General features: G+C 57.1%; 51 protein-coding genes, 1 tRNA gene and 5 pseudogenes. 38 read left to right on the forward strand and 19 right to left on the reverse strand.

Features of this window, described 5'->3' with window-relative positions; translation table 11 throughout:
- Window positions 1-116: 116 nt before the first annotated feature.
- The 4 genes from K5D32_RS22545 to K5D32_RS22560 form a co-directional block, all read right to left on the reverse strand.
- Complete coding sequence (locus K5D32_RS22545; RefSeq protein ID WP_221578154.1) at window positions 117-329, reverse strand: DUF6124 family protein; 213 nt, start codon at window positions 327-329, stop codon at window positions 117-119.
- A gap of 466 nt (window positions 330-795) precedes the next feature.
- Window positions 796-2,340, reverse strand: coding sequence for a phosphoenolpyruvate carboxykinase (locus K5D32_RS22550; RefSeq protein WP_221601877.1), 1,545 nt, complete (start codon window positions 2,338-2,340; stop codon window positions 796-798).
- Between the two features lie 179 nt (window positions 2,341-2,519).
- Entirely contained in the window at window positions 2,520-3,422 is a 903-nt protein-coding gene (gene hslO / locus K5D32_RS22555; RefSeq protein WP_221578152.1) for an Hsp33 family molecular chaperone HslO, read from the reverse strand.
- A gap of 148 nt (window positions 3,423-3,570) precedes the next feature.
- Window positions 3,571-3,981: an RNA-binding S4 domain-containing protein gene (locus tag K5D32_RS22560; RefSeq protein ID WP_025262425.1), complete on the reverse strand. Its 411-nt coding sequence runs from the start codon at window positions 3,979-3,981 to the stop codon at window positions 3,571-3,573.
- Between the two features lie 176 nt (window positions 3,982-4,157).
- Here K5D32_RS22560 and K5D32_RS22565 point away from each other — a divergent pair, with 176 nt between their 5' ends.
- The 3 genes from K5D32_RS22565 to rimK are packed head-to-tail and all read left to right on the forward strand — an operon-like array spanning window position 4,158 to window position 6,335.
- The gene (locus tag K5D32_RS22565; protein WP_221601879.1) at window positions 4,158-4,940 is read left to right on the forward strand and encodes an EAL domain-containing protein; all 783 of its coding nucleotides are present in this window, start codon (window positions 4,158-4,160) and stop codon (window positions 4,938-4,940) included.
- 49 nt (window positions 4,941-4,989) lie between these two features.
- Window positions 4,990-5,433 (forward strand): ATP-dependent zinc protease, encoded by a 444-nt coding sequence (locus tag K5D32_RS22570; RefSeq protein WP_176767553.1) that lies wholly within the window; start codon window positions 4,990-4,992, stop codon window positions 5,431-5,433.
- A complete protein-coding gene (gene rimK / locus K5D32_RS22575) occupies window positions 5,430-6,335 on the forward strand; it encodes a 30S ribosomal protein S6--L-glutamate ligase (RefSeq protein WP_025262428.1) in 906 nt (301 codons plus the stop codon). The genes K5D32_RS22570 and rimK overlap by 4 nt, the downstream gene beginning before the upstream one ends.
- 79 nt (window positions 6,336-6,414) lie before the next feature.
- Here the strand turns inward: rimK and secB are convergent, their stop codons facing one another.
- From secB to K5D32_RS22590, 3 genes are read right to left on the reverse strand one after another with little or no spacing between them, the layout of a single operon-like run.
- The gene (gene secB / locus K5D32_RS22580; RefSeq protein ID WP_025262429.1) at window positions 6,415-6,900 is read right to left on the reverse strand and encodes a protein-export chaperone SecB; all 486 of its coding nucleotides are present in this window, start codon (window positions 6,898-6,900) and stop codon (window positions 6,415-6,417) included.
- Between the two features lie 37 nt (window positions 6,901-6,937).
- On the reverse strand, window positions 6,938-7,192 hold the full coding sequence (grxC, locus tag K5D32_RS22585) for a glutaredoxin 3 (RefSeq protein WP_221578150.1): 255 nt from the start codon (window positions 7,190-7,192) through the stop codon (window positions 6,938-6,940).
- A gap of 1 nt (window position 7,193) precedes the next feature.
- Window positions 7,194-7,607: a rhodanese-like domain-containing protein gene (locus K5D32_RS22590; RefSeq protein ID WP_117167477.1), complete on the reverse strand. Its 414-nt coding sequence runs from the start codon at window positions 7,605-7,607 to the stop codon at window positions 7,194-7,196.
- 146 nt (window positions 7,608-7,753) lie between these two features.
- Between K5D32_RS22590 and gpmI the strand changes: the two genes are divergently transcribed.
- From gpmI to K5D32_RS22615, 5 genes are all read left to right on the forward strand, one after another.
- Window positions 7,754-9,286 carry a 2,3-bisphosphoglycerate-independent phosphoglycerate mutase gene (gene gpmI, locus K5D32_RS22595; RefSeq protein WP_221601881.1) on the forward strand — a complete coding sequence of 511 codons (1,533 nt, stop codon included), beginning with the start codon at window positions 7,754-7,756 and terminating at the stop codon, window positions 9,284-9,286.
- Window positions 9,287-9,438: 152 nt separating this feature from the next.
- The gene (locus tag K5D32_RS22600) at window positions 9,439-10,734 is read left to right on the forward strand and encodes a murein hydrolase activator EnvC (protein ID WP_221601883.1); all 1,296 of its coding nucleotides are present in this window, start codon (window positions 9,439-9,441) and stop codon (window positions 10,732-10,734) included.
- A gap of 33 nt (window positions 10,735-10,767) precedes the next feature.
- On the forward strand, window positions 10,768-12,096 hold the full coding sequence (locus K5D32_RS22605; protein WP_025262434.1) for a S41 family peptidase: 1,329 nt from the start codon (window positions 10,768-10,770) through the stop codon (window positions 12,094-12,096).
- A gap of 3 nt (window positions 12,097-12,099) precedes the next feature.
- Window positions 12,100-12,885 (forward strand): divergent polysaccharide deacetylase family protein, encoded by a 786-nt coding sequence (locus K5D32_RS22610; protein WP_221601886.1) that lies wholly within the window; start codon window positions 12,100-12,102, stop codon window positions 12,883-12,885.
- A 142-nt stretch (window positions 12,886-13,027) separates the two neighbouring features.
- On the forward strand, window positions 13,028-14,518 hold the full coding sequence (locus K5D32_RS22615; RefSeq protein WP_221601887.1) for a serine protease: 1,491 nt from the start codon (window positions 13,028-13,030) through the stop codon (window positions 14,516-14,518).
- 4 nt (window positions 14,519-14,522) lie between these two features.
- Here the strand turns inward: K5D32_RS22615 and K5D32_RS22620 are convergent, their stop codons facing one another.
- The 9 genes from K5D32_RS22620 to K5D32_RS22660 all read right to left on the reverse strand — a co-directional run bounded on the left by K5D32_RS22620 (window position 14,523) and on the right by K5D32_RS22660 (window position 21,298).
- Window positions 14,523-15,278, reverse strand: coding sequence for an ABC transporter substrate-binding protein (locus K5D32_RS22620; protein WP_221578145.1), 756 nt, complete (start codon window positions 15,276-15,278; stop codon window positions 14,523-14,525).
- 120 nt (window positions 15,279-15,398) lie between these two features.
- Window positions 15,399-16,169, reverse strand: coding sequence for an imidazole glycerol phosphate synthase subunit HisF (gene hisF, locus K5D32_RS22625; protein ID WP_025262438.1), 771 nt, complete (start codon window positions 16,167-16,169; stop codon window positions 15,399-15,401).
- 86 nt (window positions 16,170-16,255) lie between these two features.
- Complete coding sequence (gene hisA, locus K5D32_RS22630; protein WP_025262439.1) at window positions 16,256-16,999, reverse strand: 1-(5-phosphoribosyl)-5-[(5-phosphoribosylamino)methylideneamino]imidazole-4-carboxamide isomerase; 744 nt, start codon at window positions 16,997-16,999, stop codon at window positions 16,256-16,258.
- A gap of 84 nt (window positions 17,000-17,083) precedes the next feature.
- On the reverse strand, window positions 17,084-17,347 hold the full coding sequence (locus K5D32_RS22635) for a DUF2164 domain-containing protein (protein ID WP_025262440.1): 264 nt from the start codon (window positions 17,345-17,347) through the stop codon (window positions 17,084-17,086).
- 5 nt (window positions 17,348-17,352) lie between these two features.
- On the reverse strand, window positions 17,353-17,991 hold the full coding sequence (gene hisH, locus K5D32_RS22640) for an imidazole glycerol phosphate synthase subunit HisH (protein WP_117167468.1): 639 nt from the start codon (window positions 17,989-17,991) through the stop codon (window positions 17,353-17,355).
- Window positions 17,991-18,584, reverse strand: a complete 594-nt coding sequence (gene hisB, locus K5D32_RS22645; protein WP_025262442.1) for an imidazoleglycerol-phosphate dehydratase HisB — start codon at window positions 18,582-18,584, stop codon at window positions 17,991-17,993. Before hisB ends, hisH begins: the two co-directional genes overlap by 1 nt.
- A gap of 175 nt (window positions 18,585-18,759) precedes the next feature.
- Window positions 18,760-19,971, reverse strand: coding sequence for an amino acid aminotransferase (locus tag K5D32_RS22650; RefSeq protein ID WP_221578144.1), 1,212 nt, complete (start codon window positions 19,969-19,971; stop codon window positions 18,760-18,762).
- Window positions 19,972-19,998: 27 nt separating this feature from the next.
- The gene (locus K5D32_RS22655; RefSeq protein WP_221578143.1) at window positions 19,999-20,622 is read right to left on the reverse strand and encodes a YitT family protein; all 624 of its coding nucleotides are present in this window, start codon (window positions 20,620-20,622) and stop codon (window positions 19,999-20,001) included.
- 211 nt (window positions 20,623-20,833) lie between these two features.
- Window positions 20,834-21,298: an Lrp/AsnC family transcriptional regulator gene (locus tag K5D32_RS22660; RefSeq protein ID WP_260407506.1), complete on the reverse strand. Its 465-nt coding sequence runs from the start codon at window positions 21,296-21,298 to the stop codon at window positions 20,834-20,836.
- Between the two features lie 189 nt (window positions 21,299-21,487).
- Here K5D32_RS22660 and K5D32_RS22665 point away from each other — a divergent pair, with 189 nt between their 5' ends.
- Window positions 21,488-22,873, forward strand: coding sequence for an amino acid permease (locus K5D32_RS22665; RefSeq protein ID WP_221601890.1), 1,386 nt, complete (start codon window positions 21,488-21,490; stop codon window positions 22,871-22,873).
- A gap of 154 nt (window positions 22,874-23,027) precedes the next feature.
- Here K5D32_RS22665 and K5D32_RS22670 read toward each other — a convergent pair whose 3' ends face one another.
- Window positions 23,028-24,689: an OFA family MFS transporter gene (locus tag K5D32_RS22670; protein ID WP_221601891.1), complete on the reverse strand. Its 1,662-nt coding sequence runs from the start codon at window positions 24,687-24,689 to the stop codon at window positions 23,028-23,030.
- 257 nt (window positions 24,690-24,946) lie between these two features.
- Between K5D32_RS22670 and K5D32_RS22675 the strand changes: the two genes are divergently transcribed.
- From K5D32_RS22675 to K5D32_RS26395, 24 genes and pseudogenes are all read left to right on the forward strand, one after another.
- Window positions 24,947-25,351, forward strand: a complete 405-nt coding sequence (locus tag K5D32_RS22675) for an acetyl-CoA sensor PanZ family protein (RefSeq protein ID WP_221578140.1) — start codon at window positions 24,947-24,949, stop codon at window positions 25,349-25,351.
- A gap of 98 nt (window positions 25,352-25,449) precedes the next feature.
- A complete protein-coding gene (locus K5D32_RS22680) occupies window positions 25,450-27,669 on the forward strand; it encodes an AsmA family protein (protein WP_221601892.1) in 2,220 nt (739 codons plus the stop codon).
- 14 nt (window positions 27,670-27,683) lie between these two features.
- Window positions 27,684-28,751, forward strand: coding sequence for an A/G-specific adenine glycosylase (gene mutY, locus K5D32_RS22685; protein ID WP_221578138.1), 1,068 nt, complete (start codon window positions 27,684-27,686; stop codon window positions 28,749-28,751).
- Entirely contained in the window at window positions 28,748-29,020 is a 273-nt protein-coding gene (locus tag K5D32_RS22690) for an oxidative damage protection protein (RefSeq protein ID WP_221578137.1), read from the forward strand. Before mutY ends, K5D32_RS22690 begins: the two co-directional genes overlap by 4 nt.
- A gap of 102 nt (window positions 29,021-29,122) precedes the next feature.
- Window positions 29,123-29,198: transfer RNA gene (locus K5D32_RS22695), tRNA-Phe, on the forward strand.
- 183 nt (window positions 29,199-29,381) lie between these two features.
- The gene (locus tag K5D32_RS26370) at window positions 29,382-29,528 is read left to right on the forward strand and encodes a DUF6538 domain-containing protein (protein ID WP_369596691.1); all 147 of its coding nucleotides are present in this window, start codon (window positions 29,382-29,384) and stop codon (window positions 29,526-29,528) included.
- Between the two features lie 807 nt (window positions 29,529-30,335).
- A complete protein-coding gene (locus tag K5D32_RS22700) occupies window positions 30,336-30,953 on the forward strand; it encodes a hypothetical protein (protein WP_025262452.1) in 618 nt (205 codons plus the stop codon).
- On the forward strand, window positions 30,950-31,720 hold the full coding sequence (locus K5D32_RS22705) for a hypothetical protein (RefSeq protein WP_221601893.1): 771 nt from the start codon (window positions 30,950-30,952) through the stop codon (window positions 31,718-31,720). Before K5D32_RS22700 ends, K5D32_RS22705 begins: the two co-directional genes overlap by 4 nt.
- 445 nt (window positions 31,721-32,165) lie before the next feature.
- Entirely contained in the window at window positions 32,166-32,816 is a 651-nt protein-coding gene (locus tag K5D32_RS22710) for a hypothetical protein (RefSeq protein WP_025262454.1), read from the forward strand.
- Window positions 32,817-33,112: 296 nt separating this feature from the next.
- Entirely contained in the window at window positions 33,113-33,472 is a 360-nt protein-coding gene (locus tag K5D32_RS22715) for a hypothetical protein (protein ID WP_221601894.1), read from the forward strand.
- Between the two features lie 485 nt (window positions 33,473-33,957).
- Window positions 33,958-34,167, forward strand: a complete 210-nt coding sequence (locus K5D32_RS22720) for a DUF4258 domain-containing protein (RefSeq protein WP_236249463.1) — start codon at window positions 33,958-33,960, stop codon at window positions 34,165-34,167.
- Window positions 34,164-34,601, forward strand: a complete 438-nt coding sequence (locus tag K5D32_RS22725; RefSeq protein ID WP_025262457.1) for a DNA-binding transcriptional regulator — start codon at window positions 34,164-34,166, stop codon at window positions 34,599-34,601. The genes K5D32_RS22720 and K5D32_RS22725 overlap by 4 nt, the downstream gene beginning before the upstream one ends.
- Window positions 34,602-34,627: 26 nt before the next feature.
- Window positions 34,628-34,849, forward strand: a pseudogene (locus tag K5D32_RS22730) (helix-turn-helix domain-containing protein); the annotation flags it as partial.
- A 238-nt stretch (window positions 34,850-35,087) separates the two neighbouring features.
- The gene (locus tag K5D32_RS22735) at window positions 35,088-35,219 is read left to right on the forward strand and encodes a YHYH domain-containing protein (RefSeq protein ID WP_117148191.1); all 132 of its coding nucleotides are present in this window, start codon (window positions 35,088-35,090) and stop codon (window positions 35,217-35,219) included.
- A 31-nt stretch (window positions 35,220-35,250) separates the two neighbouring features.
- The gene (locus K5D32_RS22740) at window positions 35,251-35,487 is read left to right on the forward strand and encodes a hypothetical protein (RefSeq protein ID WP_025262459.1); all 237 of its coding nucleotides are present in this window, start codon (window positions 35,251-35,253) and stop codon (window positions 35,485-35,487) included.
- A gap of 38 nt (window positions 35,488-35,525) precedes the next feature.
- Window positions 35,526-35,720 carry a hypothetical protein gene (locus tag K5D32_RS22745; protein WP_025262460.1) on the forward strand — a complete coding sequence of 65 codons (195 nt, stop codon included), beginning with the start codon at window positions 35,526-35,528 and terminating at the stop codon, window positions 35,718-35,720.
- Window positions 35,721-35,812: 92 nt separating this feature from the next.
- Complete coding sequence (locus K5D32_RS22750; RefSeq protein WP_221601895.1) at window positions 35,813-36,196, forward strand: CesT family type III secretion system chaperone; 384 nt, start codon at window positions 35,813-35,815, stop codon at window positions 36,194-36,196.
- Between the two features lie 180 nt (window positions 36,197-36,376).
- Complete coding sequence (locus tag K5D32_RS22755; RefSeq protein ID WP_221601896.1) at window positions 36,377-36,940, forward strand: T3SS effector HopA1 family protein; 564 nt, start codon at window positions 36,377-36,379, stop codon at window positions 36,938-36,940.
- A 197-nt stretch (window positions 36,941-37,137) separates the two neighbouring features.
- Window positions 37,138-37,359, forward strand: coding sequence for a PAS domain-containing protein (locus tag K5D32_RS26375; protein ID WP_260407507.1), 222 nt, complete (start codon window positions 37,138-37,140; stop codon window positions 37,357-37,359).
- A 15-nt stretch (window positions 37,360-37,374) separates the two neighbouring features.
- Window positions 37,375-37,914: pseudogene (locus K5D32_RS26380) on the forward strand (PAS domain-containing protein); the annotation flags it as partial.
- 102 nt (window positions 37,915-38,016) lie between these two features.
- Window positions 38,017-38,466 (forward strand): annotated as a pseudogene (locus K5D32_RS26385) (methyl-accepting chemotaxis protein); the annotation flags it as partial.
- A gap of 145 nt (window positions 38,467-38,611) precedes the next feature.
- A complete protein-coding gene (locus K5D32_RS22765; protein ID WP_221578133.1) occupies window positions 38,612-39,097 on the forward strand; it encodes a hypothetical protein in 486 nt (161 codons plus the stop codon).
- 179 nt (window positions 39,098-39,276) lie between these two features.
- Window positions 39,277-40,032, forward strand: a pseudogene (locus tag K5D32_RS26390) (MCP four helix bundle domain-containing protein); the annotation flags it as partial.
- 126 nt (window positions 40,033-40,158) lie between these two features.
- A complete protein-coding gene (locus tag K5D32_RS26395; RefSeq protein ID WP_409372890.1) occupies window positions 40,159-40,887 on the forward strand; it encodes a methyl-accepting chemotaxis protein in 729 nt (242 codons plus the stop codon).
- Window positions 40,888-40,951: 64 nt separating this feature from the next.
- Here the strand turns inward: K5D32_RS26395 and gabP are convergent, their stop codons facing one another.
- The gene (gene gabP, locus K5D32_RS22775) at window positions 40,952-42,343 is read right to left on the reverse strand and encodes a GABA permease (protein ID WP_025262465.1); all 1,392 of its coding nucleotides are present in this window, start codon (window positions 42,341-42,343) and stop codon (window positions 40,952-40,954) included.
- A gap of 527 nt (window positions 42,344-42,870) precedes the next feature.
- Here gabP and K5D32_RS22780 point away from each other — a divergent pair.
- The 5 genes and pseudogenes from K5D32_RS22780 to K5D32_RS22800 all read left to right on the forward strand — a co-directional run bounded on the left by K5D32_RS22780 (window position 42,871) and on the right by K5D32_RS22800 (window position 47,139).
- Window positions 42,871-43,644 (forward strand): ABC transporter ATP-binding protein, encoded by a 774-nt coding sequence (locus K5D32_RS22780; RefSeq protein WP_221578441.1) that lies wholly within the window; start codon window positions 42,871-42,873, stop codon window positions 43,642-43,644.
- A gap of 13 nt (window positions 43,645-43,657) precedes the next feature.
- Window positions 43,658-44,422, forward strand: coding sequence for an ABC transporter substrate-binding protein (locus K5D32_RS22785; protein ID WP_025262467.1), 765 nt, complete (start codon window positions 43,658-43,660; stop codon window positions 44,420-44,422).
- A 66-nt stretch (window positions 44,423-44,488) separates the two neighbouring features.
- On the forward strand, window positions 44,489-45,184 hold the full coding sequence (locus K5D32_RS22790; RefSeq protein ID WP_200993819.1) for an ABC transporter permease: 696 nt from the start codon (window positions 44,489-44,491) through the stop codon (window positions 45,182-45,184).
- Complete coding sequence (locus K5D32_RS22795) at window positions 45,181-45,870, forward strand: ABC transporter permease (protein WP_198727863.1); 690 nt, start codon at window positions 45,181-45,183, stop codon at window positions 45,868-45,870. Before K5D32_RS22790 ends, K5D32_RS22795 begins: the two co-directional genes overlap by 4 nt.
- A 1-nt stretch (window position 45,871) precedes the next feature.
- Window positions 45,872-47,139 (forward strand): annotated as a pseudogene (locus K5D32_RS22800) (methyltransferase).
- Between the two features lie 343 nt (window positions 47,140-47,482).
- Here the strand turns inward: K5D32_RS22800 and K5D32_RS22805 are convergent.
- Entirely contained in the window at window positions 47,483-47,812 is a 330-nt protein-coding gene (locus tag K5D32_RS22805) for a hypothetical protein (RefSeq protein WP_221537289.1), read from the reverse strand.
- Between the last annotated feature and the right edge of the window lie 207 nt (window positions 47,813-48,019).

A 48,019-nucleotide genomic window follows, 5' to 3' on the forward strand; every position in this document is an offset into this window, starting at 1 on the left:
AGACTTCGACACGGCCAAGCTTTTTAGCGAAAAATACCGGCTAAAAGCTTGACCGTGAACAGAGTATCTACCGGGTTTGCGGTGCTTGCGTAGGAGCGAATTCATTCGCGAACGCATCAGGCACCAACCTCAATCTTGTCCAGAGAGCGCTCGACCAACGCATTGGCCATCTCCACCAGATAAATCACCGAAAACGCCAGATCACGTTTCTGGCCGCTGAGCTGGTCACCGGTTTCATAGGCTGCGGCTGAGGCGCTACGCAAGAGGTCGGAAATCCGCAGAAGGGTTTCTTCGAGTTTGATGGGTGGATCGGGGGTTATTTTTAGCATGATGAAACTCCTACACATTCCGGAGCCATCTCCTGCCGTTTCCACACGACAAAAGGTGGCAGCTATGAACGGGGTGGAAAACCAGGCTGTAGGCACCCGGCCAGACCGAAGTCTGCCCGCACATAGCCGCCATAGAGCACTCGCCGATTAAATATCCGGCAAGCAACTTGGTGACGCTTGTGCGCCTACAGAAAAGAACAGGTTTCCACACCCGATCGCTGATTTTGCAGCGACGGAGCGCAGACTAGTTCCCGGATCTGGCAGGCACAAGCGGGTTGGATTGTCAGGGAAGTTTCACGCAGAAGATACGGATTGGTCTTTCGGAATCGTCACATTTTTTGAGCTTTTCGCGACTGAAGTCGCTCCTACGGCGTTCGGTGTAGGAGCGAATTCAGTCGCGAAAAGCTTCACCACCACAAAATAAAAAACCGCCCCGAAGGGCGGTTCTCTGTGCAGCTAACCCGAATTACAGCTTCGGACCAGCAGCCTTGATCGCGTCGCTCACGTCGAACTTCTTGAAGTTCTCGATGAACAGGCCAGCCAGGCCTTTGGCGGCTTCGTCGTAAGCCGCTTTGTCAGCCCAGGTGTTGCGTGGGTTGAGCAGGCCGGTTTCAACGCCCGGTACCGACTTCGGCACGTCGAGGTTGATGGTGTCCAGGTGTTCGGTTTCTGCGCCGATCAGCGCGCCGCTCTGGATGGCTGCAATCACGCCACGAGTGGTCGGGATGTTGAAGCGCTTGCCAACGCCGTAGCCGCCGCCGGTCCAGCCGGTGTTGACCAGGTAGACCTTGGAGCCGAAGCCGCGGATGCGCTTGATCAGCAGCTCTGCGTATTCGCCAGCCGGACGCGGGAAGAACGGTGCGCCGAAGCAGGTGGAGAAGGTGGACTTGATGCCAGCGCCCGAACCCATTTCGGTGGAGCCAACCAGTGCGGTGTAACCCGACAGGAAGTGGTAGGCAGCCTGTTCTTCGCTGAGGATCGACACGGGAGGCAGTACGCCGGTCAGGTCGCAGGTCAGGAAGATCACGGCGTTTGGCTCGCCGCCCAGGTTCAGCGGTGCGCGTTTTTCGATCAGTTCACGCGGGTAGGCCGCGCGGCTGTTCTGGGTCAGGCTGTCGTCGGCGTAGTCGGCTTTCTTGGTGACCGGGTCCAGAACGACGTTTTCCAGTACGGCGCCGTGCTGGATGGCTTTCCAGATGACAGGCTCGTTCTTCTCGGACAGGTCGATGCACTTGGCATAGCAACCGCCTTCGATGTTGAACACAACGCCCACGCCCCAGCCGTGTTCGTCGTCGCCGATCAGGTAGCGGCTTTCGTCAGCGGACAGGGTGGTCTTGCCAGTGCCGGACAGACCGAAGAACAGGGTCACGTCGCCCTCTTCGCCCATGTTGGCCGCGCAGTGCATCGGCAGAACGTCGACTGCTGGCAGCAGGAAGTTCTGTACCGAGAACAGGGCTTTCTTCATTTCGCCGGCGTAGCGCATGCCAGCGATCAGCACTTTCTTGGCGGCGAAGTTGATGATGACGGTGCCGTCGGAGTTGGTGCCGTCACGCTCTGGCTCGCAGACGAACCATGGAGCGTTCTGGATCTGCCACTCGTCCTTGGCAGACGGGTTGTACTGCTCAGGGTTGATGAACAGGCAACGGCCAAACAGGTTGTGCCATGCAGTCTCGGTGGTCATCTTGACTGGCAGGTAGTGCGCAGGATCGGAACCTACATGAACGTGGGAAACGAAACGCTCGCGCTCGCTCAGGTAGACCGCAACGCGGTCCCACAGCGCATCGAATTTGTCAGCCGGGAACTTGCGGTTGATCGTGCCCCAGGCAATTGCGTCCTGAGTGCTCGGCTCTTCAACGATGAAACGATCGGCTGGCGAGCGGCCAGTGCGATGGCCTGTTTGCACAACCAGTGCGCCGGTGTCGGAAAGCTCGCCTTCACCACGGGCAAGGGCTTCCTTGACCAGTTCGTCGATGCTCAGATCGGTGTACACAGCGTTGTTTGCTTGCGTCATCAGGGTCCCCGTCGGCCAGTGGCCGAGTGCTTCAAACGGTTTTGTAGTAAAAAAACAACCACTACTACAGCGGAAAAGTGGGCGGGATTATGCCAGAAAAGCCCAAAAATGGTAGGACCCTCCTGTCAGAACCGCATTACAACCGCCCACACGATGTTCTGAGACAGTTTCTCTCGCGATTAGTGGCGCGTGTCAGATGGAGAATCGACACCACCGCCAGCAAACAGCTGGGCGACGTCAGCGGCATCGAACAAATAGCGCTCATTACAGAACTGGCAGTCGATCTCGATGGCGCCCGCATGCTCCTGAACCAGTTGCTGCGCGTCCTCCAGACCCAGGCTGACCAGCGCATTGGCGGAACGCTCGCGCGAGCAGCTGCAACGGAAGCAGATAGGCTGGATATCGAACAGGCGAACCGGGTCTTCGTGGTACAGGCGATGCAGGATGGTCGGGTTGTCCAGGCCCAGCAATTCCTCGGCCGACAGGGTGCTGGCCAGGGTGATGACATGTTCCCAGCTGGCGTCGCGCTCTTCGGGGTCGGTGATCTGTGCCACGGGAAGCTGTTGCAACAATAGACCACGGGCGCGATGTCCGTCGGCCTTGAGCCAGAAGCGGGTGCCAAGCTGCTCGGACATCACGAAATAGCTGGAGAGGCTTTCCGAGAGGTCGACGCCGTCCAGAGCCACGATGCCCTGATAACGCTTGCCCTTCTTGGGGTCCACGGTCAGGGTCAGCGAGCCTTCAGGCATCAGGTCTTGCAGACCGGCACCCGGCGCGATCAGGGATTCGTCATAACGGGCAATGCCGCGCAATTCCCGCTCGCTGGAGCACTCGACCATCAGCAGCGGCACAGCGCCGCTGGAGCGCGCCTGCAGAATCAGCAGACCGTCGAATTTCAGTGTACCCACCAGCAAGGCAGCAGCAGCCATCAGCTCGCCGAGCAGTTGCGCGACCGGCTCCGGGTAGGGGTGCTTGGCAAGCACTTCGGCGTAACTGCGCTCCAGCGCGACCAGCTCTCCACGAACGTCGCTTTCGTCAAAGATGAAGCGCTGGGTGAAGTCGATGTCCGGTAAATCATGCATAAGAAGAAGGTATCTGAAGGAATGACAATTGATGGCAGTGTCAGGCATCCATGGATGCGCTCTGCCATACCGTTGCAGGACATTTTATGGGCTACGGTGCGCTCTTCCAAGCCGGATGGCGATTCGTGCTGATTACTGGCGCACAGTTTCAGTCACCGTGATTGCTGCCGTGAAACTCGAAAAGCTGGCGACGCTGCTTCTTGGTCGGTCGCCCGTCGGTGGTCACGCTCAGGTTGCCCGCCTTGCGTTGTGCGGCTGCGTGTTCACGTTTTGCGATGCTGTCGGGTGTTTCGCGATACAGGGTTTGTGCCTCGGGCGCGCCACGTCGCACGATGGACAACGCTTCAACCACGACCGTGCGCTCATCGAAACCGGTGCGCACCAGAATCTCGTCACCGATATGAGGCTCCTTGCCTGGCTTGCAACGCTCGCCACGACAATGCACCTTGCCGCTTTCTATAGCCGCCTTGGCCAGCGCACGGGTCTTGAAGAAACGCGCCGCCCAAAGCCATTTGTCCAGACGAACCTTGTCATCGTCTTCTTCAGTCTTTTTCGCCATGTGAATTCCTCACTCGTGAAACAGTCAGAACTATCGGGTTGAGTATAGAAAGTGACTGCATGCAGTCGCCGGTCTACGTACACTCCCTGCGCCCTGTCGAACATGAAGCAATCAATCCTTGCGTGTCAAAGCCGGTCAGTGCGAATTTGTTCCCAACCTCAGCATGGAAGAGCGACATGACAGAGTTCCCGACCTCTTTGACCGCACCCAGAAAGGGCTGCGAAGGCTGCACCGGCAGCCCGGAACTGGACTTCTCGTTCGAGTTTGCCTACCAGCCGATCGTGGACCTGCGCGACCAGTCGATATTTGCGCATGAAGCACTGGTCAGAGGCCCCAATGGCGAGGGTGCCTATTCGGTCCTCGACAAGGTCACGGACACCAACCGCTACCGCTTCGACCAGAGCTGTCGCACCAAGGCCATCGCAGGCGCGGCCCAACTGGGAATGACCGAGCGTTTATCGATCAACTTCCTGCCCAATGCCGTGTACCGTCCCGAGCTGTGCATCCGCACCACCCTGGAAGCCGCTCGCCAGCACAACTTCCCGCTTTCGAACCTCATATTCGAAACGCTGGAAACCGAGCATGTAAATAACGATGGCCATTTGAGTAATATTTTGCGCGAATATCGCGAATTCGGTTTCATGACCGCTATCGATGATTTCGGCGCCGGCCATGCCGGGCTGACGCTTCTGGCGAACTTCCAGCCCGATCTGATAAAACTCGACATGGATTTGATTCGCAACGTCCACCGTGATCGGGCACGTCAGGCTATCGTTCGTGGTGTTGTCACAATGTGTGCAGAGTTGGGGGTTACAGTGATCGCCGAAGGCATCGAACACGCCGAAGAACGGGACTTCCTCGCTGACTGCGGAATTTTCCTGATGCAAGGCTACTGGTTCGCCAGGCCTGCGTTCAAAGCACTGGCCCAGGTTGATCCTGGTGTCTGGAAGACGTCTTGAATCATATGGAATCGCGTTGAAGACATTCGATCATCTGACAGTTGTCGGCCTGCGTGAGTGGGTGGCGCTACCCGATCTGGGGGTCGCTGGCCTGCGGGCAAAAATCGATACCGGCGCAAGCACGTCAAGCCTGCATGCCACCGAGATCGAACCTTTTGAACGCGACGGCCAGAAATGGGTTCGTTTCAATGCTCATCTGGGCACCGTGGTGCAGTTGCGTCATCGCCGCTGCGAGGCCCAACTGGTCGCCATGAAAACGATCAAAAGCTCCAATGGCCAGGCGCAGGTTCGCTATGTGATCCGCACCACGCTGGCCCTGGGTGATCGCGTCTGGCCGGTGGAATTCACCCTGGCCTGCCGCAAGTCGATGCGCTATCGGCTGCTATTGGGTTCAAACGCCTTGATCGACGGCCAGCTGGTGGTCAATCCGGGCATTACTTACGTTCAAGAAAAGCCGGTGTTCCCGGCCTCTACTTCCTCAGGTGCTGCATGAAGATCGCTGTGCTTTCGCGTAATCCGCGTCTGTATTCCACCCGTCGTCTGGTCGAAGCTGGTATCGAGCGTGGCCACGAGATGGTGGTGATCGACACCCTGCGCGCCTATATGAACATCGCCAGCCACAAGCCGCAGATCCACTATCGCGGCAAGCCGCTGGAAGGCTTCGATGCGGTCATCCCGCGCATCGGCGCTTCGGTAACGTTCTATGGCTGTGCGGTGTTGCGCCAGTTCGAAATGATGGGCGTGTTCCCGCTCAATGAGTCGGTGGCCATTGCCCGTTCCCGGGACAAGCTGCGCTCGCTGCAATTGCTGTCGCGCCGTGGCATCGGCCTGCCTGTCACCGGTTTTGCCCACTCGCCGGACGATATCCCCGACCTGATCCAGATGGTCAACGGCGCGCCGCTGGTCATCAAGGTGCTCGAAGGCACTCAGGGCATCGGCGTAGTGCTCTGTGAAACAGCCACGGCTGCCGAGTCGGTGATCGAGGCGTTCATGGGCCTCAAGCAGGACATCATGGTTCAGGAATACATAAAGGAAGCGGGCGGCGCGGATATCCGCTGCTTCGTGGTCGGCGACAAGGTCATCGCGTCGATGAAGCGTCAGGCCAAGCCGGGCGAGTTCCGCTCCAACCTGCACCGTGGCGGCAGCGCCAGCCTGATCAAGATCACCCCGCAGGAACGCATGACTGCCCTTCGCGCCGCCAAGGTCATGGGTTTGAGTGTCGCGGGGGTGGATATCTTGCGCTCCAACCATGGTCCGCTGGTGATGGAAGTGAACTCGTCGCCGGGGCTGGAAGGTATCGAAGTGACGACCAGCAAGGACGTGGCCGGCATGATCATCGAGTATCTGGAGAAGAACAGCGGGCCGCATATGACGCGGACCAAAGGGAAAGGCTGAACCCAGGCAGGAGCGAATTCATTCGCGAATAAATTCGCTCCCACACAAAAAAGCGCCTGTCGAAAGGCGCTTTTTTCATTTACTGCACGGTTGGCGTTTCGCCAGCTTCCTGCATGCGTTGTAGCTCTTGGGCGTACAGCGCGTCGAAGTTGACCGGGGACAGCATCAGCGCAGGGAAAGAACCACGAACAACCAGGTTGTCGATCGCTTCGCGAGCGTAAGGGAACAGCAGGTTCGGGCAGAACGCGCCCAAGGTGTGGCTCAGGGAAGCGTCGTCCAGGCCCTTGATCAGGAAGATACCGGCTTGCTGGACTTCAACGATGAAGGCAACTTCATCACCGTTGTTGACGGTCACGGACAGGGTCAGCACTACTTCGTAGAAGTCGCCTTCCAGCGGCTTCTGACGGGTGTTGAGGTCTAGGCTGACGCTTGGAGTCCATTCCTGACGGAAGATTGCCGGGCTTTTCGGTGCTTCGAACGACAGGTCGCGAACATAAATACGCTGCAAGGAAAACTGGGGGGAGTTTTCTTCGTTGGTAACGCCGTTGGTCGATTGCTCGGTCATGTCGAATCCTTATGAAAAATAGGGTGTGAAGTTGAACTCAGTTTTCAAGCCATTGGTCAAGCTTGCCTGCGCGCTCAAGGGCAAAGAGGTCGTCGCAGCCGCCGACATGCCTGGAACCGATCCAGATCTGCGGCACTGAAGTACGACCGGCCTTCGCTACCATTTCAGCGCGAACCTGCGGTTTGCCATCGACTCTTATCTCGTTAAAGGCAACTCTCTTGCTTTGCAGCAACTGCTTGGCGCGTGTGCAATAGGGGCAATAGTCGCTGGAGTAGACGATGACTTCAGACATTTCATTTCACCAAAGGCAAGTTATCGGCGCGCCAGCTGGAAATACCGCCAGACAATTTGGCCGCCTTGAAACCCGACTTCAGAAGCTCGCGGGCTGTGCTACCTGCATGCTGCCCGAATGCATCGACTATGATCAACGTCTTGTCCTTGTGTTTTTGCAGTTCAGACGTGCGGGTCAGCACTTTGTCCTGCGGAAAATTCAGGGAGCCGACGATATGGCCTGTCGCAAAATCCTTGGTGGAACGCACGTCGATGACCACGGCCTGGTCGCTGTTGACCAGAGCTGTCAGCTCGCGTGTGCTCAGGCTGCGACCGCCCTTGCTCAATTCATAGGCAATCAGCAATGCCAGCAGAATGAAGAAAGCACCGGTGATCAGGTAGTGGTTAGTGGCGAATTCAAGCAGATGAGCAACCATCAGTAGGTTCCAGGGCGTTAAAATGTCGGCCAGTATACACAGCACCCAAGGTGCGCCAAAGTCCGTGCGGCAGTGACGTCGTTTGAACTTGCCCCTAAAATGCGGATCTTTTTTGTACTTTCTTTAACCAGCCTCGAGTGGGTTCTATGACTGCCACCCCAAAACCTCTGGTCCTTATCATCCTGGATGGCTTCGGACACAGCGAAAACCCTGAAGGCAACGCCATTCTGGCCGCCAAGATGCCAGTCATGGATCGCCTCTACCAAACCATGCCGCACGGCCTGATTTCAGGTTCGGGCATGGATGTGGGCCTGCCGGACGGGCAGATGGGCAACTCCGAAGTCGGCCATATGAATCTGGGTGCCGGGCGTGTGGTTTATCAGGACTTCACTCGCGTCACCAAGGCCATTCGCGACGGCGAGTTCTTCGAGAACCCGACCATCTGCAAGGCCGTGGACAAGGCTGTCGAAGCAGGCAAGGCCGTTCATATCCTGGGCCTGCTGTCCGATGGCGGTGTTCACAGCCACCAGGACCATCTGGTCGCCATGGCCGAGCTGGCGGTAAAACGTGGCGCCGACAAGATCTACCTGCACGCTTTCCTCGATGGACGCGATACACCGCCGCGCAGCGCGAAAAGCTCCCTTGAGCTGCTGGACGAAGCCTTCGCCCGTCTGGGCAAGGGCCGCACCGCGACCATCATTGGCCGTTACTTCGCCATGGACCGCGACAATCGCTGGGATCGCGTGTCCACCGCCTACAACCTGATTGTCGACAGCACGGCAGAATTCCAGGCTGAAACCGGCGTTGCCGGGCTGGAAGCGGCCTACGCCCGTGACGAGAACGACGAGTTCGTCAAAGCCACCCGCATTGGCGAGCCGGTCAAGGTCGAAGACGGCGATGCCGTGGTCTTCATGAACTTCCGCGCCGACCGTGCCCGTGAGCTGACCCGTGTTTTCGTCGAAGACGATTTCAAGGATTTCGAGCGCGCCCGTCAGCCGAAGGTCAGCTACGTGATGCTGACCCAATACGCGGCCAGCATTCCCGCGCCATCGGCATTTGCTGCCGGTAGCCTGAAGAATGTGCTGGGCCAGTACCTGGCCGATAACGGCAAGACCCAGCTGCGCATCGCCGAGACCGAAAAGTACGCCCACGTGACGTTCTTCTTCTCCGGTGGCCGCGAAGAGCCGTTCCCGGGCGAAGAGCGCATCCTGATTCCATCGCCGAAAGTCGCCACTTACGACCTGCAGCCGGAAATGAGCGCGCCTGAAGTCACCGACAAGATTGTCGACGCCATTGAAAACCAGCGTTATGACGTAATCGTCGTCAACTATGCCAACGGCGACATGGTTGGGCATAGCGGCGTGATGGAAGCGGCGATCAAGGCCGTGGAATGCCTGGACCTGTGCGTCGGCCGCATCACCGAGGCTCTGGAAAAGGTCGGCGGCGAAGCGCTGATTACCGCCGACCACGGCAACGTCGAGCAGATGACCGATGACTCCACTGGCCAGGCGCACACCGCGCACACCTCGGAGCCGGTGCCTTTCATCTATTTCGGCAAGCGTCCGTTGAAAGTCCGCGAGGGCGGGGTTCTGGCCGATGTCGCGCCCACACTGCTGCAACTGATGGATCTGGAAAAGCCGCAAGAGATGACCGGCCATTCGATTCTGGTCGCGGAGTAAGCGCTCTGAACCGGCATTTCGACATCAGAAAATGCCGGTTTTTTGTGTATCAGGCCCCAAAGCAGTGGCTGCGGGGCGTTTTTTTTGTGCCGTATGGCGGGCATACTAGGCCTGTCATTTTTTCTCACAATTCCTCGGTATCGCCCACCCTCATGCTCCGCGCCTTGATTGCCCTTGTCCTGCTTTGCCTGCTCAATCCGGCGCTCGCCGACGACGAGCGTGCGCAAACCCAAAAACAGATAGACGCTGCGCGCCAGGATGTTGCCGAGCTGCAGAAAGTCCTGAACAAACTCCAGGAAGAGAAAGCGGGTGTCCAGAAGGACCTTCGTACCACTGAAACCGAAATGGGTAAGCTGGAAAAGCAGGTCGAGGTCCTGCAAAAGGAACTAAAAAAGACCGAAACCGAGCTCCAGCGGCTCGACAGTGAGAAAAAAAAACTCAACACCGCTCGCGCTGAGCAACAACGCCTGATTGCCATCCAGGCCCGTGCCGCCTATCAGAGTGGCCGTCAGGAATACCTGAAACTGCTGCTCAATCAGCAGAACCCTGAAAAATTCGCCCGCACCCTCACCTATTACGACTACATCAGCCAGGCCCGGCTGACCCAGTTGAACAACTTCAATGAAACCCTGCGCCAGCTGGCCAGTGTCGAGAAAGATATCGACCTGCAGCAAGCGCAGTTGCTGGTCCAGAAAAGCAACCTGGACAGCCAGAGCGAAGAACTGGCCAAAGTCCGCCAGGAACGCCAGCAGGCGCTGGCCAAGATCAATCAGGATTACAAGGCCCGGGACCAGAAGCTCCAGGCGCGCCAGCAGGATCAGGCCGATCTGGGCAAGGTGCTGAAAACCATCGAGGAAACCCTCGCCCGTCAGGCTCGCGAAGCCGAGGAAGCGCGTCAGAAAGCACTGGTTGCCGCCCGCGAAGCCGAAGAGCAGCGCCAACGTGCCGCCAGCAGCAGCCGAAATAATGATGAACCCGCGCCCAAGCGGCCAGTCAAAGCCCCCGGCGCCATGGTTTCCAGTGCCGGCGCGTCATATGGCGGCGCTTTTGCCGAAGCCAGGGGTAAACTTCCCTGGCCTGTCGATGGTCGATTGCTTGCCCGCTTTGGTGAAGCCCGTGGAGATGACGAGCGGACCAAGTGGGATGGTGTGATGATCAGCGCTGCTGCCGGAAGCCAGGTCCATGCCGTGCATGGCGGGCGTGTGGTTTTCGCTGACTGGTTGCGCGGCGCCGGTCTTCTGGTCATTCTCGACCATGGCAACGGATATCTGAGCCTGTATGGTCACAACCAGAGCCTGCTGAAGTCGGCAGGCGACATCGTGAAGGCCGGTGAGGCAATATCCACCGTAGGCAATAGCGGCGGTCAAGACACATCAGCGTTGTATTTTGCTATTCGTCAGCAGGGTCGCCCCAGCGATCCAGCCCAATGGTGCCGCACTCAAGGATAAGTCGGCCCCAATATCTGTAGGAGTTCGTTAGACATGCTGCATTTGTCCCGCCTCACCTCGCTGACCCTGGCTATCGCCATTGTTATTGGTTCGCCTCTGGCTCTGGCTGCCGAAAAAGCCACGCCGGCACCAGCGCCAGCAGCTGTCGCGCCCGCCAACGCCAAGGCACCGCTGCCGCTCGATGAGCTGCGCACCTTTGCCGAAGTCATGGATCGGGTCAAGGCCGCTTATGTCGAGCCGGTGGACGACAAGACCCTGCTGGAAAACGCCATCAAGGGCATGCTCAGCAACCTTGACCCGCACTCGGCCTATCTGGGCCCGGAAGACTTCCAGGAGCTGCAGGAAAGCACCAGCGGCGAGTTTGGCGGCCTGGGCATCGAGGTCGGCATCGAAGACGGTTTCGTCAAGGTGGTTTCGCCCATCGACGACACCCCGGCGTCCAAGGCGGGCATCGAGGCAGGTGACCTGATCGTCAAGATCAACGGCGCACCGACTCAGGGTCAGACCATGCAGGAAGCGGTCGACAAGATGCGGGGCAAGATCGGTGAAAAGATCACTCTGACGCTGGTACGCGATGGCGGTACGCCGTTCGACGTGACGCTGGCGCGGGCAACCATTCAGGTCAAGAGCGTCAAGGCGCAGATGCTGGAGAACGGCTACGGCTATATCCGCATCACCCAGTTCCAGGTCAAGACCGGCGATGAAGTCGGCAAGGCACTGGCCAAACTGCGCAAGGACAACGGCAAGAAGATGAGCGGGTTGATCCTGGACCTGCGCAACAACCCTGGCGGCGTGCTGCAATCGGCGGTGGCCGTGGCGGATCACTTCCTGACCAAGGGCCTGATCGTCTACACCAAGGGCCGTATCGCCAACTCCGAACTGCGCTTCTCCGCCGACCCGGCAGACGCCAGCGAAGGCGCGCCTCTGGTGGTGCTGATCAACGGCGGCAGCGCCTCGGCCTCGGAAATCGTCGCCGGAGCCCTGCAAGACCAGAAGCGCGGCATCCTGATGGGCACCGACAGTTTTGGCAAAGGCTCGGTGCAGACCGTTCTGCCGCTGAACAACGACCGCGCCCTGAAAATCACCACTGCGCTGTACTACACGCCTAACGGCCGCTCTATCCAGGCTCAGGGCATCAACCCGGACATCGTCGTGCGCCGCGCCAAGGTCACCAACGAAGCGGACGGCGAGAACTACAAGGAAGCCGACCTTTCCGGCCACCTGGGCAATGGTAACGGCGGTGCCGACAAGCCGACCGTCAAGGGCGGCGCAGCGGCCAAGGCGCGTCCGCAGGATGAAGACTACCAGCTCAATCAGGCGCTGAGCCTGCTCAAAGGCTTGAGTATCACCCGCGGCAACTAAGGCATGCGTTTTCTCTCATGCCTGTTGCTGGCCCTCTCGCTGACCGGTGCTGCCCATGCAGCGCCCGACAGCGAGAAGGCTGACAAGCCGCACGCCATCTATCTGAGCCTGATCATCGACGATCTGGGCCAGAACCCCGCTCGCGACAGCCGCACCCTCGCCCTGCCCGGCCCTGTTACGCTGGCGATCATGCCCGACACGCCTCATGCCACCGATTTCGCCCGACAGGCACACGCTGCCGGCAAGACGGTCATGCTGCACATGCCGATGGACCCGGCGACCGGCCCGTATGCCTGGCATCCCGGCCTGCCCTTGCCCGAGCTTGAAAGCCGCCTGAACGCCGCGCTGCTCAAGGTGCCTTATGCCGCAGGCATCAATAATCACATGGGCAGCCGCATGACCAGCGAGCCTGTGGCCATGGCCTGGCTCATGGAAGAATTGCAGCGCCGGCACATGTTCTTCGTCGACAGCCGCACCAGCGCCAAGACCGTGGCCGCCGCCGCAGCCCAGCGTATCGGCCTGGCAAGCGTGTCTCGCGATGTGTTCCTGGACGACGAGCGCACCGCCGAGGCCATCACCCGACAATTGCAGATCGCGATCAAACTCGCCCATAAACAGGGGTCGGTGGTCATCATCGGCCACCCTTATCCCGTGACCCTCGATGTGCTGGAGCGCGAGTTGCCCAAGCTCAAGGCACAGGGCATCGAATGGATCGAGCTGCGTCACATGATCAGCGAGAGAGGCAACAAGGCCATGGCCGGGCACGGGAAGGAAGGCATCTACCGCTGATTACCGACCTGACCGGCTTGAATTTTCCACACGCGCTGTAAGCTCCGCCTACTTTAAATGTCCCCGGCCATTACTGCCTTGATAACAGCGTCAGCCCCCGTTTAAAGGGACTGATATCCATACCTGTTATCAAGGAAGAATCATGAATCTCCGCATTTTTGCTGCCGCCTGCTGCGTCGCCAGCCTTTTGCACATGCCCGCTGCCGCAGCCCATGACCTGGGCGAAGGCCTGATTTCGCTTGCGCCCTCGAAAGTCCTGCTAGAAGCAGATGGCCAGAGCGTTCACTGGAATGGCATCGGTCGCATAAAGAGCAAAAAAGGTTCGGATTGCACCGCAACCCTGATCGATACCCGCAGCCCCGACAGCCCGGACGACGCGCCTGCCTACCTGCTTACCAATGGCCACTGCATCTCTCGACGCAACGGCCTGATCCTCACCGACAGTGAAATCAAGGGGACCGTCCAGTTCAACTTTTTCACCGACAGCCACGCCTACAGCTATCCATTGAAGCGTGTTAACTGGAGCAGCATGCAAGGCGTGGATCTGGCGATTGTCGAGTTGCAACCGACACTGGCATCGCTGATCGCTGACGGCATCCAGCCACTGCGACTCACAAACCAGATGCCGGAAAACGGCCGCGATATCCTGTCCATTGGTGCCCCGCTTTATATCGGCACAGGTCATCTGCGCATGGCGGCCTGCGTTCATCAGTCTTCAGGAGAAATCCTGCAGCAACCCTGGGTCTGGCGTCACACGGTCAGCAACCAGTGCAAGGACATCGCCAAGGGCTCATCCGGCAGCCCATTGCTGACCCGTGATACCGGCGAGGTGTTCGCCGTCTTGAATCTCACCAACCAGCCATCACCCGAAAGTTCTGCGGTAAAGGGTGAAGTGACGTTACCACCCGGTTTCCCGACCCAGGCTGCCGACAGCAACTTTGGCAGCCCGGTCACCAGCCTGAACGAATGCTTCATTGATGGCGTGCTCACTACCGATCCCCAGCAGTGCAGGCTCTTTCCTGTGCATTCGATCCTGTTTGAGAAACCACCCAGACAATTTGCCAAGGTCAGGCTGGATGCTCTGGGCAATGAGGTTTATCCCTCGTGGGATCTGCAGTTCAGGGTGGATAAACCTTTCTATCGCTACAAGAAGGTCGGCTCGCCTCTGGAATGTGAGAATCCAGTGGGTTACAGCGCCACAATAACGTCCCGGGATGCCCGTATCGATGACCCGATAGACGCACGGGTCGGCATCAATTGGCTATGTATCATCGGCGTCTCGTCAGCCGATGAGCGGCCCAGCCACGGGATGATGCGCAACGCCCTGACACTGGCTGTGGAGTTGCTTGCAGCAGGCCCCACAAGCGACCCGCAAGTGCATATCCAGAAAAACAGCTTCGGCTCTTATGAGGTCAACTGGTTAAGTGACCCCGGACGGATTGATTACTACACCGCGAAGATCGGCCCTGTGGCGACAACGGACTGCACAGACCCGCAAGGCTTCAGAAGGCGACTGGGCAGCAATCTGGTGCTGCGCAAGAAATTATTGCCGGTGAAAATCTGCACCTACGCCCATGACGTCAACGGCCAGCGCTCCAGCGTGCGCGAGGACATTGTGTCCGTGAGCGAGTGAGGCGTTATTGATAGCGCGCCTGAACCTTGTCCACCCAGCCTTCGGCGCGCATGTCATCCAGCTGCTTTTGCAGGCGGGCGACAACGTCGTCGGGCGTTTCCTTGTTCAGCGCCAGGAACAGCTCGGCCGTATGGAAGCGCAAGACTGTTTTAAAACCCGTGATGCCTTCCTGCTTGGCCAGATAACGGCCAACAGGATCGGCAGTGGCCCACAGGTCGATCTGGCCAGTGGCGAGTTTTCTGGCGTTGTCCTGATCCCGCAACATCAACACCGGGTTGAAGCTCTTGAGAATCAGGCTCTGGGCAACCGCATCACCTTTATAGGCGCCGACCTGATAAGCCTTGGCTTGCTCCAGGTCAGTCAGGGTGATGGTGCTGTCCTCACGGGCCAGCATGACCCAGTCCACCGGACCAAGAGGGCCAACCCATTTGAAGAGTTTTTCACGCTCGGGCGTACGCACGGTGGAGAACACACCATAGCCGCGTTTTTCCAGCGCCAGCTTGTAGATGCGCTCCCAGGGAAAACGCAGGGTCAGGTTGTAGCTGATACCGGCCCGCTTGAACATCTCGCGCACGATCTCGACAGCGATGCCATCAAGGTTGTTTTCCTGAGCGAAGTTCTTGCCGTCCACCGCCATGTTGTAAGGCGGATAGTTCTCGGTCAGCAACACGATAGAAGGCGTCGACGCATCACTGCCCCGAGCGCTGAAACTGAGAAGAGCGCTGGCGCCCAGTAGTGCAAGAAAAAGACGTTTGAACATATTTCGGCACTCGAGCATGACAACCCCGTGCAGAGTGCCGCTATACCATGACAGTGTCTAGCAGTGTCGCTGCAACCAGAAAACTCATGACAGGGCGAGCAAGGGCTGCCCGCCTGCCAATCAACGAACGACGATACCGCGCTGGGCCATGTAGGCCTTGGCTTCGGGCACGGTGTATTCGCCAAAGTGGAAGATGCTCGCCGCCAGAACAGCGCTCGCATGACCCTCAATGACACCCGCTGCCAGATGCTCCAGGTTGCCGACGCCACCGGAGGCAATCACCGGAATCCCCAGCGCATCGCTGATGGCCCGGGTAACGCCCAGGTCGAAACCGTTTTTCATGCCGTCCTGATCCATGCTGGTCAGGAGGATTTCACCGGCACCCAGGTCTTCCATCTTTTTCGCCCACTGCACGGCGTCAAGACCGGTCGGCTTGCGACCGCCGTGGGTGAAGATTTCCCAGCGCGGGGTTTCGCCTGGCAGGGAAACCTTCTTGGCATCGATAGCGACCACGATGCACTGCGAGCCGAAACGGGAAGCCGCTTCGCCAACGAATTCCGGGTTGAACACCGCCGCCGTGTTGATCGAAACCTTGTCGGCACCGGCGTTCAACAGGTTGCGGATGTCCTGGACGGTACGCACACCGCCACCGACGGTCAGCGGAATGAACACCTGACTGGCCATGCGCTCGACGGTATGGAGCGTGGTATCACGGCCATCAACGCTGGCGGTGATGTCCAGAAAGGTGATTTCGTCCGCGCCCTGCTCGTTGTAGCGACGAGCAATTTCCACCGGATCGCCCGCATCGCGGATGTTCTCGAACTTGACGCCCTTGACCACTCGACCGTTGTCGACGTCCAGGCAAGGGATGATGCGTTTGGCCAGGGCCATGGGGTTATCTCCGATAACAGCAGTTGCAAGCGGCAAGTTTCAAGCCGCAAGACAAAGCAGATCTGCTTCAGCTTGCGGCTTGCAGCTTATGGCTTGAGGCTCTCCAGATCACAGAGCGCCTGCGCTTCAGCCACGTCCAGCGTCCCTTCGTAGATCGCACGACCGGTGATTGCGCCGATGATGCCGGGGGCCTTGGCGTCCAGCAGGGCCTTGATGTCGCCCAGGTTGTGGATGCCACCGGAAGCGATGACCGGAATACGGGTCGCAGCAGCCAGCGCGGCGGTGAACGGGATGTTGCAGCCCTGCATCATGCCGTCTTTGGCGATGTCGGTATAAACGATTGCAGACACGCCATCAGCCTCGAAACGCTTGGCCAGGTCAATGACCTGCACGGTGCTGACTTCTGCCCAGCCGTCGGTGGCGACGAAACCATCCTTGGCGTCCAGGCCGACAATCACTTTGCCAGGGAATGCGCGGCAGGCTTCAGCGACGAACTCTGGCTCCTTGACGGCCTTGGTGCCGATGATGACGTAGCTCACGCCCGCCTTGACGTAGTGCTCGATGGTTTCCAGCGAGCGAATGCCGCCTCCGATCTGGATCGGCAGTTGTGGATAACGCTTGGCAATGGCCGTGACAACGTCGCCATTGACCGGCTGGCCTTCAAACGCACCGTTCAGGTCGACCAGATGCAGACGACGGCAGCCACCATCGACCCACTTGGCAGCCATGCTCACCGGATCATCGGAAAACACCGTGGAATCTTCCATACGGCCCTGGCGCAGACGTACACAGGCGCCGTCTTTAAGGTCGATCGCGGGAATAATCAGCATACTTTTTCCTTCGTCAAAAGAGCGGCAAGCTTCAAGCGTGCGTGTCTATCAAATTCAGTTCTTGCAGCTTGAAGCCTGAAGCTTTCAGCTGCTCTTTTCGAGCGACCACAGATCGCTTTCGATGCTCTCGAAGCGCTCCTTGAGGAGCTGCTGAGCATCGAAAACCGCTCGGTTGTAATAGTGCGGGGCAATCTCGCTGGTAAAGAACTCAAGCACCTCGGCCACCTCAAACGACCCCAGGTCCATTTCAAAGCGCTGCGCGAACAACCGCTTGAGCTTGTCGATGGCCTGCTGCTCCTGTTCAGGAGTGAGGGTGAGAATCGGGGCCTTGGTTCTGGCTTTACTCATGGCGATTACCAGCGACCGTCCCAGGCCACGAAGTTCTGCAGCAATTGCAGGCCATGGGTATGGCTCTTCTCGGGGTGGAACTGCACGGCAAAGCGCGAGCCGTCAGCCAGGGCTGCGGCGAAATCAACGCCGTAATGCCCGCTGCCCACCACCTGACGCGGGTTGGCCGCCTGGATATAGAAGCTGTGGACAAAGTAGAAGCGAGCCCGGTCAGGGATGTCGTGCCACAGCGGGTGATCCACCGACTGGGTCACTTCGTTCCAGCCCATGTGCGGCACTTTCAAGTGCTCGCCCTGCTCTTGCAGGTCCTTGCCGAAGAACTTCACCTGGCCCGGGAACAGGCCGATGCAGTCCACACCGCCGTTTTCTTCGCTGCGATCGAGCAAAGCCTGCATGCCGACACAGATGCCGAGGAAAGGACGATCCTTGCTCACTTCACGAACCAGTGCATCGAACTCCAGGCGGCGAATTTCAGCCATGCAGTCGCGAATCGCGCCCACACCCGGAAACACGATGCGATCGGCTTCGCGAATCACTTTGGCATCGCTGGTGATCAGCACACGGCCGGCGCCCACATGCTCGAGCGCCTTGGCGACCGAGTGCAGGTTGCCCATGCCGTAATCGATGACAGCAACCGTCTGCATCAGAGCACACCCTTGGTCGAAGGCATTTGCCCGGCCATGCGCTCATCCAGCTCGACCGCCATGCGCAGTGCGCGACCGAATGCCTTGAAGACGGTTTCGATCTGGTGGTGAGTGTTGGTGCCGCGCAGGTTGTCGATGTGCAGGGTCACGTTGGCGTGGTTGACGAAGCCCTGGAAGAATTCCTGGAACAGGTCCACGTCGAAGCCACCGACCACGGCACGGGTATAAGGCACATGCATCTGCAGGCCCGGACGACCGGAAAAGTCGATGACCACGCGGGACAAGGCTTCATCGAGCGGCACATAGGAATGGCCATAACGACGGATACCTTTTTTATCCCCGATAGCCTGGCTGAATGCCTGGCCCAGGGTGATACCGACGTCTTCCACGGTGTGGTGGTCGTCGATTTCCAGGTCGCCTTTGCACTCGATATCAAGGTCGATCAACCCGTGCCGGGCGATCTGGTCGAGCATGTGCTCAAGGAAAGGGACTCCGATATCGAATCGGGCCTTTCCGGTGCCATCCAGGTTGATCGAGGCTTTGATCTGGGTTTCCAGGGTATTGCGCTCGACGGATGCCTTACGTTCGGCCATCACCAGCTCCGCAAAATCATTGGGCGAAAAAGGTGACCATTATAGGCCCAGATGCGGCCGGCATGAAGTAAACAGACGAGGGGAAGGCAAGATGATGGCGGTTTGTCGGAGTTGAGGGGGCAAAATCGACGATTTCACGCCCCTCAAGCCTGCCGACACACGCTTGCGGAAGGTTTTACGCAGGTTTTCCGGCAAACAGGCTGCCCAGCGCATCGCAGAACTTGCCGATATTGGCCTCGTTCAGCCCGGCCATGCACACCCGGCCACTGCGAATCAGGTACACACCATATTTTTCACGCAGCTCATCGACCTGTTCAGGGCTCAGGCCGGTGTAACTGAACATGCCACTCTGGCGAAGGATGAAGCTGAAATCACGGCCCGGGACTTTCTGCTCCAGTGCGGTCACCAGCTTCTGACGCATGTCGATGATGCGCAGGCGCATGTCTTCGACTTCACTCAGCCACTCGTCGCGCAGTTGCGGGGTGTTGAGCACACGGGCAACCACCTGCGCGCCATGGGCAGGCGGGCTGGAGTAGTTGCGACGCACGGTGGCCTTGAGTTGCCCCAGCACGTTGGTGGCTGAAGCCACGTCCTCACAGACGATGGACAGACCGCCGACACGCTCGCCATACAGCGAGAAGATTTTCGAGAACGAGTTGCTGATTACTGTGGTGATGCCAGCGCTGGCCATCGCCCTGATCGCATAAGCATCTTCATTCATGCCTCTGCCGAAACCCTGATAGGCGGTATCGAGGAACGGAATGAGCTGTCGGCTCTTGACCAGCTCGATCAGACGGTCCCACTGCTCCACCGACAGATCGGCGCCTGTGGGGTTGTGGCAGCAAGGGTGCAGCAACACGATGCTGCGCGCCGGCAAGGTCTGCAGCTTGTCCAGCATGGCTTCGAAATCCACGCCACCGGTGCTCGAATCGAAGTACGGGTACGTGTGGACCTTGAAACCCGCACCACCGAACAGCGCGTGGTGGTTTTCCCACGTCGGGTCGCTGACCCAGACCTGAGACTCGGGAAACGCATATTTCAGAAAGTCCGCACCGACTTTCAACGCCCCGGAGCCGCCCACGGTCTGGATGGTCGCCACACGACCTTCAAGCAACGCAGGATGATCGGCACCGAACAGCAGGTTCTGCACAGCCTCGCGATAAGGAGCCAGGCCTTCCATCGGCAGGTAGAGAGATGCGGCCTGCTGCTCGCTTTCGGCCACTTGCTGCAGAGCACGGACTGCCGCAGCCAGAGGCGGGATGCGCCCTTCGGCGTCATAGTACAGACCGATACTGAGGTTGACCTTGTCCGCACGCGGGTCCTTCTGGAAGGTTTCCATCAGCGACAGGATCGGATCTCCGGCGTAGGACTCTACGTGGGCTAGCATGCGCAACAACTCCTCTTGTTTAGTGAATCAGGCCGAATAGCGATCGGATCGGTGGTTTTGCGCAATGATGAAATTCAGCAGCACGGCACCGACTATGGAAGCTACCAGAGTCGGCAGGCTGATGAACGTCAGGGAAGCGACAAGCACGCAAATATCCACACCCATCTGCAACCAACCAGCCTTGAAACCATATTTATCCTGAAGATACAGCGCAAGAATATTCACGCCACCCAGGCTGGCCCGGTGCCTGAACAGGATCAGGAAGCCCACGCCCAGAATCAGGTTACCCAGCACCGAGGCATAAAAGGGCTGCAACTGATCGATATGGATGAACAGGGCATGCTGATCGGAAAAGAAGGATACCAGCCCTACCGCACAAAAGGTCTTGAGCGTGAACAGCCAGCCCATCCGGCGAAAGGACAGGTAGTAGAACGGCAGGTTGAGGGCGAAGAACGCAACGCCGAAAGGCACGGCAAAGGTGTAGTGGAAAAACAGGGCAATGCCCGCCGTACCGCCCGTCATGACGCCCGCCTGGCGCAGCATCAGCACGCTGAAGGAAATCAGGACAGTGGCGATGACCAGGGCAAATACGTCTTCCTGGGCAGAGTGACGGGTATCAAGACTGTTGGGCACGGCGGTATGGGTTGTCATCAGGGCGCTCAGGCAGGATCGATGCAGGTGAATGACAGCGCGCTTGACCCAGCAACGCCATGACGACTCACGATATGAGCATAAATCCTACACAATACGACCGATGTTATCCAACAAATACAACTTTGCGCACACTAACAACTACAAAAACAACATACATGCATCATTTGCGCACACCAACAACACTTATGTGCCATAACAGTGCAGCGCTTTATACTGTCACCACACTGTTTTCTTTCAGGCGCTCCAGAACAACAGCCGTCTTTATATGCGCAACGCTGTCGCTTGCAGTAATACACTCCATCAGCTTGTTGAGACTATCGAGGTCGGCAACAGCCACCTTGAGCGTATAATCCGCGTCCCCTGTGGTCTTGTAAGCGTCGATGATCGAACTGAGGTCGGCAACCAGTGCCTGGAATATCTCCCGATACTCCGTGTTGTGACCGACCAGACGGACTTCGATCATTGCCAGAACCTCGCGGCTCAGGGCTTGCGGAGCGATACGGGCGTGGTAGCCCAGGATCAGATGGTCCTGCTCCAGACTGATTCTGCGACGCGAGCATTGCGATGCCGAAAGCCCGACCAGATCGCTCAGCTCCTGATTGGTCAGGCGGCCATTGGCCTGAAGCAGAGTCAGGATCTTCAAGTCGAAGTCGTCGATTTCATTCATTTTCATTGAGGGCAATCGCTCGTACCAGAGAGTTCAGGCCGGGAAGCCTATCAGTTTCAAAGCATCAACAGCGACCGCCCGAAGTGCATCACCGGACCACAAGAGAGATGGCACCTGTCTTGCAATCGAGGCCAATAGTAAAGCCAATGATGGCCATACCAGCCGATCCGTTATTAATACTTGCAGGGATTTTCAATGACCCAATCAACGCCGCCCGATCAACTGCATCGGGGTTTGAAGAATCGGCATATCCAACTGATCGCGCTGGGTGGCGCCATCGGTACGGGGTTGTTTCTAGGAATTGCTCATACCGTCAGCATGGCTGGCCCTTCGGTGATTCTGGGTTATGCGATTGCAGGCCTGATCGCGTTTTTCATCATGCGCCAGTTGGGCGAGATGGTGGTCGAGGAACCGGTGGCCGGAACCTTCAGCCACTTCGCCAATAAATACTGGGGCAACTTTGCAGGCTTCATGTCCGGCTGGAACTACTGGGTCCTGTATGTGCTGGTAGGCATGGCCGAGCTCACGGCGGTCGGGTTGTACGTTCAGTACTGGTGGCCGGACGTCCCTACCTGGGTTTCGGCAGCCGCGTTCTTCGTGATCATCAACCTGATCAACCTCAGCAGCGTAAAGCTCTACGGTGAAATGGAGTTCTGGTTCTCCATCATCAAAGTGCTGGCCATCGTCGGCATGATTGTTTTCGGCGCCTATCTGCTGGCCAGCGGCAATGGCGGCCCGGACGCTGCCGTAGCCAACCTGTGGCAATACGGCGGGTTCTTCCCCAACGGCGTCAGCGGGCTGGTAATGGCCATGGCCTTTATCATGTTTTCGTTCGGTGGCCTGGAGCTGATCGGGATTACCGCGGCCGAAGCGCAGGACCCTCAGCGCAGCATCCCGCGCGCGACCAATCAGGTGATCTACCGCATCCTGCTGTTCTACGTGGGCGCACTGGTGGTTCTGCTGTGTCTGTATCCCTGGCAGAAAGTGGTGACCGGCGGCAGTCCTTTCGTGATGATCTTCCATGAGATGGACAGCAATGTGGTCGCGACTGTGCTGAACGTCGTGGTCCTGACCGCTGCGCTGTCGGTCTATAACAGTTGCGTCTACAGCAACAGCCGGATGATGTTCGGCCTGGCCAAACAGGGTAATGCACCCAAGGCAATGCTCAAGATCAACGCCCGTGGCGTACCGGTCAATGCCCTGGCGATTTCGGCGCTGTCCACAGGCACCTGCGTACTGATCAACTACCTGATGCCGGAGCAGGCCTTCAAATTGCTGATGGCGCTGGTGGTGGCGGCTCTGGTACTCAACTGGGTCATCATTACCATTACCCACCTGAAATTCCGCAACGCCAAACGCCAGGCCAACGAAACCACACTGTTCAAGAGCTGGGGCTATCCGGCCACCAACTACATCTGCCTGGCTTTCCTGGTCGGTATTCTGGTGATCATGCTGTTCACGCCGGGTATCAGTATCTCGGTGTACATGCTGCCAATCTGGCTGATCGCACTGGGCGCGGCGTACGCCATAAAGGCCCGCAGTAAACCTGTCACCTTCACGAATAAATCGACCACCTCATGACGGTAGGAGCGAATTTCGCGAGGTGGCATTCCAAACGCCATATCTGTGTTGGATGTACCGGCCTCTCGCGAATGAATTCGCTCCTACTGGGGTAGCAGGCATAAAAAAAGCGCTTGCACGTCCTGTGCAAGCGCTTTCTTTTTACCCGACTGTTTTAGTTGAACAGTACGGCCGTCTTTTGCAGGGTGACCCACACGCCCCACGCCAGAGGAACACCAACAGCCAGCCAGGCCAGGATGACAAATGGCTTGCTGCCTTCAGACGCTTTCCACTCCAGAGAAGTGGTCGCAACAGCGTTCTTGTCGAGGCCGATGGCTTGTTCAGCAGCAAGTTCGGCGTCAGTCATGAAGTACTTGTCGGCAACCGGACGAATCAGCAGGTTGCAGATGAAGCCCAGTACCAGCATGCCGGCCAGGATGTACAACGTGATGTCGTAGGCTGCAGCACGAGCAACGCCGTGGCTGAGCTGATATTCACGCAGGTAGTTGACCAGTACCGGACCCAGTACACCGGCAGCAGCCCAGGCGGTCAGCAGACGACCGTGGATTGCACCGACCATTTGCGTACCGAACAGGTCAGCCAGATAGGCAGGAACGGTCGCGAAGCCACCGCCGTACATCGACAGCACGATACAGAAGGCACCCACGAACAGCGCGATGCTGCCAATGTGGCTCAGAGTCGGAACCGACGCATACAGCACGAAGCCCAGGGCAAAGAACACGAAGTAGGTTGCCTTGCGGCCGATGTAGTCGGAGCACGAAGCCCAGAAGAAACGACCACCGATGTTGAACAGGCTCAACAGACCGGTGAAGCCTGCCGCGATGGCAGCGATGGCTTTCAGTTGATCGGCATTCAGTTGGCTGAAGGTCAGATCATTGCCCAGCAGTTTACCGGCGAACACTTCCTGCAGCAGTGGCGACGCCATGCCCAGGATACCGATACCCGCGGAAACGTTCAGGCACAGCACCAGCCATACCAGACGGAATTGCGGCGTTTTCCAGGCCACGCTCACGTGTACGTGACGATTGGTGATCATCGCGTTGCTGGCTTTCTTGGCAGGAGCGGTCCAGCCTTCAGGTTTCCAGCCGGTCGGTGGAACGCGGTAGCCCAGGGCGCCGCCGATCATGAAGACGAAGTAAATCACCGCCATCACCGCGAAGCTCTGCCATACGCCAACGCTTTCAGCAGAAGCGAAGTAGCCCATCAGCGCAGTGGCCAGAGGAGCACCTACCATCGCACCGCCGCCGAAACCCATGATCGCCATGCCGGTCGCCATGCCGCGCTTGTCCGGGAACCACTTGATCAGGGTTGAAACGGGGGAGATATAACCCAGCCCCAGGCCGATACCACCGATCACACCGGAACCCAGCCACATCAGCCAGATCTGGTGAGTGTAGATACCAAGCGAGGAGATCAGCAGACCGCCACACCAGCACAGAGCCGAAACGACACCGGCCTTGCGCGGGCCAGCGTGTTCGAGCCAGCCACCCCAGATGGCAGCAGAGCAGCCCAGGAAGATGAAGAACAGTGTGTAGATCCAGCCCAGCATGGAGATCTGCCAGTCACAGGTCGACGCGAAAATCTGTGCGAAGAAGCCCATGTCAGGTGTGCAGGCAACAGGTGTCGAAATACCGATAGCCTTGGAAAGCGGCAACCAGAATACCGAGAAGCCGTAAGCCATACCGATACAAAGGTGAATTGCCAAAGCAGCGGGCGGAACCAGCCAACGGTTGAAACCGGGCTTGGCGATGATGCGTTCCTTGGACAAGAACGCAGGTTGAACGGTGGCGCCGCCCAAAGCTGTGCTTGTGCTCATTGTGATTACCCCCAGATGTGTAATGCTCGCAGGATTAATGCGCTGGTCCGCTCACAGTCTCCATGCCTGACGGCCATGACTGTTTTTTTATCGGGCGGTATCCAGAGGCGTGGCAAAAGGCCGCACCTTACCAGCGATGGCGAGAGACTAACACTTACCAAGGGCCGTAAGTATCTTGTTACATCAATTAATTACTTACCCAATCCACGCCATCTATGAAGTAATAGATACAATCAATTGCGGACAGAGGAAATACAATGCCGGTCTTAGTTGGGATTATTAATTCCCCCACTTATCAGGATCAGGAAGATCTGCAAAAGATATATCGCGACGCACCGCAATGGCTGTTTGCGCCCTTCGCCGATGCGGCGCAATTGATTGAAACAAGCCTGAATGACGGAACACTTCTGGCGGGACGCTTCAATGACCGGCTGCTGGGCGCTGCACGCCTGGAACAGACCGGTGATATCTGGCGGCTGTCGCATCTTTGCGTACGCACCCTCACCCGTCGGCGCGGTGTTGCCGAGCGACTGGTGGCCCAGGCACAGAAATCGGCCCGCGATGCAGGTTGCGAACTACGCTTGCAGACAACCGCCGAGCTTCCTGAAGTCCTGGCCCTTGCGGCCAAGCTCGACGTGCCGCTGGAAATCGCAAGCATTTGACCCCGCGCAGCAGCCCAAGGCATCCAAAGCCCCCGACACTCGTTAGAGCGGTATACTCGTGGGCTATTTTTTGAACGATCGATAACAAGGACTCGCCCATGAAAGCGTTCGGCAAAATCCTGGGACTGTTTATTCTCGGGTTGTTGCTGATCATCGTGGCTCTCGGCTTCGCCTTGACCCATCTGTTTGATCCCAACGACTACAAAGACGAGATTCGCCAACTGGCACGCGAAAAGGCAAACGTCGAGCTTACGCTCAACGGCGACATCGGCTGGAGCCTGTTTCCCTGGCTGGGCCTTGAGTTGCATGACGCCAGCGTCGCCAACCTGAGCGCGCCCACGGCGCCCTTTGCCGACCTGCAGATGCTCGGGTTATCGGTTCGTGTACTGCCGCTGTTGCGTCGTGAAGTCCAGATGAGCGATGTGCGGGTAGAAGGCCTGAACCTGCGCCTCAACCGCGATGAAAACGGCCATGGCAACTGGGAAGACATCGGCAAGCCCGCCACCGCTACCGCGCCGACACCCGAACAGCCTTCGGGCACAACGCCTGTGCCGCCTGCGGACAAACCCTCGCGCCCCGTCAAGCTGGATATCGACAGCCTGACGGTCAATAACGCCCGGGTCGAATACAGCGATGCCCGCAAAGGCCGGACCCTCACTGCCGAAAGCATTCAATTGAGCACCGGCGCCATCCGGGAAGCCTCGGACATCCCGGTCAAACTTACCGCGTTCCTCAGCACCAACCAGCCGGTTGTGCGCATCAGGACCGAACTGGTGGGCGACGTGCGACTGGACCGCGCCCTCAAGCGCTATCAATTCGAAGACATGCGCCTGTCGGGCGAAGCGGCTGGCGAACCCTTGCAGGGCAAGACCGTGACCTTCGCCGCTCAGGGCCAGTTGCTGGTCGACCTCGCCGCCAACATTGCGGAATGGAACAGCCTCAAGATTTCCGCCAACCAGTTGCGCGCCCTTGGCGAGCTGCGTGCCCGCGATCTGGACAAGACTCCGCAGATCAGCGGCGGCCTGTCCATCGCCCAGCTTGATGTGCGCACCTTCTTCGACAATATCGGCCACCCGCTGCCGGCCATGGCCGACGGCGCGCTGAGCAAAGTCGAAATGGTCACCCGCCTGAACGGCACGCCGAACAGCCTGGCGCTCGAAGAACTGAATCTCAAGGTTGATGAAAGCACTTTCACGGGCCGCGTCGCCATTGACGACTTCGCCAAGCAGGCACTGCGCCTGCAACTCAAGGCCGACACCTTCAATGCAGATCGCTATCTGCCGGCCGAGAGCGAAGAAAGCAAAGGCGCCAAAGCGGCGCGTCAGTCAGAAGTGCAAAGCGGTGAAGCCGCTGCACTCGCGGGTAACACGCCGCTGCCGGACCAGCCTACCAAGGCGGCCTGGAACACAGCCAAGCTGCTGCCTCTCGAGCGCCTGCGCACCCTCGACGTCCAGGCCGACCTGAACTTCGGCAAACTGACCCTCGACAAACTACCCATCGACAATGCCGTGCTCACCACCCAGGCACAGAACGGCGTCATCAGCGTCGAAAGCCTGCGCGGCGACCTCTACAACGGCAACTTCGACATCAAGGGCAACCTCGACGCCCGCCAGGACATTCCTCTGGCCAGCGTGCAGGCCAAGGTCAATCGGGTTCCGGTCGAGCGCCTCCTGCAAAGCCAGGGGCAGACACCACCGGTCAAAGGCCTGCTGAACCTCAACAACGACCTGACCGCCAAGGGCAACAGCGAAAAAACCCTCGTCGACAGCCTCAATGGCACGGCCAGTTTTGTGCTCAACAATGGCGTGCTGGTCAACGCCAACCTTGAACAGCAACTGTGCCAGGGTATCTCGACCCTCAACCGCAAGACGCTCAGTGGCGAACCTCGCGGCAAGGACACGCCCTTCCAGCAGCTCAATGGCAACCTGACCATCCGCAATGGCGTGGCCAGCAACCCTGACCTCAAGGCTCGCATCCCGGGTCTGACCGTCAACGGTAACGGCGATGTCGACCTGCGCGTGCTGGGCATGAACTACCGCCTGGGCATCATCATCGAAGGCGACAAGAGCGACATGCCGGACCCGGCCTGCGAGGTCAACCCGCGTTATGTGGGCATCGAGTGGCCGGTCCAGTGCCGAGGCCCGCTGGAGCTGGGAGCCAAGGCCTGCCGTCTCGACAAGGAAGGCATCGGCCAGATCGCAGCAAAGCTGGCTGGCGACCGGATCAGCGAAAAGCTCGAAGAAAAGCTGGATGAGAAGCTCGGCGACAAGGTCAATCCTGAACTCAAGGATGCCCTCAAGAACCTGTTCAAACGATGAGAGCCGATTCTGCAATGCAACCCGAGCAATTCTCCCAGGCAGTACTGAACTGGTACGACCGTCATGGCAGACACGATCTGCCATGGCAGCAAGGCATTACCCCGTACCGGGTGTGGGTGTCCGAAATCATGCTGCAACAGACCCAGGTCAGCACCGTGCTGAACTACTTCGACCGCTTCATGGAAGCACTGCCCACCGTGCAGGCCCTGGCTGAAGCACCGGAAGACGAAGTGCTGCATCTGTGGACCGGGCTGGGTTACTACACCCGCGCCCGCAACCTGCAGAAAACCGCAAAGATAGTGGTTGCCGATCACGGCGGTGAGTTTCCTCGCAACGTGGAACAACTCACCCTGCTGCCCGGTATCGGCCTGTCGACGGCGGGTGCCATTGCCAGCCTGAGCATGGGCATTCGTGCGCCGATCCTCGACGGCAACGTCAAGCGCGTCCTCGCACGCTACACCGCCCAGGAAGGCTACCCCGGCGAGCCCAAGGTCGCCAGACAACTCTGGGCCACCGCCGAGCGCTTCACACCTCACGCCCGTGTGAACAACTACACCCAGGCGATGATGGATCTGGGCGCCACGCTCTGCACCCGCAGCAAACCCAGTTGCCTGCTCTGCCCGCTGGAGCGTGGTTGCGAAGCGCACCTGCTGGGCCTGGAAACCCGCTACCCGATTCCCAAGCCACGCAAGACCGTCCCGCAAAAGCGCACCCTGATGCCGATGCTCGCCAACCGCGACGGCGCGATCCTGCTTTATCGCCGCCCTTCCAGCGGTCTTTGGGGCGGTCTGTGGAGCCTGCCGGAGCTCGATGACTTCAATGACCTGAAAGATCTGGCGCTGCAACACTCGCTGGAGCTTGGCCAGCATCACGAACTGCCGGGGCTGGTCCACACCTTCAGCCATTTCCAGTTGAGCATCGAACCCTGGCTGGTTCAGGTCCAGGAGTCAGCCCATCACGTGGCCGAAGCCGACTGGCTCTGGTATAACCTCGCCACCCCGCCGCGCCTGGGCCTTGCCGCTCCGGTGAAAAAGCTGCTCAAACGCGCGGCCGACGTATTGAATGCAGGAGAGTCGTCATGACCCGCACCGTGATATGCCGCAAATACAAAGAAAAACTGCCAGGCCTGGAACGCGCTCCGTATCCGGGTGCCAAGGGTGAGGACATTTTCAACAACGTCTCGCAGAAAGCCTGGGCCGACTGGCAGAAACACCAGACCCTGCTCATCAACGAACGTCGCCTGAACATGATGAACGCCGAAGACCGGAAATTCCTCCAGACCGAGATGGACAAGTTCCTTTCCGGCGAGGAATACGCCAAGGCCGAAGGCTACGTTCCCCCCGAGAAATAAAGCGTTTCCAGCAATGAAGGTCGTAAGCGTCGGTAATAATTCAAATTTTTTTCAACATGACGCTTGACGACCTCCTGAAAAACACGTCTAATGCGCCCCGTTGCCCAGATAGCTCAGTCGGTAGAGCAGGGGATTGAAAATCCCCGTGTCGGCGGTTCGATTCCGTCTCTGGGCACCAAAACATCTAAACCCCTGAAGCTTCAAGGCTTCAGGGGTTTTTTGTTTGCGCCAGATATACCAAGCCTGCCTAACTGGTACACAAAGGCGGTACACATGGCATCTCACAGCCGTATCATAATCGGATCAACAGCCCCCGGTTTCGTGCGCTCATGGCTCAACCCTTCAAGCATTATCAAATGGTATCTTCTACCTCCATCGTCGTGTACCTGAAGACCTACGCCCCGCCTTGGGACGAGAATACAAACGTTCATTGCAAACCCGAGACGCCAACGAGGCGAAGGGAAGCATGCGGCTGAGTGGATTAAATCCGAGGAAGCGTTTGCCCTAGCACGCGCTCAACTCTCTGGTGCTGAGATACTCAGCGCGAAGGATGTGCAGCAGTTGGCTGCTCTATGGTTTCACCGTGAACTTGACGAGCTGGAACAGTCCGGCAAATTCCGAAAGGTACTAGTACCCGGTGACGCTGTAGAGCTGGAGACACCGCTCAGCCTTAAGCAACATCAGGAATGATTGAGCATCCGTGAAGCGCTGGAGGAGGACTACAAGACTGACTGGCGAGCCGTGATCCAGCCTCACATGCTTCGCGCCTTAAAAGCAGAGAACATCCCGGCACCTGCCAAGGATTCACCTGCCTTAGACTCGCTCACTGGCGCATTCAAAAAGCACTTACTCAAGCTGTCGGACATCGCCAAGAGACGAGGGAGACTGGAGCGCTACGGCAGACGTGCTCAGCAAGTGGAGTACATTTTCGCAGCCTGCGTAGCTTGGCAAATCGGCGCATTTTTGTCTAAGGACTCCTCAAGTCGCATTTCAGCTACAAGATCCCGAACAACTTCCTCATCGATTGATGCTGCCATTAGCTTGCCGTACTCCTCACCCTTCCGCTCGTGCTGCTCAGAGAGGCGAGCAGCCTTATCCTTTCGATTATAAAAGCAAAGAGCTGCTAGGCAGCAGGGGTGATACTCAGCAGGTTCTTGACGACCTACTTGCGCTGACTTTCAAAGCAATGGCAATCTGCCTACCGTATTGGTTTCCAAGCACGCGAACCAAGGGACCTCCGATGACAGCTCCATACCGCACTCCATATCGGTAGCGGCGCTGTCAACTTTGACCGGTTTTATCAATGGAGTTTTAAATGACCGCCAAAATCCGCGTAAATTTGAAGGACGGACTTCTAGAAGCCGAAGGTTCAGAAGCTTTTATTGAGAAATTATACTCCGACTTCAAAGAACTAATAAGCTTCCATCAGCAGCCCATAGCTGCGAACAGAATGGAATTGCTGACTTCCGAAACCTCAACAACCGCAGTATCTGCAGTCGCCGCCGATGTAGCAGCACTCAAGGCACCAACAAAAACTGAAACTCAAAAGCCGAAGGCCAAGGCTAAAAAAAGCAACTCGACTGAGCCAACACTTCTAAAAGACTTAAATCTGGCGGGCAACGAAAGCTACCAAGGCCTGCGAGAGTTCTACTCCAAATACTCAACAAAAACAAACATGGAAAGAAACTTAGTCTTCACATACTACTTAACTAAAATCATGTCAATTGGCGGAGTCAGCGCTAGTCACATATTCAGCTGCTATCGGCACATCGCAGGAATCAAGATCCCTGGGAACTTAAAACAAAGCCTGTATGATACTAGCGCAAAAGGCTGGCTATCAATCGCATCCATAGAAGACGATATTAGTGTTTCTATTCTAGGCATAAATCATATTGAACATGACCTTCCGAAATCTGGGGATAGCCTGGCATGAAGGAAAGCCTCGACGCTTTTCTACTGTTAGTTCCGCAGCATGAGTCGTGCTCTCCTGCGGACATGATTGATTACTTTGTGTATTTTTTAACCGTAATAACTGGACAGGAAACTGTCAAACCTTCTGAGGTAGACGCCTGCTTCACATCATCCAGACTACAAAAATATTCGAATATATCAGCATACCTCAGTAGAAACTCAAAAAAATCAAAGGGCAAAAAATCGAAATTCATTAAACTCAAGGAGGGCTACCAACTTGAGCGAAGTCGACAAGTCGAACTTCAACACGACCTCCATAGCGGGCCTGCAAAGCTTGAAACCAGTTTTCTGCTACGATCATTACTTGAAAGAATGACTAGCAAAAGCCAGCAACTATTTCTACAAGAGGCCATTGAGTGCTATGAAATAGGCGCCAGGAGGGCGGCCGTAGTATTGGTTTGGATTCTGGTTATTCACCACCTTTATGATCATATCACCAAAAACAGCCTAACTGAATTCAACACTGCGCTATCCAAAAACACAGATAAAAGAATAAAAATCACATCAATTGAAAAGCATGATGACTTCAGTGAAATTCCCGAGGGGAAATTCATAGAGCTCGCTCGCTCCGCAGGCATTATTTCAAATGACGTTCGCAAAATCCTAGATAGCAAATTAGGCACGAGAAATACTTATGCACATCCTTCAGGCGTTTCCATTTCGGAAGTAAAGGTAAATGACTTTATCATTGATCTTGTAGAAAATGTAATACTCAAATACTCCAGTTGAGTATCGATCACAAACTGGCGGGCACTTGGAATACTCCGCTCTGCTCCTGCCTGCTTTCAACATAACGGCTCCGGCGACCCCGCTCAAACGGACCAAAAATGCTAAAGCGGCAGTCAGTTGAGGTAGGTACACGGACCAGGTACACAAGCTACCTTCAAAGCACGCTAACAGACCTGTATTTACAGGGCTTGGCCATTGATGCAACAAGTCGGCGGTTCGATTCCGTCTCTGGCACCATTAATTAGATTCAGGCGGTGTCAAAGTCATCTGAAAAACAGAAACCCGCCTAGTGCGTTTCTTTGCTTTCTACAATTCCCAACTGTTGCCTTGCAAACGCCCCTTGAATGACCAACACCAGCCGTTTCAAGGTCAGGCTTTAGCGAAACAGCGACATGCGGTCTAGGCAAGCATCGATTACTTTACGCACAAGCTGCATTGAGTTGAAATGCAATCTGCCCGCTCCCCCTATATGCTGTTCATAGCGCCGAAAATGAATGTTGGCGCACTCAATATATTAAAAGGAGCGTGCTTCATGCATATGGGCTTTCGATTTTTCGCTGTGTTTGCCTACGTGGTAATTGCTGGTTGTACAGGAGGAAAAGCAGTCCCGAGAGACACGGCTGTCGTCACGGTATCCGCCTATGGCCCTGATCTATTCGGTAAGCACTCCCACGGTGTAGGGGGGCGTTTGGATGTCCTAGAGTCTTCGGAAGGGGTAACGGAACTCAGCTATCCCCCTATGGATTTGCGCTCCTGTAACGAATCCAATACTGCCTGCTCCTTGGGTATCGGGGTGGTTAACGGGAGCGCCCAAATTATTTCGTCGAATGCAACCGGAGCGACACTGGCAATCAACCTGAACTATCAGGTGGGGCGGAGTTACTCGCTCAACGTAAATGGCCACACATTCAAGCAAGAGATACCACCTGATGTGCAAACATTGCATGCCAACCAGACGATCTCGAAGAGAATCGAGGTGGCCTATGGGGAAGTCGTGCATCTGCCTCTTCCACACGGAGTAGATGTCGCGGTGTGTGCCCAGAAGCATTATGCGGGAGAAATCATGCCAGATCGAAGCGTATGCCAAGGGTATTGATAACATAGCGAAGGGTTCAGGGAGACATCACCCATCGGTGTCAGTCGCTCCGCATGGGTGAAAACCATAACAGTACAAAGTCAAATACGCACGGCGGGAATGCATTCTGATGCGTACAACAGCAAGTTCGCGCCAAGGTTCGCAACCTCCAAGGCGCTAATCAGACCGTCCGCCTGCTATCGAAGCCATAGTGCCAGACGCTAGTTTCCAGGGTTTTGCATCACATCGGGTACTATCCAAGCCTGCAGTCACTGCAATCACTCGACAGTCATGTCAAATCAGTCAATGGGGATAGAATGAGTACTGAGAAATGTGCATTGGTTCACTTAACGCTCTTCAAACACAGTGCGGAATCATTTTTAGCCGCTCTTGATGAGGCGGATATTCCTCATGGCCCCATCCGTATGTTCTCAAGCGCCCCTCAAAACTCAGGGCTTGTCGAAGCAATTTCAGCTTTATCTGAAGCGATGCCTTGGAATGCAATCGCGAAGGTAATAATTGCATGGATTGAGGCAAGAAAAAGCCGAGAAGTCATCATCTATACGGAGGCTGGTGAGTCTTTCCACGCAAAGGGTTACTCGGCATCAGATGTTCAAAAGTTACTCCAGATTTCCACGAACGTTGCCATTATTGATACCAAGCCTGTTGATGAGTAATGACGACTTGCCTTGCCTGTACCTTTAGGCGTCCTCTATGGAATGTGAGACAGGTGGTGTCAAAGCCATCTGAAAACAGAAACCCGCCTAGTGCGGGTTTTTTGTTGTCCGGAACTTTTCATTGCCCGAAATCATGCCTGACAGACGCGCCGGAATGAAAAGCGTAGGACACCGCCCTTTCGTAGCGCCCCCAAATCCCCTTCTTGGCTCAGAGCTGTCTTTATTCGCCAGCAAGGCAATCAAGCCAGTTTCCTTGCACACCTACAGACCTATAGTCACGCCCTTCGAGAAAAAGCTTTCCAATCGTGTGATTGGAGTTTCAATTGACTCAAAGGGATTGCGCTCTAGCCAAGCACAACCTATAAATATTATAGGTCGCCATGAAAACCGAGCCTCTATGGGCTAAGCAACAACTGGAGGACCTGGTGCATGCCTTGGCACAGGAATCTTCCAGAGTGGTATTTACCAACCATTGCCTTGAACGCATGGTAGAGAGAGGCATTTCCACCATAGAGGTCATACGCTGCCTCAGACGCGGGGTCATAGTGCGGGGACCGACTTACAGTCACGCCCACATGAATATCGAGTTCAGGATGAGCGAACCTCCTCCACGGGATGTTGTATGCGTCGTAGTCGCCATCAAACCTGAGCCAGAGCCAAGCCAGCTTTTCACCATCACGGTCTGGGAGATATGAAAATGTACGAATACACAGGTAGCGGCCTGAATGGCATCTTCCTGAAAAATGGATACCGAATCGTGGAAACGGCCCATGGAAAAGGCGTATCGATAGAGAATATCGAAGGGCTGCACAGGGCAATTGCTGCTGATATTGTTCAGCAAGACTCGCCAATGACAGGCCATCAGTTCCGCTTCCTGCGCAAGGAACAGGATCTGGTGCAAGCGGAATTGGCAGAGATTTTACGAGTAGATATCCAGACCATAGCCAATTGGGAAAAACGCGGTCCCGAAGGGGTTCCCGGCCCGGCAGACATTGCCATGCGCGGTTTGTACTCAGCCTACTGCCATATTCAATATGGCCCTTATCAAGCCCTGCGCTCAAACATACCAACCGAAACCGCCACCTTCACTCTTGATGGAGAAAACTGGGTAGAAGCGATTGCCGCATGATCATCGACGTGAAAATGGGTATAGCTGATCTAATCCCCCATGAAGTGGTCCGTCGCATTGTCGATGGTGCCTCCGCTATCCGCGCCTGGCGTGAGCACCTGAACCTGACTCAAGAAGAAGTCGCCAAGCGCATGAATATCAGCCAACCAGCCTACGCCCAGCAGGAAGCCGTCGCCAAACCACGCAAGGCTACACGCGAGAAAATTGCAGCCGCGTTTGGAATCAGAGCCGATCAGTTGGAGCTGTAGGCTATCGGACAAGCCGGGCCTTGTGCTTGAGCACGCCAACCGAAACCGCCACCTTCACCCACTCTGAGCTCTCAGCACCGTCCCCCCTCAATAATTTCCTGCCCCCACGAATAAGCCTTTGCTATATTCGAGCAGCATCAAAGAGCCACCTCGCAATCTCGCCAAGAGGCTCCGTTGCTTGCCCGAGCGTTCTGGAACGTCGGGGAGCCACAGGGATTTATCAACAGAAGGATCTGTCATGAAGTTCACTACCCTCCTCCTCGCGGCCATTCTTGCCGCCACCTCCTTTTCTGCAATCGCTCACGGCGGCCGGACTGACAAGCAAGGCTGTCACAACGACAAGAAGGCCGGCACCCGGCATTGTCATTGACTGCGGGCCTCGCGCCCTCTCGGAGACAAACATGGCCTTGAACAAACCCAACCAGGACTTGCGTCGCGACTTGCAAGGAGTGGCCTCTGACCTTAAGTGGTCGGCAGTCGAGCTGATGCGCATCGCGGAACGGCTGAGTACTTCCGGGAATGAGCCGGATGCTCAGGCGGTGCTTCGCATATGCACCGTGATGCAGGCCGGGGAAGAAAAGCTGCAGGGCGTAACGAATGAAGTGTCACTGGGCAGGCTCGTACGGGCCCGCTCCTGACTGCATACGGATGAGGATTAGGCACGGAGCAATTCGCAATGAGCCTGGACGCCATCACCGCAATACTTGAAGTCATCGGCGACGTGATCGAGTTCGGATCACTCAAGAAAGATAGAAACTGGCCACTATGGCGCCGATGCCTGTGGTACTTGCTGCGGATAACCAGAAATCTTCTTCTGGCACTCCTGATCTGCCTTCTGGTGACCTTGATTCTCGACTGGCTCACGCAATAAGAGCCGCATCCGAAAATTAATTTTCATATTGATGGAACCGGATTCGCTCAGTAGCCACTCACCTCTAAATCCTGTCGCTTACGGACCTGGCCATGAGTAGCCTGTTCTACAAGACGTTACTCATCGATCTTTCAAAACACCTTGAAATGCGCCCCTTGGCGTTTGACGCCCAAGGGATTTGCAACCTGATCATCGATGAAACCTTTGCACTGAAACTGGCCTGCAACGACATCCATGAACGGTTGTTGGTGATCGGCTTGCTTGAACTGCCAAAAGAACCACCACTGCAACGCCTGCCGAGTGGCGCTCTCAACCCGATGCTAACTGCGGGCCCAGGACTGGGCTGGGATGAGCGCAGCGGCCTGTATTTCGGCTATCAAAGTATCCCGCGAGAGAAAGTCAGCGTACCCGCTCTGATGCGTGAAATCGCGGCACTGGTTGAGTGGATCAAGGTCTGGCGCGATATGCGCCCATGAATATCTCGTCAACGCCCTATCGCTCGCGCCAACAATCATCTGCTCGATACGGAGCACACCTGTGACCAACATCCAAACACGCTTTTCGAGTGTCGAAGCCCTGAAAAGCTCGGACGTCGATATCTGCGGAGGCTGAGCAGGATCGACGCGCATGCGGGCATCAATGTTTGGCCCCAGAGCATGGACGCCGCCAGCCCTGAACATCGGCGTCTCGATATTTACATGAAGCACCACCCCAACATACGCAAAGAGTTCTACAGAATATCCCCAGACCCCGTGCGTGAAAAATCGGAAAATATGGGCCGCCTGACCATTGGCGTCCACCCCCAGTATGCCGAACAACTCATAAAGACCATGGCTGCAATGGTCCAAAAGGAAGACTCGATTCACAGTGGAAAAGTTGATGGCCCGCAAAGCTACGGAAGCAGAACCGACTCAGCCATCCTCTATGTGAAAGGCGATTATCAGAAGGCTCAGGAACTGGGGCAGAAGCTGAAAATCATGAGCGGGCTCCCAGCAGAAGCCTTCATCAGCCACACACCGCCAGGCATGCACACGATAGATCAGGGGCTTTCTTACGCAGAAACGGTCAAGGGACAATCCTCAAGCCATGGCGACTCACGAGCGGCAATCATTCTGGATGCCTTGAAACGTAAAGGTGGCTCGCTGGAAACAAAGCTGAAAGCAGCACTGGCCGACAATGGCTACAACCCTGAAAATCCGGCATTCAGACGCACTCAATGAGCGCAATCCTGTCCGTGTTGAAAGTATCCGGAAAGAGTAATCACTGCCGCTGAAACACCCAAAAAAAGGCCGCTTTTTTTGACGTCAAAAAGCACTCTACCCACTGATCGGAATCCTCCTCTGCCAGGTTAATGCCCCTCGCCTTCAGGTCGATATCGTCGTGAGAGTCAGTAGGTCAAACAGCACTGGGGCAGGTTATGTTCGGGACAAAAATCAAAGCTGAACTGGCAGCCATGAAGGCCGAAGTTGATGGACTCAAAGGATTGATGTGCGCGCTTGAGCGTTCGATGGCCGTGGCAGAGTTCGATCTGGATGGAAAGCTCATCCGGGCCAACGATAACTTCTTGACCGCCATGGGATATCGAGCCGAAGAGCTGGCCGGCAAGAACCACCGCGAGTTCTGCTCACCCGCACTCTGACGCAGCAGCCAGTACAGCGAACTATGGGCTTCGCTGCGCGCCGGCCGCTTCGTCTCGGGCACATTCCAGCGCGTGGACAAGAACGGGCATAACGTCTGGCTCGAAGCCAGTTACAACCCGGTGCTCGACACACAAGGCAAGCCCTTCAAAGTGGTGAAGTACGCACTGGACGTCACCCGCAAGGTCATGCAGGAAAGCGAGTCTCGCGGCAAGCTTGCCGCTGTCGACAGAGCCATGGCCGTGTGCGAGTTCGACCTCAACGGCAATGTGCTGGCTGCCAACGATAACTTCCTGCATGTCATGGGTTATGGCCTGAATGAAATCAAAGGCAAGCACCACCGCGGCTTTTGCGAGCCAAGCCTGATCAACAGCTCGGAGTACGGGGACTTCTGGCGCAGGCTGAACCAGGGTGAGTTCTTCAGCGGGCAGTTCAAGCGCATCGGCAAGCACGGCAGGGTGGTCTGGCTGGAGGCAACTTACAACCCGGTCTACGACGCAGAAGGCAAGCTCTTCAAGATCGTGAAGTTCGCCAGCGATATCACCGAGCATGTGGAAAAACAGCAGGCCGACTCGCTCGGTGCTTCGCGGGCTTACCACATCTCGACTGAAACCGAAAAAGTAGCCGAGCAAGGCACGCTGGTCATTCAGGAAACCGCCAGAGAGATGCGCCAGATCGCGGACAGCATTGGCGCTTCTGCAAAACTGGTGGGGCAACTGGGATCTCGCTCCGAGCAGATCACCGCCATCGTCAACACCATTCGCGGCATCGCGGACCAGACCAACCTGCTGGCCCTCAACGCGGCAATCGAAGCCGCTCGCGCAGGCGATCAGGGTCGGGGTTTTGCGGTGGTCGCGGATGAGGTGCGCCAGCTGGCGGGGCGCACCAGTGGCTCAACGACGGAAATCGCGGACATGATCGGCAAGATCCTGAGTGAAACCCGCGAAGCGGTCGCCAGCATGAGCACCACTCAGGAAGGTGCGATTCGGGGTGTGACGCTGGCCGATCAGGCGGGTCAGGTCATCATCCAGATTCGTGATGGCGCGAGCGAGACCGTAGAGGCGGTGAGCATGTTTGCCACGCGATTCGACGAAGCCAATAAAGCATAAGCTGCGCTCAGCGCCCCGACTGCACCTTGAAACCCGCCTCGTGCGGGTTTTCATTGCCCGGCAAGCCGCCACACCTCTTGGTTATTGAGGCCGTCTGGGTTTCAATGATCGCCATTGCCCTTATCGCCTGCCAAAGGACCCGTTCATGGCTTCGCCAGACAAACAGCAAAAACGTGCCAAGCGCGCGAAGATCAAAGCCAAGCAGAACCGCTCGGGCAAGCCGGCACAAAATGTCGTTCATCCTGTATTCGCTTCCGCTCTTGTGAATCAACCGTTCGATGATGTGCAGCTCGACCTGAGCACCTTTGATTTCCAGGACATCGTCGAAAACGGTTTTGACCCGGCCGATTACGAAGACCTGTTTGAAGCCATGAGGGCTGCCGAAGCCATCAGCCAGTTGGCGCTGTGCGTGGTTTTCCTGCAATACCCGGTTCTGGCACTGGTCATCAGCGAAGAAGATGAAGAACAGGCCACCGACTTCATGATGGGCTTGCTGATCACCTACCGCTCCCTGTTCCACGATGAGGACGAAGACACCGCCGTCGACTGGATCGGCAGCCCGGCGTTCCAGTCCGATTACAACAAGGCCTCCGAGCTGCTAGTCAAGCGAGATTCAAAAGGACAGCGCTGAATAGCACAAAAACGTCATGCCCCCTTCAATAGCGACAAGACCGCTCTAAACAGCAGGTTTCATCCAAAGCAGGCTTAAGCTTCTGCCCGAGAATCCGATATAGCTGCGTACGCGTCTGCCCAGACGCCCCTCAACGCAGCACATCGGATGAACTCGGAGCGGGTATGTATTTGAGAAACATGAAAATTGCCAAACGCACCCTGGCCTGCTTCACGTTTATGGTTGCCATGGTTGTAGGACTCGGCATTTTCAACATCCAGCAAATGGGCAATATTCGCTCAGAAGGCCTGGAAATCGAAAACGACTCAATGCCCGGTATTGCCTTGGGCGATGACATCACCCTGGCATTCGCCAATACCCGCATCGCCATCCTAAGAATGATCTCAAGAAGCCCTGCCGAGATAGAGCAGGCTTATAACGAGCTGCTGAAGGAAGAAGACAAGTTCTACAAGGCGGTCAAAGCCTATAAACCGCTGATCAATGGTGACGACGAGAAAACGCTGATCGCCAGCATCGAGTCCACTTACAAATCCTATGCCGACGGCGCTGAGCGGGCCTACAAACTCACCAGAGATAATCAGCCGGACGCTGCTCGCCAGGTGATCAGAGTTGAAATGCCAAAGAGCGCAGAAGCCATGGCTGCGGCGCTCAGCAAACTGGAAAAAGTAAACGACGACGCTGAAGCCGCGTCCAGCGCAAGTGCAACGGCGGCGTACGACAGAGCCAAGACCATTTCTGTTTCGGTCATGGTGCTGGCGGTACTGGCAACACTGGCTCTGGCCTGGCGCCTGACTCAAAGCCTTTCCGCACCGATCAATCAGGCCCTCAAGGCTTCGGAAATTTTTGCGTCGGGAGATTTGCGCCCGCTCGATGTGGACAGTCGCGGCGTAGACGAAGTCGCCTTGCTGCTGCAATCGATGGAGCGCATGCGCAAAAACCTGCAGGCCACCCTGAATCAGGTCGACGATGCGGCGCAGCAGCTATCGTCCGCAACCAGTCAAATGAGCAGCCTGATGGCCAGCAGCAATGCTGACCTGATAACCCAGAACAGTGAAATCGAAATGGCAGCCACTGCCGTGACCGAGATGAGTCAGGCGGTTGACGAGGTTGCGCGCAGCGCAGTGTCGACATCGGAAGAATCTAAGTCATCGTCACGCTCGGCACAGCAAGGACAGGAAGAGCTCAAGCAAACCGTCAATTCCATCACTGAACTGACCCGCAATGTCAGCAGCGCATCGGAACAGGCGCAGCAACTGGCAAGTCGCACGCAGGAAATCAGCAAGGTTCTGGAAGTGATTCGTTCGGTATCCGAACAGACCAACCTGCTGGCCCTCAACGCCGCAATCGAAGCGGCTCGCGCCGGCGATGCAGGCCGTGGTTTTGCGGTGGTCGCCGACGAGGTTCGGGCACTCGCGCATCGGACCAATGAGTCGACTCAGGAAATTGAATCCATGATCGGCCATATCCAGCAAGGCACCAAAAATACGGTGTCGGCGCTGGAAATCAGTACCGAACAGGCCCAACGCACCAAAGGCCAGGCTGAATCCGCCAACGCGGCACTGGAGATCATTGCCCATTCGGTAGGAGTGATCGACGATCGCAACACCGTAATCGCCAGCGCCTCCGAAGAGCAGGCCCAAGTCGCACGCGAAGTGGACCGCAACCTGGTACGCATCCGCGACCTTTCCACACAATCAGCCGTAAGAGCGGATCAAACCAGCAGCGCAAGCCATGCCCTGGCGACACTGGCTACAGAGCTGAATACGACCCTGCGCCAGTTCAAGTTGTGATGTCTCGCGGATGAATTCGCTCCTGCGCGGCCGTGCAGGAGCGAATTCATTCGCGATCAGCGGCTCAACTCAAAGCCGCAGCTCCAACCCGTGAAGCCTTGCGGCGGCGGGAAACCAGCAGACCGGCAGCGATAACGCTCAGGCTGAGCACACCGGTAGCGATGATTTCTACACGATGGTCTTCCTGGAACAGCATCACCGTCAGTACGGCAACGATGAAGAAAATCGCAGCCCAGGTCAGCCACGGGAAAAGCCACATCTTGAAGTCGATGGCCTCACCTTTGGCGATACGTTTCTGACGCATGCGCAACTGGGAAACGGCGATCACCAGATACACCAGCAAGGCGATTGCGCCGGAGCTGGCGAGCAGGAATTCAAACACGGCGGCCGGAGCGACGTAGTTGGCAAACACGGTCAGGAAAGCTGCGGCGGTCGACATCATCACCGCCCAGTGAGGCGTGCCGCTCTTGCTGATGCGTGTGGAAACTGCAGGTGCATCGCCACGCTTGCCCAGGGAAAAGAGCATGCGCGAAGCGGTGTAGAGCGCGGAATTCAGGCAACTGGTCACTGCGACCAGCACCACCAGATCCACGATCAGTTTGGCGTTGGGAATCCCCATCACATCCAGCACCGTCTGATAGGAGCCCACTTCAGCCAGACGACTGTCGTTCCATGGCACCAGCGACACGACGATAAAGATCGAAACCAGATAGAACAGGAAGATCCGCCAGATCACCGAGTTGGTGGCCTTGGTGATCTGCTTGCCCGGGTTCTTGGATTCGGCAGCCGCGATGGTCACGATCTCGGTCCCCATGAAGGAAAACATGGTGGTCAGCATTGCCGCCAGGACCGCGCCCAGACCGTTGGGCATGAAGCCCTGAGTATCGAACAAGTGGCTGACGCCGCTGACATTGCTGGTCGGCAGCAGCCCGAAGATCGCCACGACACCCAGCACCACGAACGCAATGATCGCAACGACCTTGATCAGCGCGAACCAGAACTCGAACTCGCCGTAGTTCTTCACACTGAACAGGTTGGTGGCCGTCAGCAATAACGTAATCACCAGAGTGAACACCCAGATCGCCACGTCGGGAAACCAGGCATGCAGAATGGTCGCGGCGGCGTTGGCCTCCAGCGGGATCACCAGCACCCAGAACCACCAGTACAGCCAGCCGATTGTGAAACCGGCCCAGTGCCCGATGGCTCGGTCGGCGTATGTGGAAAACGAACCGGTGTCAGGCGAGGCCACAGCCATTTCGGCCAGCATGCGCATCACCAGTACAACCAGCGTACCGGCTGCGGCATACGAAAGCAGCACGGCTGGGCCGGCTGCCGCAATCGCATGACCTGAACCTACGAACAAGCCTGCGCCGATTACACCGGCAATCGACAGCATCGTGATGTGCCGAGGTTTCAGCCCCTGTTCAAGCTCGGAAGAGTTAGCGGTACTGCTCATGAAAACCACCTTTTGCAAGACGAGCGATACACACCGAAACCCCTCGTAAAAAGAAAGCAACGGTGCCGTTCTTTATTATTTACGCAAAAAGTGCGCCAAAATATTTCAAAAACGACGTCGCACTTGGAACGCAAGGCTTGCAGCCCGCAAGCATGGAAGTGAAAGAAAGAATTCTTTCTGTGGCTTGCAGGTTTTGTTACCGAACACCTCACGACTTACCCACATTAATGCACCGAAAACACACACCCTGAATCGGTTAAGCTCGCATATGGTGCAAGGAAGCGCAAAAGCCCCTTCCAACACCCGGCCAAAGCTGGCAACATCGCGCCTTTTTCGCGCATTCCGGCTGGCAAACAGGCATCAAACAGACGCATCGCTTGCCTTGCGGCGACAGTCTGCTGCGATGATGCGACACCCATCGCATAACCCTGCCCGCCAGACCTGACGCTGTTGGTTGTCCTTCAAGCCCTGTGCTAGCTTGGCGCTCGCCCCGGTCGAAGGGCGCACAAAATATATGAGGTCCCTACATGGCCGAGGCCACGCCCGCCCTGGAAATCCGCAATCTGCACAAGCGCTACGGAAAGCTGGACGTGCTCAAAGGCATCTCCCTGACCGCTCGTGACGGTGATGTGATCTCGATCCTGGGTTCATCCGGTTCAGGCAAGTCCACGCTGCTTCGCTGCATCAACCTGCTGGAGAACCCTCATCAGGGTCAGATCCTGATAGCGGGTGAAGAACTGAAGCTCAAGGCCGCCAAGAATGGCGAGCTGGTCGCCGCCGATAACAGACAGATCAATCGCATGCGCAGCGAGATCGGTTTTGTGTTCCAGAACTTCAATCTGTGGCCGCACATGAGCGTGCTCGACAACATCATCGAAGCTCCGCGCCGGGTGCTGGGCCAGAGCAAGGCCGAAGCCATCGAAGTCGCTGAAGCGCTGCTGGCCAAGGTCGGTATCGCCGACAAACGCCACGCCTACCCCGCACAGCTTTCCGGTGGCCAGCAGCAACGCGCCGCCATCGCACGCACGCTGGCCATGCAGCCTAAAGTGATTCTGTTCGATGAGCCGACCTCCGCGCTGGACCCGGAAATGGTCCAGGAAGTGCTCAACGTCATCCGCGCACTGGCCGAAGAAGGCCGGACTATGCTGCTGGTGACCCACGAAATGAGTTTTGCGCGACAAGTTTCCAGTGAAGTCGTCTTTTTGCATCAGGGACAGGTCGAAGAACAGGGCACACCACAGCAAGTATTCGAGAACCCGCTGTCGGTAAGGTGTAAACAATTCATGTCGAGCAATCGCTAACGGAGCAACCCCCATGCAGATGTACAAGAAGTTCCTGCTGGCAGCCGCTGCCACTGTGGCACTCAGCAGCAGTGCTTTTGCTGAAACCCTGAAAATGGGCATCGAAGCCGCTTACCCGCCGTTCAACAACAAGGACGCCAGCGGGCAGGTCGTCGGTTTCGATTACGAAATCGGCCAGGCCCTGTGCGCCAAGATGAAAGTCGAGTGCTCGGTCGTCACTTCCGACTGGGACGGCATCATTCCGGCACTCAACTCCAGAAAGTTCGACTTCCTGATCTCGTCATTGTCGATCACAGACGAGCGCAAGCAGGCTGTGGATTTCACCAATCCGTACTATTCCAACAAGCTGCAGTTCATCGCGCCGAAAGATTCGCAGATCAACACCGAAACCGTCGAAGCCGCCAAGGCGTCGCTCAGCGGCAAGATCATCGGCGCCCAGCGCGCCACACTGTCCGGCACCTGGCTTGAAGACAAGCTGGGCGACAGCGTGACCATCAAGCTCTACGACACTCAGGAAAACGCCTACCTCGACCTGGCTTCCGGTCGTGTCGACGCCATGCTGGCCGACAAATACGTCAGCTACGAGTGGCTGAAAAGCGACGCTGGCAAGAACTTCGAGTTCAAAGGTGATCCCGTCGAGCAGAACGACAAGATCGGCATTGCAGTGCGCAAGGGCGACCCGCTGCGCGAAAGACTCAATGACGCTCTGAAAGAAATCATCGCTGACGGCACCTACAAGAAGATCAACGACAAGTACTTCCCGTTCAGCATTCTCTGATCTGCCTGACGTGGCCGTTGCGTCCTTCCTGAAGGCGTGACGGCCCGTCCCTAGCAAAGCCTGCCCATGAATATTGACCTCCAAGGATTCGGCCCGGCCCTTGCGGCTGGTGCGCTGATGACTGTTCAGCTTGCCCTCTCGGCCCTGTGTCTGGGGCTGATACTGGGGCTGCTCGGCGCCCTGGCCAAAACCTCGCCTTACAAGCCGCTGCAATGGCTGGGCGGTACTTACTCGACGCTGGTGCGCGGTATTCCTGAATTGCTCTGGGTGTTGCTGATTTACTTCGGCACCGTCAACGGCATGCGCGCCCTGGGCGAAATGCTCGGCATTCCAGACCTTGAGCTCAACGCCTTTGCTGCGGGTGTCATTGCCCTGGGCCTGTGCTTTGGCGCCTATGCGACCGAAGTCTTTCGCGGCGCTATCCTGGCCATTCCCAAAGGCCATCGCGAAGCCGGCCTGGCGCTGGGCATGTCGCGTTCGCGCATTCTGTTCAGACTGATCCTGCCGCAGATGTGGCGCATCGCGCTGCCAGGCCTGGGCAACCTGTTCATGATCCTGATGAAAGACACCGCGCTGGTTTCGGTCATCGGCCTTGAAGAAATCATGCGGCATTCGCAGATTGCCGTCAGCGTCACCAAGGACGCCTTCGTGTTCTATCTGGTCGCCGCCTTCATGTACCTGGCCCTGACCATTCTGGCCATGATCGGCATGCACTTTCTGGAAAAACGTGCCGCTCGCGGCTTCGTGAGGAGCGCGTCATGAACTGGGAAGTCATCATCAAGTGGCTGCCGAAACTGGCGCAGGGCGCGACCCTGACTCTGGAACTGGTGGCGATTGCAGTTACCGCCGGTCTGATCATCGCCATCCCGCTGGGTATCGCCCGCTCGTCGAAACATCTATACGTGCGTGCGCTGCCTTATGCCTACATCTTCTTCTTTCGCGGTACACCGTTGCTGGTGCAACTGTTTCTGGTCTATTACGGGCTGGCGCAGTTCGAAGCAGTACGCAAAGGGCCGCTCTGGCCATACCTGCGTGACCCGTTCTGGTGTGCCGTCATCACCATGACCCTGCATACCGCTGCCTACATTGCCGAGATTCTGCGCGGCGCAATCCAGGCCGTTCCGGTAGGAGAAGTAGAGGCTGCACGGGCGCTGGGCATGTCCAAGTGGAAAGCGCTGTTCTATATCATCCTGCCTCGCGCAGCCCGCATCGGCCTGCCCGCCTACAGCAACGAAGTGATTCTGATGCTCAAGGCCAGCGCCCTGGCCAGCACGGTCACGCTGCTGGAACTGACCGGCATGGCGCGCACCATCATTGCCCGCACTTACCTGCCGGTGGAGATTTTCTTCGCGGCGGGCATGTTCTATCTGGTCATGGCCTATGTGCTGGTCCAGGGGTTCAGATTGCTGGAACGGATATTACGCGTAGACGCCAGCCAAGGGCGCTGATATGAAGGGGGCTGGCTTTTACAGAGTCAGCCCTCACACCCGGTCAACATCATGCCTTCTGATACTTGCTTGCAGGATGAACACATTCGCAGCCGCTTTCGGGCGCTGGACAGTTTTCTGTTCGCGCATCAGGCGCTGTGGCGACCCAAGCCTTTCACGCACCTGCACATGCCGTGGGAACAGCAATATCCGACGCTTGCCACGTGGCTGCGCCAGCGCACGCTGGATCAAGCCGAAGCCGCGCACAATCACCCCGAACGTCTCGACGCGCCCTACCCCTTCAGGCAGTTGGCCGACGAAGCCTTTGAGTTGGCGCATCTCGGCGAACTGCCTGCCTATCCGCTTGAGCCGGTGGAGCCACGCCAGAGCGTCGATGTGCCAGGGCGTAAGTGGCAGCAGATCGAGGCCTTTGCCAGCCATCTGCAATTCCGGCAAAACGCCACTCATTGGCTCGACTGGTGTTCGGGCAAAGGGCATCTGGGCCGTCGTCTGACACAAAGCGGACAGAAATTGACCTGCCTGGAGCGCGATCCGGCTCTGATCGAGGCCGGTCGTAAACTCAGCACCCGGCAACACATCGAGGCTGAACATGTGGAACAGGATGTCATGGCCGATGACACCTGGCGCCACCTCAAACCCGAACACACCCCCGTTGCCCTGCACGCCTGCGGCGATCTGCATGTGCAATTGATGCAGGTCGCCAGCCAGACAGGCTGCATACAGATGGCCATTGCCCCGTGCTGTTACAACCGCACACGGTTCGACGAGTATCAGGCGCTGTCCAGCGAAGGCCGCAGCTCCGCCTTGAAGCTGTCTCGGGACGAACTGGGCCTGCCACTGAGCGAAACCGTTACAGCGGGTGCCCGCATCCGCCGTCAACGCGACACCTCCATGGCTCGCCGCCTTGGGTTTGACCTGCTGCAACGCCGTTTACGCGGCATTGATGAATATTTGCCCACACCTTCACTGCCCGTCAGTTGGCTGGACAAACCCTACAGCGACTACTGTCACGAACTGGCAGACCTGAAAAACCTGCCAGCCCCAAGCCAGCAGGACTGGGCCGAACTGGAAGCCGCTGGCTGGCAGCGACTGGCCGAGGTGCGCAATCTGGAACTGGTACGCAACCTGTTCCGCCGCCCTCTGGAGTTGTGGCTGGTTCTGGATCGAGCCATGTCCGTGCAGGAGCATGGTTACAGCGTCAGCGTCGGCACCTTCTGCGACAGCCAACTCACCCCGCGCAACCTGCTGGTTCTGGCTCAAAAGCAATGACCCAAATCAACAGAACATCCTGTGGATAACTCTGTTGATGAAAATTCAGACAAGCGTTCTAAAACCTTAGTGCGCCAGTTACTGAAGCGCCTTGTTTTTTCCTGACACCCAGGTCAGAAGCCTCGAAAAACGGCGCTTCGCGACAAAGTGCGAATAACGGCACGGATCTGCGGAAAAATCGTTTTTATTCTGAACGGGTTGTGCATAAAGGATCTGGGGCGGGGTGTTTTTGAAGGCGGTGTGGGAGGCAGCCGCACACAGGTTAGTAGACCGATGAGCCAAGAATCGGCGCACCCGAAGGTGCCCTGCATACAGCCGCCATTAAGGAATGAGCGGCGAGAGTTTACCTGCGCGCCAGCTCATGTTTGACGCATTGTTCGTAGTAGGTTTGCTTGATGGCGGCGGGTTTGAGGCGTGATGTGCTTTTGTAGGTCTGTTCCGTGATGCCCATTGCGGTCATGCGCATCCAGGGTTGGGGAAACTTGCGAGCCTGCAGTTTGTTACGCGCGCCATAGAGAGAAATCCCGGCAAGCTTCGACTCCTGAGCCCCGGCCGCGATACCCGAACCCCATGTGCATATCGAGCGCGTGCTCTTGGTCAACTCCTTGGCCTGAACCCCGACCGAAACGCCGGCCAGGACAAACATCGCAACGGTCAATGCAAAACTCCGCATAGCGCCAGCACCCAAGCTTCTGAAAGGAAAGCGAGTTTGCCAACGAAACAGAAATCAAAGGGCCAGCTATGTGCTTCTTTTCACGGATGTTTTTTGAATATGGCGCTGGTTCGCGAATGAATTCGCTCCTACGGTGTGAACTGCCCCCCAAAAGTTGGACGGTTTCAGCCAGCAGCCTGAGCCCTGTAGTCGACAGGGCTCAGGCCA

Source organism: Pseudomonas cichorii, from assembly GCF_019719005.1.
GTDB classification, from domain to species: Bacteria; Pseudomonadota; Gammaproteobacteria; order Pseudomonadales; family Pseudomonadaceae; genus Aquipseudomonas; species Aquipseudomonas cichorii_E.

Coding starts and splice junctions, on each gene's coding strand:
- hslO (WP_221578152.1), bottom strand. CDS start 3,422: ATGCATGATTTACCGGACATCGACTTCACCCAGCGCTTCATCTTTGAC.
- K5D32_RS22560 (WP_025262425.1), bottom strand. CDS start 3,981: ATGGCGAAAAAGACTGAAGAAGACGATGACAAGGTTCGTCTGGACAAA.
- K5D32_RS22805 (WP_221537289.1), bottom strand. CDS start 47,812: ATGCGGAGTTTTGCATTGACCGTTGCGATGTTTGTCCTGGCCGGCGTT.
- K5D32_RS22545 (WP_221578154.1), bottom strand. CDS start 329: ATGCTAAAAATAACCCCCGATCCACCCATCAAACTCGAAGAAACCCTT.
- K5D32_RS22670 (WP_221601891.1), bottom strand. CDS start 24,689: ATGAGCACAAGCACAGCTTTGGGCGGCGCCACCGTTCAACCTGCGTTC.
- K5D32_RS22600 (WP_221601883.1), top strand. CDS start 9,439: ATGCTCCGCGCCTTGATTGCCCTTGTCCTGCTTTGCCTGCTCAATCCG.
- gpmI (WP_221601881.1), top strand. CDS start 7,754: ATGACTGCCACCCCAAAACCTCTGGTCCTTATCATCCTGGATGGCTTC.
- K5D32_RS22745 (WP_025262460.1), top strand. CDS start 35,526: ATGAGCCTGGACGCCATCACCGCAATACTTGAAGTCATCGGCGACGTG.
- K5D32_RS22650 (WP_221578144.1), bottom strand. CDS start 19,971: ATGCTAGCCCACGTAGAGTCCTACGCCGGAGATCCGATCCTGTCGCTG.
- K5D32_RS22615 (WP_221601887.1), top strand. CDS start 13,028: ATGAATCTCCGCATTTTTGCTGCCGCCTGCTGCGTCGCCAGCCTTTTG.
- K5D32_RS22740 (WP_025262459.1), top strand. CDS start 35,251: ATGGCCTTGAACAAACCCAACCAGGACTTGCGTCGCGACTTGCAAGGA.
- gabP (WP_025262465.1), bottom strand. CDS start 42,343: ATGAGCAGTACCGCTAACTCTTCCGAGCTTGAACAGGGGCTGAAACCT.
- K5D32_RS22715 (WP_221601894.1), top strand. CDS start 33,113: ATGAGTACTGAGAAATGTGCATTGGTTCACTTAACGCTCTTCAAACAC.
- K5D32_RS22610 (WP_221601886.1), top strand. CDS start 12,100: ATGCGTTTTCTCTCATGCCTGTTGCTGGCCCTCTCGCTGACCGGTGCT.
- K5D32_RS22690 (WP_221578137.1), top strand. CDS start 28,748: ATGACCCGCACCGTGATATGCCGCAAATACAAAGAAAAACTGCCAGGC.
- K5D32_RS22795 (WP_198727863.1), top strand. CDS start 45,181: ATGAACTGGGAAGTCATCATCAAGTGGCTGCCGAAACTGGCGCAGGGC.
- K5D32_RS22660 (WP_260407506.1), bottom strand. CDS start 21,298: ATGAAAATGAATGAAATCGACGACTTCGACTTGAAGATCCTGACTCTG.
- K5D32_RS26375 (WP_260407507.1), top strand. CDS start 37,138: ATGTTCGGGACAAAAATCAAAGCTGAACTGGCAGCCATGAAGGCCGAA.
- K5D32_RS22710 (WP_025262454.1), top strand. CDS start 32,166: ATGCAATCTGCCCGCTCCCCCTATATGCTGTTCATAGCGCCGAAAATG.
- K5D32_RS22765 (WP_221578133.1), top strand. CDS start 38,612: ATGGCTTCGCCAGACAAACAGCAAAAACGTGCCAAGCGCGCGAAGATC.
- K5D32_RS22780 (WP_221578441.1), top strand. CDS start 42,871: ATGGCCGAGGCCACGCCCGCCCTGGAAATCCGCAATCTGCACAAGCGC.
- secB (WP_025262429.1), bottom strand. CDS start 6,900: ATGACCGAGCAATCGACCAACGGCGTTACCAACGAAGAAAACTCCCCC.
- hisH (WP_117167468.1), bottom strand. CDS start 17,991: ATGCAGACGGTTGCTGTCATCGATTACGGCATGGGCAACCTGCACTCG.
- K5D32_RS22755 (WP_221601896.1), top strand. CDS start 36,377: ATGGACGCCGCCAGCCCTGAACATCGGCGTCTCGATATTTACATGAAG.
- K5D32_RS22665 (WP_221601890.1), top strand. CDS start 21,488: ATGACCCAATCAACGCCGCCCGATCAACTGCATCGGGGTTTGAAGAAT.
- hisA (WP_025262439.1), bottom strand. CDS start 16,999: ATGCTGATTATTCCCGCGATCGACCTTAAAGACGGCGCCTGTGTACGT.
- K5D32_RS22565 (WP_221601879.1), top strand. CDS start 4,158: ATGACAGAGTTCCCGACCTCTTTGACCGCACCCAGAAAGGGCTGCGAA.
- K5D32_RS22590 (WP_117167477.1), bottom strand. CDS start 7,607: ATGGTTGCTCATCTGCTTGAATTCGCCACTAACCACTACCTGATCACC.
- K5D32_RS22620 (WP_221578145.1), bottom strand. CDS start 15,278: ATGTTCAAACGTCTTTTTCTTGCACTACTGGGCGCCAGCGCTCTTCTC.
- K5D32_RS22635 (WP_025262440.1), bottom strand. CDS start 17,347: ATGAGTAAAGCCAGAACCAAGGCCCCGATTCTCACCCTCACTCCTGAA.
- K5D32_RS22605 (WP_025262434.1), top strand. CDS start 10,768: ATGCTGCATTTGTCCCGCCTCACCTCGCTGACCCTGGCTATCGCCATT.
- K5D32_RS22785 (WP_025262467.1), top strand. CDS start 43,658: ATGCAGATGTACAAGAAGTTCCTGCTGGCAGCCGCTGCCACTGTGGCA.
- hisF (WP_025262438.1), bottom strand. CDS start 16,169: ATGGCCCTGGCCAAACGCATCATCCCTTGCCTGGACGTCGACAACGGT.
- K5D32_RS22750 (WP_221601895.1), top strand. CDS start 35,813: ATGAGTAGCCTGTTCTACAAGACGTTACTCATCGATCTTTCAAAACAC.
- K5D32_RS22550 (WP_221601877.1), bottom strand. CDS start 2,340: ATGACGCAAGCAAACAACGCTGTGTACACCGATCTGAGCATCGACGAA.
- K5D32_RS22720 (WP_236249463.1), top strand. CDS start 33,958: ATGGTAGAGAGAGGCATTTCCACCATAGAGGTCATACGCTGCCTCAGA.
- K5D32_RS22655 (WP_221578143.1), bottom strand. CDS start 20,622: ATGACAACCCATACCGCCGTGCCCAACAGTCTTGATACCCGTCACTCT.
- K5D32_RS22700 (WP_025262452.1), top strand. CDS start 30,336: ATGACCGCCAAAATCCGCGTAAATTTGAAGGACGGACTTCTAGAAGCC.
- K5D32_RS22680 (WP_221601892.1), top strand. CDS start 25,450: ATGAAAGCGTTCGGCAAAATCCTGGGACTGTTTATTCTCGGGTTGTTG.
- K5D32_RS22735 (WP_117148191.1), top strand. CDS start 35,088: ATGAAGTTCACTACCCTCCTCCTCGCGGCCATTCTTGCCGCCACCTCC.
- K5D32_RS22725 (WP_025262457.1), top strand. CDS start 34,164: ATGAAAATGTACGAATACACAGGTAGCGGCCTGAATGGCATCTTCCTG.
- K5D32_RS26395 (WP_409372890.1), top strand. CDS start 40,159: ATGGCAGCCACTGCCGTGACCGAGATGAGTCAGGCGGTTGACGAGGTT.
- grxC (WP_221578150.1), bottom strand. CDS start 7,192: ATGTCTGAAGTCATCGTCTACTCCAGCGACTATTGCCCCTATTGCACA.
- K5D32_RS22790 (WP_200993819.1), top strand. CDS start 44,489: ATGAATATTGACCTCCAAGGATTCGGCCCGGCCCTTGCGGCTGGTGCG.
- rimK (WP_025262428.1), top strand. CDS start 5,430: ATGAAGATCGCTGTGCTTTCGCGTAATCCGCGTCTGTATTCCACCCGT.
- mutY (WP_221578138.1), top strand. CDS start 27,684: ATGCAACCCGAGCAATTCTCCCAGGCAGTACTGAACTGGTACGACCGT.
- K5D32_RS22675 (WP_221578140.1), top strand. CDS start 24,947: ATGCCGGTCTTAGTTGGGATTATTAATTCCCCCACTTATCAGGATCAG.
- hisB (WP_025262442.1), bottom strand. CDS start 18,584: ATGGCCGAACGTAAGGCATCCGTCGAGCGCAATACCCTGGAAACCCAG.
- K5D32_RS22705 (WP_221601893.1), top strand. CDS start 30,950: ATGAAGGAAAGCCTCGACGCTTTTCTACTGTTAGTTCCGCAGCATGAG.